Below are 44487 nucleotides of genomic sequence, written 5' to 3' on the forward strand. Positions count from 1 at the left end.
CGCCAGCACGAAAGTCCGGTCGCGCAGCAGATCGCCCAGCCCCTTCCAGCGCTCGGACCTGTCGGGCTTGGCCCCTTCGGCGTGGACGCGCTCGGACGGGATGACCAGGGCGCCGACCAGGGCGCCGATGAAGCACGCGGCCGCGATCCAGACGGCGATGACCGTCGGCGCGGCGAAGGTCAGGATGGCGCCCATGGCCAGGTTGGCGAAGATGAAGGTGCTGGACCCCGTGCCACGCGGAACGCCGTAGTTGAACCCCTCGACTCGCGCCCGGCGCAGCGAGATCACGTCGATCAGCGGCGAGACGGTCGACAGCAGGGTCTGGCCGACGAACCAGGCCAGGGCCAGCCACCAGAGGTTCGCGGTGACCAGCAGGCCCGCATAGCCAAGGCCCGCCCCGATCAGCAGCAGGATCATCGGCGTGCGCCGCAGGGTAAAGCCGTCGGCCCATACCGCCAGCGACGCGCCGGTGAAGGGTCGAAGCAGCAGCGGCAAGGCCAGGATCAGACCGATCTCGCCGCCGCTCATGCCCCGCGAACGCAGATAGGTGCCGATATAGGGCAGGCTGACGCCCGAACTCAGATAGATCGCGCCGTAGAACAGGCAGAGGCGAACGACGGTCGGCAGCCCCCCGGAATGGACGGCCGCGCCGTCCGCCTTGTCCGCCCCCGCCGGCAAGCTATTCCGCGCCGCCGAAGCGGGCCGTCCATTCGGCGATCTGCTCGTCCTCGATCTTCTTGAACAGGACCTCGGGCACGGTCACCGGCGCGCCGACCAGCAGACGGTTCAGCTCAACGTGGGCGTCGTTCGACGGCCATTCCGCCGGGAAGGGCAGATCGAAGGCCGCGCCGATCTTCTCGGCCGCGAACGGGATGAACGGGGCCGAGATCTTGGCGTACAGCGCCGCCAGGTTTAGGGCCGTGCGGACGATGACGGCGGCGCGGTCGCGATCGGTCTTGATCGCGATCCACGGCGCGGCCTCCTGCAGGTACTCGTTGCCGACCACCCACAGCGCCCTCAGCGCCTGGGCGCTCTTGCGGATCTCGATGGCGTCCATCTGTTCGGCCAGGTCCGCCAGACGCGCCGAGACGTCGGCGAACAGCTTCTCCTCCAGCGGGCCGGGCGCGCCGCCCGCCGGGACCACGCCTTCGAACTTGCTCTCGTTGAACTTCAGGATGCGGTTGATGAAGTTGCCCAGCACGTCGGCCAGATCGCGGTTCACGGCGCTGGCGAACTGCTCCCAGGTGAAGGCGGTGTCGCTGCCTTCCGGAGAATTGGCGGTCAGGTACCAGCGCCACAGGTCGGGCGGCAGGATCTCCAGCGCCGCGTCCATGAAGACGCCGCGCTTGTTCGAGGTCGAGAACTTGCCGCCGTACCAGTTCAACCAGTTGAAGGCCTTGAGCATGTCGACGCTCTTCCACGGCTCTTCAGAGCCTAGGATCGTCGCCGGGAAGCTGACCGTGTGGAACGCCACGTTGTCCTTGCCCATGAACTGGACATAGCGCACGTCGTCGGCGCCCTCGTCGGTGCGCCACCAGCGCTTCCAGTCGCGGTCGGGCGAGGCTTCGGCCCATTCCTGGGTCGCGGCGATATATTCGATCGGGGCGTCGAACCAGACGTAGAAGACCTTGTCCTCGAAACCCGGGCGCGGGATCCCGTCCTTGGCCACCGGGATGCCCCAGGCCAGGTCACGGGTGATGCCGCGATCGATCAACCCCTCGTCCAGGTGCTTGTAGGCGATGGAGCGGGCCAGCGGCGGCCAGTCGGCGTGGGCGTCGACCCAGGCGCGGATCTTCTCCTGCATCTTGGTCTGCAAGAGGTAGAGGTGCTTGGTGTCGCGCACCTCGATATTCCGCGAGCCCGAGATCACCGAGTACGGATTGATCAGGTCGGTCGGGTCCAGCAGGTTGCCGCAGTTGTCGCATTGATCGCCCCGCGCCTTCTCGAAACCGCAATGCGGACAGGTCCCCTCGACATAGCGGTCCGGCAGGAAGCGCTTGTCATCGACCGAGTAGACCATCTGGTCGACGCGTTCCTCGATCAGGCCGTGGTCTTCCAAGGCCTGGCAGAAGTGCTGGGTCAGGCGATGGTTCTGCGGCGACGACGAGCGTCCGAAGTGGTCCCACGACAGGCCGAACGCGCGGCCCACGTCATGCTGCAGCACATGCTGCTCGGCGCAGTAGGTTGCCACATCCTGGTTGGCGGCGGCGGCGGCCAGTTCGGCCGGCGTCCCGTGCTCGTCGGTGGCGCAGATGTACAGCGTCTCGTGCCCCCGGGCCCGCTGGAAACGCGCATAGACGTCGGCCGGCAGCATCGACCCCGCCAGATTCCCCAGGTGCTTGATGCCGTTGATGTACGGCAGGGCCGAGGTGATCAGGATGCGAGCCATGCGGGCGCGGCCTTTCGGGCAAGTCGGACGAAGCAAAGAAGCGTCCGCATATAGAAGGGTCGGGCGGCGAGGGAAAGGTTTGGCTAAAACCTCCCCTACCCCACGATGGGGGAAGGGTCGGGGATCGGGGTGAATGCTGCTTTGGCGGCGGCGCTCGGCATCGACCGTCGTAGTCGCCCCGCCCCTGCCCTCCCCCATCAAGGGGGAGGGAGAAGGACCTAAAGCGGGATATTATCGTGCTTCTTCCAAGGGTTGGCCAGTTCCTTGCCCTTGAGGCTTTTGAGGCCCCGGACGATGCGTCGGCGGGTGCCGTGGGGCATGATGACGTCGTCGATATAGCCGCGCTGGGCGGCGACGAAGGGGTTGGCGAAGCGGTCCTTGTACTCGGCCTCGCGGGCGGCCAGGGCCTGGGGGTCCTTGGCCTCCTGGCGGAAGATGATCTCCACCGCCCCCTTGGCGCCCATCACCGCGATCTCGGCCGTGGGCCAGGCGTAGTTGAGGTCGCCGCGCAGGTGCTTGGAGCTCATCACGTCATAGGCCCCGCCATAGGCCTTGCGGGTGATGACGGTGATCTTCGGAACCGTGGCCTCGGCGTAGGCGAACAAGAGCTTGGCCCCGTGCTTGATCAGGCCGCCGTACTCCTGCTTGGTCCCCGGCATGAAGCCCGGCACGTCGACGAAGGTCAGGATCGGGATGTTGAAGGCGTCGCAGAACCGCACGAAGCGGGCGGCCTTGCGGCTGGAGTCGATGTCCAGCACCCCGGCCAGCACCTGAGGCTGGTTGGCGACGATACCGACCGTCTCGCCGTCCATCCGGGCGAAGCCGACGATGATGTTCTTGGCCCACTCGCTGGAGATCTCGAAGAAGTCGGCCTCGTCCACGACCTTCAGGATCAGCTCCTTCATGTCATAGGGCTTGGTCGGGTCGGCCGGGATCAGGGTGTCGAGGCTCATCTCCTCGCGATAGGCTTCGTCGAAGCTGTCGCGCTCGGGGGCGGCCTCGCGGTTGGACGCGGGCAGGAAGTCGATCAGGCGGCGCACCTGGGTCAGGGCCTCCAGATCGTTCTCGAACGCCCCCTCGGCCACGCCCGACTTGGCCGCGTGCACGCGCGCCCCGCCCAGTTCCTCGGCGGTGACCACCTCGTTGGTGACGGTCTTCACGACATCCGGGCCGGTCACGAACATGTAGCTGGTGTCCTTCACCATGAAGATGAAGTCGGTCATGGCCGGGCTATAGACATCGCCCCCGGCGCACGGGCCCATGATCACGCTGATCTGCGGGATGACCCCCGAGGCCATCACGTTCTCCAGGAAGATGTCGGCATAGCCGGCCAGCGAATCCACGCCCTCCTGGATGCGCGCCCCGCCCGCGTCGAACAGGCCGATGATCGGCGCGCCCACCTTCATGGCCTGGCGCTGGACCTTGACGATCTTCTGGGCGTGGGCGTTCGACAGGCTGCCGCCGAACACCGTGAAGTCCTTGGAGAAGACGTAGACGACCTTGCCGTTGATCGTGCCCCAGCCGGTGACCACCCCGTCGCCCGGCACCTTCTGGGCCTCCATGCCAAAGTCCGCGCAGCGGTGCTCGACGAACATGTCGAACTCCTCGAAGCTGCCCTCGTCCAGCAGAAGATCGATCCGCTCGCGCGCCGTCAGCTTGCCCTTGCCGTGCTGCGCCGCCACCCGAGCCTCGCCGCCCCCAGCCTTCGCCCGCCCACGACGACGCTCCAGTTCTTCCAGTATCTGCTGCACGCGGCTGATCTCCTGCCCGGCCGGCGGTTTGCCCACCTTATGCGGCAGGCGTAGCGAGCCCCGGCGGGCGAGGCAAGCATCGCTGGCGACCGGCGCGTCCACGGACGGTTATGCGCGCAGGGCAGCGAACCAGCGGTCGATCATCTCGGCCTCGACACTCAGGGCCTCGGCGCGGGCGGCGGCCTCCTCGTCCTGGCCCCACTGCTCGGCCTGGAACACCTCTTCCAGACGCGCCAGGTCCAGCGCGGCGCGGCCGGTCAGCCGTCCGGCGCGCACCGCCAGGGCCAGCACGGTCGAGCCGTAGAGACCGGCGGCGAAGGCCAGGCCGGCCAGGGCGAAGTCGTCGAGGGTCAGGGCCAGGGCCTCGACCGACGCCAGGGTCGCCGGCGGCTGCGGCTGGTGGATGATCCCGGCCACGGGCATGAAGGTCAGGCCGTGCTCGGCCTTCGCCCAATCCAGGATCGCGCCCCACGCGCGTTCCTGACGCTCGACCAGGGCCGCCGGGTGCTCGGCGCGGTAGCAGAGATGATCCGAGGCCGCGTAGGCGGTGATCTCGCGGGACACCTCGGCGCGGGTCTCGGCGATGCGGTCGATCGCCGTGAACGCTAGACGCGTGGCCGGCATCAGGCTGGTGTCGATATAGTCGGCCTGGGCCTCCCACTCGGCGGCGATCAGGTCCGCCAGGGCCCGGGTCGGCGCGACCAGCGGGTTCTTCGCCGGAGACTTCGGCGCGCGGCCGTCCAGCTGGACCGCGAAGCCGCCCGCGACGGGCGCGGTCGCGGCCGCCTTGTAGAAGCGCTTGGGTTTCAGCAGCAGCTCGGACTTGTCGGACACGGTAGAACTCACTTCGCGGCACGCCGCGACGGAGTTCCGCGCGGCCCGCGTTGAATGGGCAATGTCGCGAGTTCGCGCAAGGGAGAGCCCCGTTGAGCCTACCCAGTAAAGACATGATGGCCGCCATCGCCGTCACGCGTTTCGGTCTGGGGGCGCGCCCCGGCGAGATCGACGCGGCCAAGGTCGATCCGCAAGGCTTCCTGATCGGCCAGATCCGCCGCGAGGGCGCCGACATCCCGCAGGACGGCGGCGACACTTCGGCCCAGCGCTTCGAGCAGATGCGCCAATATCAGCAACAACGGAAGATGGAGCGCGAGCAGAAGGACGGCCAGGCCGACAAGACCGCCGCCAACATCCAGACGTTCAAGGACTCCCAGCGCGAGCTGCGCGACAAGGTCAACGCCGACTTCCTGGCGCGCGCCCGCCTGGGCGCCAACACGCCCGCGGGCTTCCGCGAGCGCTGGGCGCTGTTCTGGGCCAACCACTTCACGGTCTCGGCGACCAAGCAGATCACCTCGGTGCTGATCGGACCGTTCGAGCGCGAGGCGATCCGCCCCTATGTCTTCAACAGCTTCGAGAACCTGCTGGTCGCCTCGTCGACCCATCCGGCCATGCTGACCTATCTGGACCAGGCCCAGTCGGTCGGTCCCAACAGTCAGGTCGCTTTCAACGCGGCCCAGCGCGGCGGCAAGTCCAAGGTCGGGCTGAACGAGAACCTGGCCCGCGAGATCATGGAGCTGCACACGGTGGGCGTCGACGCCGGCTACACCCAGGCCGACGTCACCGAGTTCGCCCGCGCCCTGACCGGTTTCTCGATCGGCCGGGACAACGAGGAGCGCGCCGGCCAATTCGTGTTCCGGGTCAACGCCCACGAGCCCGGCGGGCGCACGATCATGGGCCGTCACTATGGCCAGTCGGACGTCGCTCAGGGCCTGGCCGTGCTGAAGGACCTGGCCGCCGATCCCCGCACCGCCCGCCATGTCTGCGGCCAGATCGCCCGGCACTTCGTGTCCGACACGCCGCCGCCCTCGCTGACCGCGCGTCTGGAGCGGCGCTGGATGGAGACCGGCGGCGACCTGGCGCTCGTGGCCAAGACCCTGGTCGAGAGCCCCGAGGCCTGGGATCCGACCCCGGCCAAGTTCAAGACGCCCTACGAATACACCCTGTCGACCTGGCGGCTGATCGGCGCCGAGCCCTCGGCGATCGAGCGCATCGCGCCGATCCTCACCGGTCTGGGCCAAAAGCCGTTCTCGGCCCCCTCGCCCAAGGGCTGGCCGGAGGACGCCCAGACCTGGGCCTCGCCCGACGGCCTGATCAAGCGGATGCAGTGGGCCCAAGGCTTCGCGGCCGCCGCCGCCGACCGCACCGATCCCAACGCCCTGGCGGTCCAGGCCCTGGGCGACCGCCTGACGCCCCCCGTCGCCAAGGCTGTCTCGCGCGCCGAGACCCGCAAGGAAGCCTTCGCCCTTCTCGTGATGAGCCCGGAGTTCCAACGCCGATGACCGCTCAAATCAACCGTCGTTCGCTGCTGAGCCTGGGCGTCGGCCTGGGGATCAGCGTCAACTTCCTGGGCAGCCAGGCGTTCGCGGCCTCCGAAGGCGGCCTCGCCCGGAAGAAGCTGGTGGTGATCATTTGCCGAGGCGGCATGGACGGCCTGTCGGTCTCGCCGCCGGTGGGCGATCCCGACTACGCCCGGCTGCGCGGCTCGATCGCCATGCGGCGCGACGAGGTGCTGATGCTGGACGATACCTTCGGCCTGCATCCGGAGCTGCAAGCCGTCCACGCCCTGGCCCTGAAGGGCGAGGCCCGCATCGCCCCCGCCATCGCCAGTCCCGACCGCGCCCGCTCGCATTTCGAGGCCCAGGACGTGCTGGAGACCGGCGCGGCCCACGTCTACGGGACCGAGACCGGCTGGCTGAACCGGACGCTGGAATCCTTGGCTCCTATCCGGCGCGTCGAGGGCCTGTCGGTCGGCTCCACGGCCCCGCTGATCCTGCGCGGCAAGGTGCAGGCCGCCAGCTGGTCGCCGGGCAAGCTGGTCGACGAGACCGCCCGCCTGCCCACCCTGCTGCAGGACCTCTACAAGAACGATCCGATGCTGGGCCCGGCCTTCGCGCGCGGTCTGGAAACCGAGGCCATGGCCCAGACGGCGATGACGGCGATGGCCGCCTCGCCGGCCATGAACATGGCGGCCGCCTCGACGCCGTCGATGACGCCTCCGGGGACGCCTCAGATGACCATGGCCTCCCAGGCCACGGCGGGCGACAAGCAGAACAAGGCCGGCGGCGACGCGGCCCGCAAGCTGGGCGCGACCCTCGGCGGCTTCATGATCCAGGCCGGCGGCCCGCAGATCGCCGCTGTCTCGCTGGACGGCTTCGACACCCACGCCGGCCAGCCCGGCCAGATCGCCACGCGCCTGTCCTATGTCGACGCCGTGCTGGACGGCCTGCATCAGGGCCTGGGTCCGGAGTGGAAGAACACCCTGGTCATCGCGGTCACCGAGTTTGGTCGCACCGCTCGGGTCAACGGCACCGGCGGCACCGACCACGGCACCGCCTCCACCGGCCTGGTGCTGGGCGGCGCCCTGAAGCGCGGCGGCATCATCGGCGACTGGCCGACCCTGTCGGAAAAGGCGCTGTTCGAGAATCGCGACACGGCCCCGACCCTGGACATGCGCGGCCTCTTCAAGGGCGCCCTGGCCGACCACATGGGCGTCGACCGCGCGATCCTGGACAGCAAGGTCTTCCCCGACAGCGCCGGCGTCCGGCCGTTGACAGGCCTGGTCTAGGTTTCTGTTTTCGCGTCGCTTTCGCGGAAAGCCGGAGTCCAATTTTCCGTGCGACGCTCTACAGCTCCGCCCCAAAGGGTCGGACGGCCGCGCGCTCCCCCCAGCCGCGCGGTCAGGTGGGGGACCAAGCGGCGTTTCGTCTTCGCGCCGCTTGGTCTACCCTTGGGAAGGCAGCAGGTCGAAGGCGATCGTCAGACGCCGCCCTTCCCCTTCGAACGGCTCGACGCCATGCCACATCCATGACGGAAACAGCGCCAATCGGCCGGGCGCCGGCTTGATCCAGCGTTCGGGCTCCAGCGTCGGACGGGTGGGAAGACCCGGCTTGCCGAACCGCAGCCAACCGGCCTTGCCGGGGGACTCCACGGCCGGCGGCAGCTGGACATAGAAGGCCGACGACAGCCAGCCTTCCGGATGGACGTGATCGGTGTGGAAGCCGCCGGCCGAGAGGTTGACCGACCAGGCGCCGGCCAGGCGATAGCCGCCCCGTTTGCGCCGCTTCGTCGGATGATCGCCCTGCCCCAGAGCCGCGAGATGTTGGCGGATCGGCGCGTCGACGGCCTGGAAGAAGGCCATGATGGCCGGATCGCGCGAGCGCAGCAGGCTCTGCTTGGTCTGGGTGCCGTGGCGCACCGACTGCCCCAGCGGCGGCGCGCGCCCCTCGTGCAGCGCGTTCAGCGACGTGGCTAGGTCGGCCAGATAAGTGTCGAGGTCCGGCCAGCCGGGCGGCGTCGCTATAGCGTGGCTTCCGACCAGTTCGTCCCGTTGGGCGAGGTCGGCGTAGCGAGGATCGTTCGTCAGGCGCCAGGCGGTGGCCAGCAGGGCCAGGACGCCCTGATCGTCGGGAATCTTGGCGGCGACGCCCTCGACCAGCCTGGCGGCCCGCGCCGCGTCGCCGGCGGCGAGCAGGCTCTCGGCCAGGACGCAGATGACGCGCGGATCGTGCGGGACCAAGGCGAAGGCGCGTTCGGCGTGAGCGACGGCCCGGGCCGGATCGACCGGCGCGGCCAGCTTGGCGGCCTCGACCTGGGCGGCCGGCTCGCGCGGAGCCAGGCGCGCCAGCGGTTCGACGGCGGCATAGGCGTCTTCCAGACGGCCCGCGCCGGTCAGCAGGCGGGCGCGGATCAACGCGATCGGCGGCGCGTCCTGAGCCGGCAGCACCGCGAGCGCCGCGCCGACGTCGCCGGTCGCCACCCAAGTCAGGTGCGCCAGGCCCGACAGCGCCTCCACATAAGCGGGGCGCTTGGCCAGGGCGGCGCGATAGTCGGCCTCGGCGCCGGCCAGATCGCCCAGCCCCTCGCGCGCCCGGGCTCTCACCAGCCGCGTCTCCGGGGCGTCATGCCCCTTGGCGATGGCGCGCGACGCCGCCTCGGCGGCCTCCGAATACAGCTCCATATTGCCCAGATTGGCCGCGAGATTGTGCTCGGCGGCGCCGCTGGACGGGGCGGCGGCCACCGCCCGACGGTAGCAATCGAGCGCGGCGTCCAGGTCGCCAGCCGCCTTCAGGGCCCGCGCCTTGGCGGTCAGCGACGCCTCGAGGCTCATCGCCGGCCTTTGGCGCTCCGCCGCGCGAACGGATCCTGATCGGCCTCGTCCTCCGAGAAACCGAACTTGGCGAAGCCGGCGGCCATCTCGGCGCTAATCGGCGCCTCGATGTGCAACATGCCCGCCGACGGGTGCGGCAACAGGATCGACCGCGCGTGCAATTGCAGCTTCAGCCCTTCCGACAGCGGCGCGGATTTTTCGTCGCCATATTTGGGATCGCCCAGGATCGGGTGGCCCATGGCCTTCATGTGGGCGCGCAGCTGGTGCGTGCGGCCGGTGTGCGGACGCAGGGCCATCCAGGTCACGCGGGGACCCGCGCGACTGATGGTGACGAACTCGGTCTCGGCCGGCTGGGCGTCCGGGTCCTTGGGCTGGGCAGGCACGACCATCTCGCGGTCGCCGACGCCGCGCTTGGCCAGGTGCAGCTCCATCACGCCCTCGGTCGGATGCGGGTTGCCGGCGACAATGGCCCAATAGGTCTTCTGCGCCTTGCGCTTGGCGAACGCGCCCGAAAGGCGCGCCGCGGCGCCGGGCGTCTTGCCCAGCAGCAGCACGCCCGAGGTGTCGCGGTCGAGGCGATGGACCAGGCGCGGACGGTCAAGGCCCTCGCCCCAGGCGCTCAGCAGCTTGTCGACGTGCTTGGTGGTCTTGGTTCCGCCCTGCACGGCCAGGCCGGCGGGCTTGTTCAGGGCCAGGACCTCTTCGTCCTCGTACAGCACCAGCGAGCGGGCATAGGCGATGTCGCGCGCCGACAGCTTGCCCTTGTCGGCGGGATCGGGCGCGTCGGGCAAGGGCGGAACCCGCACGGTGCTGCCGGCGGCCAGCCGGGTGTCGGCCTTGGCGCGCGAGCCGTCCACCCGCACCTGACCCGAGCGGAACAGCTTGTTGAGCTGCACGTGGTTCAGATGCGGCCAACGGCGCTTGAACCAGCGATCCAGACGGACCCCGTCCTCGCCGGCGTCGACATAGAGGGTGCGAACTTCCTTGCCGGTCATGCCAGGATCCGCCGCGCGATCAGCAGGCCCGCAAACAGGGCCGAAATGGCCAGCAGCACGCTGGCGGCCGAATAGGAGAAGGCCTGGAGATAGTCACGCTTCTGGATCATCAGCGCCGTCTCCAGCGAGAATGACGAGAAGGTGGTGAAGCCGCCCAGCACGCCGACTCCCAGGGCCACGCGCCAGGTTTCGCTTCCGGCCGTCCCGCGATGGGCGAGCCACGAGGCCAGGCATCCCATCAGGAAGCCTCCGACGATGTTGACGGTGAAGGTGCCGTAAGGCCAGCCGGTCCCCATGACCCGCATGGCCCCAACGCCCACCATATACCGCGCGACCGAGCCGACGGCCCCGCCAGCGGCCACGAGAAGCAGCTTGTTCATGAGGCCCTTATGGGCCGCGTGGGCGCGAACGCCAAGAGTCCGCCGACGTTCCACAGACTTTCCCAAGCGTCTTTCACGGTAAACCGGCCGGGAAACCTTGTTTTAACACCCGCGATTAAGCGCGCGGGCCGCATTTTGCGGGCAGTAGAAAGCGCCCGAACCATGCCCTCCGACACCCCCTCCATCGCCGAAGCCTCGATCGAGCGGGTCTCCCTCCCCGCCCCGGTGGCCGAGCGCCTGGTTCGCTCGGAGCTGATTCCGCGCGGTTCGGTGAATGTCATCAGCGTCAAGGCGGTCAAGGCGTGGGCCGGCGAATGGTGGGCCCAGAAGCGCGCCGATGTCTGGACCTACGTGGAGCGCAAGCTGGGCGAGCACCTGGATCGCCAGGACATGCGAGCCCGGATCTCCGACAGCGAATTCCTGATCGCGATGAACAACGACAACGGCCTGGCCGCCCAGGCGACGAGCGTCAAGATCCTGGAAGACGTCCTGACCCACCTGCTGGGCGCGGCGGATGTCGCCGATCTGCGCGTGCGCTCGGTGATTGGCGTGGAAGGCGGCCAAGCCGTCTGCAAGCCCGTCGACGCGGCCGTCGTGCTGGCCGCCCGCGCTCGCCGGGACTCGGCGCGCTCACCGGTGCGGATTTCGGTCGACCCCGCCGACGAGGCGCGACGCACGCCGGTGGCCTTCACCACGGCGGGCGGCGCGGCGCTGCGCGTGGACTTCACGCTGGAACACGTCATCAGCCTGCGCCGCAACGTCACCACCGCCGTCCGGGTCGAGCCGATGGTCACGCACCTGGCCAGCGGGCGGCAGGCCTCATCGCGGGCCCTGACCAAGCTGTCGGACCGCGATGTCGCCTTCATCGACGAGTCGACGCTGAAATACGCCTCGGTCTTCGCCCGTTCGGCCCAAGGCCCGGCGACGCCCGAGCTGATCCTGCCCGCGTCCTTCCGCACCCTGGGCACCCAGCGCGGACGCGACCTCCTGACCGGCACCGCCGGCCTGTCGCTGTCGCTGCTTCGCGGCGGGGTGATGATCGAGCTGGTCGACATCACCCGCGGCACGCCCGCCGGTCGCCTGCTCGAGGTCGTCGGCCTGCTGCGCGCCCTCACCCACGGCGTGATCGCCCGGGTGCCGCCCGACAAGGAGGCCTTGCGCGTACTGCGCGACGCTCGCCTGGCCGGCCTGACGCTCGACGCCTCCGACCTGGCGGGCGCGGCCAACAATATCGCGATGGACATCATGGCCTTCGGCCGCGACGCCCGGGGCCTGGCGCCGATGACCATCCTGCAGGGTCTGCCCCAGGACGGCTACTTCGCCGCCGCCGAAACGGCGGGCCTCACCCATGCCGGACTGCGCGCCGTCTATCCTCTGAGCCGACAGGCGGCGGCTTAGCTCTTAAATCCGCTGCCGTCCGTAGCCGATCTGCTTGACCACGTCGCGCGCGTCGTAGGCGTCGCGGTCGCGCGGCGTCGGTCCCTTGCCGAACACGACCTCCAGGGATCGCGAAAACGCCGGACCCGGACCGAGGTTGAAGCTAGTCCCCACGCCGAGTCCGACGCTACTGCGATGGCCATAGGTGCTTGACCCGCCGCCGACCGAGAAGCGCGGGCCGCTCGACTCGCCGCTGACCGTGGTCGAGCGATCGGCGACACGGAACCAGTCATAGCCGTCGCGCAGGGCCAGCTCGGCGGCGCGCAGCAGGGCGTAGTCGGCGATCTGGTTCTCGGGCGCGCCGGGACCGCCCTGGAAGGTGACCCGATAGCGGCCGGCCTCCAGGCGATATTCCGAATAGCCGATCTCACCGACCGCGCCGGGCGCGGCCGCCCGGTACACGGTCGGGGCGGTGGCGCAGGCGGCCAGCACGAGGCTCGCGGCGGCCAGCGCGATCAGGGGCTTGGCGGTTTTCACGACGGTCATGCGCTCGCACCTCTTTCGTCCTGATCAACGGTCGCCGGACGCGGCTGTTCCGGCGCCGGAAGGTCCAGCGCCGCCAGCATGGTCCTGAAATCGGACGGAAGCGGGGCCGTGACCTTGCGCTCGCCGCCCAAGGGATGCGGGAAGGTCAGGCTGGCCGCGTGCAGCATCAGGCGCGGCGCGGCCACGCCGCCCAGCATCAGCGCCCCGCCGTAGCGAGTGTCGCCGACCAAGGGGCGCCCGATCGAGGCCATGTGGACCCGTAGCTGATGCATCCGCCCCGTATCGGGCGAAAGCTCGACCAGGGCCGCGCCCGCGTTGTGCGCCAGGGTGCGATAGCGACTGCGGGCGGTCTCGGCGTCTGGATGGTCGGGGGCGCAGACCCGCATATACGCCTCGCGGCCGATCGACTCGCGCCGAAGCGGGCTGTCGATCATGCCGCCCTTCGGCTCGGGCGCGCCGGCCGTGATCGCCAGATAGGACTTGCGAAACCGCTTGGCCTCCAACGCCTTACCCAGAAAGGCCGCCGCCGGCTTGGTCTTGGCCGTCAGGATCACGCCCGAGGTGTCGCGGTCCAGGCGATGGACAAGCCTCGGACGAGGCCGATTGGGCCGCGCGAACGCCCAAAGCAGGTCGTCGAGCGTATGGGCCTTGATCCGGCCGCCCTGGCTGGAAAGCCCCGCGGGCTTGTTCAGCACGATGATCGTCTCGTCCTCGTAGAGCACCCAAGACCTCGCGGCCTCGATCTCTTCGGGGGTCAAGACAATGGGGATCTCGACGGCCTTGGGCTTGGCGACGCCGGGCGGACGGCGAAACTTCGGCGCGCTCATTTGCCGTCCTTGCGCAGTTGGCTCCAGGCGTCCAGACGCTCACGAACCTTGGCCTCGGCCCCGATCGGCTTGGGTTGATAGAACCGCTGACGACCCATGCCGTCCGGGAAATAGTTCTGGCCCGACACGCCCCCCTCGACGTCGTGGTCATAGGCGTAGCCGTCGCCATAACCCAGCGACTTCATCAGCTTGGTCGGCGCGTTGAGGATGTGCGCCGGCGGCGCCAGGCTGCCGGTCTCCTTGGCCGCGCGACGGGCGGCCTTGAAGGCGGCGTAGACCGCGTTCGACTTCGGCGCGCTGGCCATGTGGACGACGGCCTGGGCCAGGGCCAGCTCGCCCTCGGGGCTGCCCAGGAAGTCGAAGGCGTCCTTGGCCGCCGTGGTCAGCAGCAGCGACAGCGGATCGGCGGCGCCGATGTCCTCCGAGGCCATGCGCACCAGGCGGCGGGCGATGAACAGCGGATCCTCGCCGCCCTCCAGCATCCGCGCCAGCCAGTACAGCGCCGCGTCCGGATCGCTGCCCCGCACCGACTTATGCAGGGCCGAGATCAGGTTGTAGTGCTCCTCGCGGTCCTTGTCGTAGGCCGGCCGGCGCTTCTGCAGGAATTGCGCGAGCTGGGCCGCGTTCAGCGGCGTGTCCGCGCCGACCGAGAACAGGGTCTCGGCCAGGGTCAGCAGGTAACGGCCATCGCCGTCGGCCATGGCCACCAGCGCGGCGCGGGCCTCGGCGTCGATCGGCAGGGACCGCGCCTCGGCCGCCTCGGCGCGTTGCAGCAAGAGATCCAGCGACTCGTCGGACAGCCGCTTGAGCACGAACACCTGGCAGCGCGACAGCAAGGCGCCGTTCAGCTCGAACGAGGGGTTTTCGGTCGTGGCCCCGACCAGGGTGACGATCCCCTCCTCCACGAACGGCAGGAAGCCGTCCTGCTGGGCGCGGTTGAAGCGGTGGATCTCGTCGACGAACAGCAGCGTCGACTGGCCGGCCATGCGGCGCGCGCGCGCTTGCTCGAAGGCCTTCTTCAGGTCGGCGACGCCCGAGAACACGGCCGAGATCTGCTGAAACTCGTAGCCGCCGGCCTTGGCCAGCAGGCGGGCGATCGTGGTCTTGCCGGTGCCGGGCGGTCCCCACAGGATCATCGAAGCCAGGCGATGCGCCGCGGCCATGCGGCCGATGGGACCGTCGGGCCCCAGAAGATGCTGCTGGCCCACCACGTCCTCCAGCCTTTGGGGCCGCAGACGGTCGGCCAAGGGGGCGGGCGCGTGGGGCGTCAGGCCGGCGGCCTGGAAGAGATCGGACATGCGATCGTTCTAGCAGCCCATCGCGTTCAAGTCCCGTTATCACCTTGCCCTCAAAGTGCGCGCGTTAAGCATGAGGGGGACGGGGCATGGATGCTGAACCGGACAAGCGCGGAACCTCGCGCGTGCTGGTGGCGGCGGCGGTGCTGCTGGGGCTGTACCAGGTCGTCAGCATGGCGCTCTATTTCTGGACCTACAAGCCGACCGGCGACACGCCGCTGTTCTCGGACTTCTACGCCTTCTGGAGCTTCGGCCGCTTCCTGGAAACCATGCCGGCCGCGCGGATCTATGACTTCAAGCTGCTGGAGAGCTTCCAGCACGCCCTGCTGCCTGGCTTCCATTCTTTCTATCCGTGCGCCTATCCGCCGACCCTGTTGCTGTTTCTCAAGCCGCTGGGGATGTTGGGCTATCTGCCGGCCTATCTGGTCTGGACGGTTCTAGGTCTCGGCGGCTTCATCCTCGCGGTTGGGGCGACCGCCGAGCGCTCGCTGCTGCCCTGGCTGGCGGTGCTGGCGCCGACCACGGTCCTCACCATCATCTTCGGCCAGAACGGATTGATCACAGCGGCCCTGCTGATCGGCGCTCTTCGCATCATGGAGCGCCGCCCCCTGCTGGCCGGCGTCCTGTTGGGACTGCTGTCCTGCAAGCCGCAGCTGTTCGTGCTGCTGCCGCTGGTCCTGCTGGCCGGCCGTCGCTGGCGCACGCTGTTCGCCACCGGCGGAACGGTGCTGGCCCTGGTCGCCGCCAGCCTCGTCGCGTTCGGCCTCCCGGCCTGGCTGGCCTGGATCAAGGCCCTGCCCCGGTTCTCGCGCACGATCGAGGCGGAGTGGAGCAGCCTCGGCTGGAAAATGCCCACGGTCAGCGCCGCTCTTCGCAGCGCCGGGGCCAGCCATACGGTGTTGTCCGTCGCGCAACTGACGATCGCCGGGGCCGTCACCGTGATCCTGCTGGCCCTGTTCCATCGCGGCCGGAAAGAGGCCGCGCCCAGCAGCCTCGACTCCGCGGCCCTGCAGGTCGGTGTGTTCCTGACCACGCCCTACGCCTTCGTCTACGACATGCCGATGGTGTCGGCCGCCGCCGTGATGCTGGCGGCCGCGCGCATGGCGCCCGGCCAGGCCTGGCGCCCGGGAGAACGCATCCTGACGATCACGGGCTTCTGCCTGCCGATGTTCATCTTCTCGGGCGTGTTCAACGGGATCCCGCTGGGACCGCTGATCCTGATCCCCCTGTTCGCCCTGCTGGTCCGCGCGGCCTGGACCGAGCGGACTACACCGAGAACCGCGCCGTGATCCGCTGCCCCTGACGCTCGATCGTCACCACCCAGTTGCGGGCCGCGGAACCGGCCAGGATGGCGCTCAGGTCGGAGACGGTGTTGACCGCGCGGCCATTGACCTCGCGAATGAAGTCACCCGGTTGCAGGCCCGCGTTGGCCGCGTAGCCCTGCTGCAACTTGGTCACCAGCACGCCGCGTCCGGCGAAGGGATCGATGCTCAGATCCTGAGCCGCCGCCGGCGAAAGGTTGATCACCGTGGCGCCGTCGAACGGGTTGCGCCCTTTGAGGACGCGCTCGTCGCGGGCGGGGACATCCGGCGCGGCCGCGGCGCGGATCGTCAGGGTCTGGGGGCGCTCGTTGCGCTGGATCTGGACCGGCACGCTGTCGCCGATCTTGTGGGTGCCGATGGCGAAAGCGCCGGCGCCGTCGTCGTTCACGGCCTGGCCGTCGATCGACAGGATCACGTCGCCTTCCTTCAGGCCCGCGCGGTCGGCGGACGAGCCGGGATAGACCTGGGCCACCAGCACGCCGCGCGGCGCGGCCATGCCGAGGCTCCGGGCGATTTCCCCGGTCACCGGCTGGCCCTTCACGCCCAGCCAGGGCCGCACGACGCTGTGGCCGCCGCCCAACGCGGCGTTGACCACCTGCCGGACGACGGCGGCGGGAATGGCGAAGCCCACCCCGCTGGACGAGCCCGAGCGCGAGATGATGAAGGTGTTGATGCCGATCAGGTCGCCGTCCATGTCGACCAGCGGACCGCCCGAATTGCCCGGATTGATCGCCGCGTCGGTCTGGATGTAGCTGCCGAAATCGGCCGCGCCGACGTCGGTGCGGGCGAGGGCCGAGATGATGCCGTTGGTGACCGTCTGGCCGACGCCGAACGGATTGCCGAGCGCCAGCACCAGGTCGCCGACCTCAAGCCGCGCCTGGTCGTCGATGGCCATGACGGGCAGCTTCTCGCCCTTGGTGTCGATCTTCAGCACGGCCAGATCGGCGCGCGGATCGTCCAGCAGCACCTTGGCCGGGAACTCGCGGCGGTCGGCCAGCTGGACGGTGATGTCGCCAGCTCCCTCGACGATGCCCTCGATATTATGGTGGTTGGTGATGATCACCCCATCGGCGCGGACGATCGCGCCCGAGCCCAGCGAGCCCTGGATCTGCTCGCGCGGCGCGCCGCCGCCGCCCATGAAGAAGTCCCAGAACGGATCGGCGCGCTGGCGCACCACCCGGCGGCTAGCGACATTAACCACGGCCGGCGAGGCCTTCTTCACCACGGGCGCGAACGACATCTTCATCGACGCCGCGTCGGTCGGGACGTGGCGCGTCGGCTGAGGCATGTCGGGGATCGACTGGGCCTGCGACTGGCCGGTCGGGTTCGAGCAGGCGGCCAGCAGGACGACGACGGGCAGCAGGGCGCGGATGGGGCGCATGGTGTTCAAGAAGGCTCCTAGCGGTTCCAACGCCAACTCAGCCGAGCTTTCGGGCGAGTTCAAGGCGGGGAAAGGTCGAGGTTTCGGCGTGTGTGTAAGGGATCAGGCCGTCCGTGGTTCCGAGGCGGGAAGCGGACGCGCCTTGGCCCAGGCCAGGAAGGTCGCGGCCAGCATCAGCGTCGCGGCGATCAGGATCGGCAGGCCCGGCATATGCAGGGTCGCGTCGTGGCGGATCGCGAAGGCGAACGGGATCAGGAACAGCGACGGGCCGATGATCGACGAGATGCCCATCATCGCCGAATTGGCGCCCTGCAACTGGCCCTGCTCGTTCGGCGCGACACGGCGCGTCATCAAGCCTTGCAGGCCCGGCTGGATCAGGCCGGTCAGCGAAAATAGCGGCAGGCCGCACAGATAGAGCAGGCCGGTCGGCGCCAGGGCGTAGATCATGAAGCCGGCGAAGCCCGAGAACAGGCCGATCAACAGAGCCCCGCGCTCGCCCACAGCCTTGACCACCCGGCCCACGACCAGGGCCTGGACGATGATGCTGGAGATACCGCTGGCCATCAGCGTCAGGCCGACCGTGTTCGGACCCCAGCCGTAGCGGAAGCCCATATAGAGCACGAACACGCTGGGCAGCACGTTGTGGGCGAGCTGGAACAGGAAGCCGACGCCGGCCAGGCCCAGCAGCCCCGGATGGTTGCGCAGCAGTTGCAGCGAGCCGATCGGATTGGCCTTCTTCCAGTCGAAGCGCGTTTGCCGACGCTCGGGCGGCAGCGACTCCGGCAGCACGAAGAAGCCGTAGAGCCAGTTGCACAGCGCCAGACCCGCGCAGACCAGGAACGGCAGGCGATGATCGAACTGCCAGAGGAAGCCGCCCAGCATCGGCCCGAAGGTGAAGCCGACGCCGAACGCCGCGCCCATCAAGCCAAAGCCCTTGGCCCGGTTTTCGGGCGTGGTGACATCGGCGACATAGGCGCTGGCGGTCGAGAAGCTGGCGGCGGTCATGCCGTTGAAGATCCGGCCCACGAACAGCCACCAGAGGCTGGGCGCGAACGCCATGAACAGGAAGTCGACGCCCAGGCCGAAGATCGAGGTCAGGATCACCGGACGGCGGCCGAAGCGGTCGGACATCAGGCCCAGGATCGGCGAGCAGAAGAACTGCATCACGCCCCAGACGGTGGCGAACAGCACGACCCAGTCGGCCGCCACGGCCGTATCGCCGCCGCCGAACGACTTCACCAGATTGGGCAGGACGGGGATCATCACGCCCAGGGACAGCACGTCCATGATCGCGGTGATGAAGATGAAGCCCAGGGCCGCCTGTCGTTTCGCGCCCGTGATGGTCTGTGTCATGCGTCGCTCTCCCCAAGCCGCTCTAGAGCATTTTCCGATAAGTGTGAAACGGTTATCGGATCGAAAAATGCTCTAAACTTCTGATTTCGAGCCCTTTTTATCCGATCTGATTGGATCAATCAGATCGGAAAGGGCTCTAGGTGGACGCTGTTCGATCGCGCCGCAAGGGCCCGCGTGGTCGACGCCGCCCCGCCCTACCGCAGGGCCGCGCTCACGACCTTCAGGGAGCCGTCGCCCGGCTCCGGCTTCACGCCGGTGATCCGCGCCAGCAGCGGATAGACGTCGACATTGTCGAACAGCGGCAGGACGACGCCGGGTTTGAACGAGGGTCCATGGGCGACGAACACCGCGCGCATCAGCGGATCGTAGGGATCGAAGCCGTGGGCGCCGCCGTCCTTGCCGTCCCACGGGTTGGACCTCTTCTTGCCGGCCTCGTCCTGGGCCGCGCGCGTCGTCGTGTACCAGCCCGTTTCCGACAGGCAGACGATCGCCGGGATGCGAGGATTGCGGCCATAGTGGAAGCGGGCCGGGACCCGGTCCTTGCGCCAGCAGGTCATGTGCGGCAGCGGACGCAAGACCGCGGCCTCGACCGCCGGCTCGCGCCCGGGGCGGGGCGAGAAGGTGGTGATCGCGCCCCTGTTGACCAGGCGGATCGAGGACATATCGATCAAGTCGTCCAACACGATGCGGTTGGCCGCCGGCAGCGGCGCCATGCCATGATCGGCCACGATGACGATGTCGGTGGTCTCGAAACGTCCCCTCGCCTTCAGGCCGGCCACCAGACGCCCGATGCAGCGGTCCAGCTCGACCAGGGCCGCCCGCAGCTCGGGCGAGTCCGGGCCGTAGTGGTGCCCCTCGGTGTCGGCGGCGTCGAAATAGAGGGTGGTGAACGCCAGGGGCGGACCGTCGGCGCTGTCCATCCAGGCCAGGACCTGATCGACGCGAGCGTCATAGGGAAACTTGGAATCGTACTTGACCCAATGGACCGGACGGACGCCGTCGATCACCGTTTCGGAGCCGGGCCAGAACATGGCGGCGGCCGGCTTGCCTTGCTTGATCGCCGAGACCCAGAACGGGATCGCCTGGTTCCACCAGCGCGGATCGTTGGCCGTCTCGCCGTTCATCGTGAACTTGGGACCGCCGATCGCGGCGTCCTCCATCTCGTTGCCGATCACGCCGTTGCGGTCCGGACGCTTGCCGGTCACCAGCGTGTAGTGGTTCGGATAGGTCAGGCTGGGGAACGAGGGCCGCATCGCCCCGCGCGCGCCTTCGTCGGCCAGGGCCTTGAGGTTGGGCGTGACGCCGCGATCCAAATAGTCGGCGCGGAAGCCGTCAAGCGAGACCAGGATCGTCAGGTGCGGGGCCTTTTCCCGCGCCTGAGCGACGCCAGCCGCTAGCGCCAGACCGGCGGCGAGAACCAGCGAAACAAGACGACGGACCAGCATGGGATGCTCGCTTAACACAACGGAGCCTCCCTGATCGACGCCCCGCGTTGCAGGCGTGTGACGAACGCCGTTCGCCCGGCTCCGATAGGACCGGTTCGTGGCATGACCGGCTCTTAACTTGGCGCGAGGGCGGCGGACCGCCATAGTCCCCGGCGTCGAGCCGACTCGTCGGCGCCCGGGAATCTCGCATGTCGATCGCCCTGGAGGCCGACCGCCTCACCAAGACCTACGGGGCGGTGCGCGCCCTCGACGACTTCTCCATCGCCATTCCGGCCGGCGGCGTGTTCGGGGTGCTGGGACCCAACGGCGCGGGCAAGAGCACCCTGTTCCGGATCGCGCTCGGCCTGGTGCGCCCCACCTCGGGCTCGGCGCGCCTGTTCGGCGCCCCGCCCGGCGACATCTCCGCCCTGCGCAAGGTCGGGGCGATGATCGAGACCCCGCGCTATCCGGCCTACCTGACCGCCCGCGACACCCTGACCCTGCTGGCGCTGGAAAGCGGCCGGAAGGGCGCCGACATCGACGGCTGGCTGGCGCGCGTGGGCCTGACCGAGGCCGCCGATCGCTCGACCGCCGGCTACTCGGTCGGCATGAAGCAGCGCCTGGGCCTGGCGGCCGCCTTCTTCACCAAGCCCGAACTGGTCATCCTGGACGAGCCGACCAGCGGCATGGACCCCGCCGGCATCCAGGAAATTCGCGCCCTGATCGTCGACCTGGCCCAGCGCGAGGGCGTCACCGTGATCCTGGCCAGCCACCAGCTGGACGAGGTGCGGCGCGTCTGCGACCGGGTGGCCATCCTCTCCAAGGGCAAGGTCGTCGCCGAGGGCGGCGTGGCCGAGCTGACCGCCGGCGAGGCGCGGCTGCGCATCACCGCCGCCTCCCCCATCGCCCAGGTGTTGTCGGTGCTGGGCGACAAGGGCAAGGCCGACGGCGCCGACGCGGCGCTGGCCGACATCCGCCGCGACGAAGCCCCCGCCCTGATCCGCGCCCTGGTCGAGGCCGGGGTCGAGATCACCGAGGCCCGCTGGCGCGAGGCCGATCTTGAGGGCGTCTACCTGAAGACCTTGGATCAGGAAGCCGCCTGATGGGGAACAGCCTGATGCTAACCGACGCCATTCTCGCCGAGCGCTTCCGCCTGCTGCGCGACCGCTCCGCTCTGTTCTGGGGCTTCTGCTTCGCGCCGCTGGCGGGCTTCGTGCTCAGCATTGGCGGTGATCTCTTCCTGCGCAATGTCATCCGCCAGCCGATGCCGGGCATGTCCGTGGCCTTGCTGGACCAGGTGATCAAGGCGCTGGCCGACGGGTGCTCGACCTTCTCGGCGCTGTTCCTGATGATTGGCGCCGCCGCCGTGCTGGCCGGCGACTATAGGGCGGAGACCTGGCGGCTGCTGACCCCGCGCAACACCCGCCCGAACCTGTTGCTGGCCAAGCTGTTGGTGGTGGGCGAGGCGATCTTCTGGAACCTGCTGCTAACCGCCGTACTGTCGGCCCTGGCGACGATCATCGGCTCGGCCATCGGCCGCAAGGCGCTGATCGTCACGGCCATGGACCGCACGGTGTTCGACGCGATCGGCGTGCTGGCCATCACCTGGCTGGAGGCCATGACCCTGGCGGCGCTGGCGGCCTGTGTCGGGGTCCTCTCGCGCTCGACCATGGGCGTGGTCATCGCTTGCCTGGGCGCGCGCTTCGTCGAGACGGTGCTGTCCACGTCCCTGCGCCTGATGGACCAGGGCAAGGTCACCGGGAAGCTCTTGGCCATCCCGGTCTTCGACGCCGACCTTTTGCGCGGCGCCCTGCTGGACCCGGCCCAGCTAGGCCCGGCAGCCAGCTCGGCCGGCCCCGCCCTGGCGGCGCTGGCAGCCTGGATCGTCGCCCTCTCGGCGGGCGCTGTGTTCCTGTTCCAACGGCAGGATTTGACGCGGGAGTAGCCGGTGGGCCGGAGGCGAACCGGCCAATCCCCCCATGGGTGCGCCGAACGCCTTTGCAATCTTCGCGAAACGCCCTCCATAGTCCAAGCTGGACTTGGAGATGGAGGACGCGATGAGCCTGAGAACGCCTTTGCTGGCCCTGACTTGGCTCGGCTTTCTGGCCCTGCCCGCCCAGGCCCAGGGACCGACGCCGCCGACGTCCAACGCCGAAATGACCCGCATCTATGATGAGGATCAGGGCGACCGTCAGAAGACGCCGATCGACTGGTCGAAAGTGACCCCGCGCGATGAACAGCGCCGCGAAGCCACGCGGAAACTGTTGGCCGACGGCGCCTTGCACACCGCCGAGGATTTCCGCCACGCGGCGTTCATCTATCAGCACGGCGCGGCGCCAAACGACTATCTGCTGGCCCACACCCTGGCGATGGTCGCCGTCGGCAAGGGCGACAACTCGTCGCTCTGGATCGCCAGCGCCACGCTGGATCGCTACCTGATGAAGATCGACAAGCCGCAGATCTATGGCACGCAGTTCATGGCCAAGACTGGCGAGGAGATGGGTCAGGACCCTTATGACCGCGATCTCGTCTCCGACGCCCTCCGGGCTGAGCTGGGCGTGCCGACCCAAGCTCAGCAGGCCGAACAGCTCAAGATGATCCGCGCCAGACACCCGGCAGCGCCCAAGCCGGAAACACCCAAGCCTTGAAGCTGGCCTTCGGACAAGGCGGCGTTCGCCTACCGGGTCGCGACCTTAGTGATCCGCTTTGACGAAGGCCGGCCAGCCAAGCCCTTGTCCGGGGCATAGGTGACGGTCAGATCGCCGCCCTTCAAACTGGCTCCGGGCTTGGCGCCCCTGACCAGCAAGACCCGAACCAGGCGGGAGAGCAGCGACCGATCGCCGTTCCGAGCCATGCCCTCCAAAGCCTCGGCGGTTACGGTGGCGGTGTCGGCCACCAACACCGAAGTACCAGGCGTCACATCATCGCCCCCGTTGGCGTCGCCGATGGCCTCGAACGAGACGGCATGCCGCGCCGCCCGGCTAACGCGGACACTGGCCTGTAGCAACCGCTGGTACACCGCGCTGACGGACAGGAACGACGGCGGCTGGAGCGAGGTAGCCTTCCCCGTCAGAGCGGCCGCGTCGCCGTATGGCCGGTCGCTGGTGAATAAGGTCATGCCGCCCAGCTTGCTGGAGCGCAGCACTGGCTCGCCCAACTCGTTCTTGTAGATGATGTCGCCTCGGGGGCCCGGCTGGGCGAACAACACCCAGACCTCGGCGCTGTTCTCGAACTTCATCAGCGGCTGGGACGAGCTTAGATCCAGAACGAAGGCGTCGCCAGTCTCGGACACATAGCGAGCCAGTAGCGGCGGCGGCCTGCGCGATTCCGCACCTCCGCGACCGCCGAACAGCGCGTCGCGGAGACTGTGGGTCGACTGCTGGGCGTTCGCAGCCCCGGCGCAGGCCGCAAAAGCGAACGCCAGCAGTATCGCGCGCGCCCCAGCCCTCGTCATCGCCGCCAACCGCCTTTTCATGCCTTGGGTCATGATCGCCGAGTGGGGCGAATATTGGTCGCGAAGTCTTGGGTCGCCATCGCGGCTCAACTTAGGCGCTTCGGTGTCGCTCGCCTGCAACACCGTCTAACCCCATGGCCACCCCAGGGCGGTCGACTTGGCCGCCGAAGACCGTCCCCTATCCCCTTCGAAGCCCAACGAAAAAGGCCCCGGATCGCTCCGGGGCCTTGTCGTTCAGGCGAACCTGAAATCTCTTAGTCTTCGGCGTCGGCGGTGAAGACCGGACCCGAGTCCTTGCCCTTTTCCGAGACGTCGCGGTCGACGAACTCGATCACGGCCATCGGGGCGTTGTCGCCGTAACGGAAGCCGGCCTTCAGGACGCGGATGTAGCCGCCCTGACGGTCCTTGTAGCGCGGGCCGAGGACCGCGAAGAGCTTGCCGACTTGTTCGACGTCGCGAACCGAGCTGATGGCTTGGCGGCGGGCGTGCAGGTCGCCGCGCTTGGCCAGGGTGACCAGCTTTTCGACGATCGGACGCAGTTCCTTGGCCTTCGGCAGGGTGGTGACGATCTGCTCGTGCTTGATCAGCGAGGCCGACATGTTGGCGAACATGGCGGTGCGGTGAGCCGAGGTGCGGCCCAGTTTGCGGTGGGCGTAGCCGTGACGCATTTTCTTCTCTCCTGGGCGCTTGGCCCGAGCGGCCTGACAAGGCGCGCCTGATTGTCACCAATCCTGGTCCGTCCCGACCGGGTTCAGAGCGAAGCGCCGGGGCCCTCCACCGCGTAGCGGCTTCAAAAGGCCCAGGCCGCCTTCCCTTTCCGAAGAGAGGAAGAGCGGCCCGGATTTAGCGCGATAGGCTTCGAAGGTTCTTAGATTTGATCTTCGAACTTCTTGGCCAGGTCTTCGATGTTCTCCGGCGGCCAGTTCGGCACGTCCATGCCGAGGTGCAGACCCATGCCGGCGAGCACTTCCTTGATCTCGTTCAGCGACTTGCGGCCGAAGTTCGGGGTGCGCAGCATCTCGGCTTCGGTCTTCTGGATCAGGTCGCCGATGTAGACGATGTTGTCGTTCTTCAGGCAGTTGGCCGAACGGACCGACAGTTCCAGCTCGTCCACCTTCTTCAGCAGGGCCGGATTGAACGGCAGTTCCGGCTTGGATTCGTCGGCCGACTTGGCCTTCGGCTCCTCGAAGGTGATGAAGATCTGCAGTTGGTCCTGCAGGATCCGGGCGGCGTAGGCCACGGCGTCCACCGGGGTGACGGCGCCGTTGGTTTCCACTTCCAGGATCAGCTTGTCATAGTCCAGCGACTGGCCCTGACGGGTCGGCTCGACGCGGTAGGCGACGCGCTTGACCGGCGAGTACAGAGCGTCGACGGCGATCAGGCCGATCGGCGCGTCTTCCGGACGGTTGCGGTCGGCCGGGATGTAGCCCTTGCCGGTGTTGACCGTGAACTCCATGCGCACGTTGGCGCCGTCATCCAGCGTGCAGAGCACGTGGTCGGGGTTCAGAATCTCGATATCGGCCGGGGTCTCGATCTGACCGGCGGTCACCGGGCCGGGGCCGGTGGCGCGCAGGGTCATGCGCTTCGGACCTTCGGCGTGCATCCGAACGGCCAGCTGCTTGATGTTCAGAACGATGTCGACGACGTCTTCGCGGACGCCTTCGAGCGAAGAGAATTCGTGCACCACGCCATCGATCTGGATGGCGGTGACGGCGGCGCCTTGCAGCGACGAGAGAAGAACGCGACGCAGGGCGTTGCCGAGCGTCACACCGAAACCACGCTCCAGCGGCTCGGCGACGATGCGAGCCTTGCGGCTGGCGTCGGCCCCGGTTTCGATCTGCGGCTTCTCAGGACGGATCAGCTCGTTCCAGTTTCTTTCGATCACGTGGTCGGTCCCTTGAACGCGGCTCGCCGGCCGCGTCTAGCGCAGCCGGCGAAGGAGAATTGTCGTCTAAAAAGTACTAGACGCGACGACGCTTGGGCGGGCGGCAGCCGTTGTGCGGAATCGGCGTGACGTCACGAATGGTCGTGATGGTCATGCCGGCCGCCTGCAGGGCGCGCAGAGCCGATTCACGGCCGGAGCCCGGACCCGAAACGTTGACTTCCAGGGTCTTCACGCCGTGTTCCGCAGCCTTCTTGCCCGCGTCTTCGGCGGCCATCTGAGCGGCATACGGGGTCGACTTGCGCGAGCCCTTGAAGCCCATCATGCCAGCCGAGGACCACGAGATCGTGTTGCCCTGGGCGTCGGTGATGGTGATCATGGTGTTGTTGAACGAGGCGTTCACGTGCGCCACGCCCGAGGTGATGTTCTTGCGTTCGCGCTTTTTAACGCGACCCGGTTCCTTGGCCATCGTCAGGCTACCTTACTTCTTCTTGCCGGCGATCGGCTTGGCCGGACCCTTGCGGGTACGAGCGTTCGTGTGGGTGCGCTGACCGCGGACCGGCAGGCCCTTGCGGTGACGCAGGCCGCGATAGCAGGCCAGGTCCATCAGACGCTTGATGTTCATCGAGTTCTCGCGACGCAGGTCGCCCTCGACGGTGTAGTCACGGTCGATCGTTTCGCGGATGGCGAGGACTTCGGCGTCGGTCAGTTGGTTGACGCGACGCGCATCCTCGATGCCCACCTTGGTGATGATCTCACGAGCCGACTTTTGGCCGATGCCGTGAATGTACTGAAGCGCGATCAGAACGCGCTTGTTCGTCGGGATGTTGACGCCTGCGATACGGGCCACGTCTAATGTTCTCCTAGTCACGCACTAGAGACGCGAACGGCGCACCCGGTAGGACCTACGAGATCCAAACCGGCGCGCACGGATCGCGCCCTTTCGCGGAAGCGCCCCGTTATAGGGATCGTTTCGCTTCCGTCAACAACTGAATCCACCGGGTGTCCAGGGAATTCGGGGTTTCTTAAGCCACTCCCGAAAGAGCGGCGTCGATGGACGCGGCCACGGCTTCCACCGAACCCATCCCATCCAGTTCCGTCAGCTTCCCCTGCCCTTCGTAATAGGGCAGCAGAGGCGCGGTCTGAGCATTGTACTGCGCCAGGCGAGTCACGAAGACCTCGGGATTGTCGTCCGGCCGCCCCTGTTCCTCGAACCGCTTCTTGATCCGCTCGATCAGGGCGGGCTCGTCTACCTTGAGTCGGAGAACGGCGTCGATCTTCTGTCCGCGCGCGGACAACATTTTATCCAGAGCCTCGGCCTGGGCGACCGTGCGCGGGAAGCCGTCGAAGATCGCGCCGCCGGCCGCCTCGGCCTCGGGCAGACGATCCTCGATCAAGGCGATGACGATCTCGTCGGTGACCAGCTCGCCGCGGTCCAGCACGCCCTTGACCTTCTGGCCCAGCTCCGAGCCCGAAGCGATCGCCGCCCGCAGCATGTCGCCGGTCGAGAGCTGCACCATGCCGCGCTCGGCGACCAGGCGCTTGGCCTGGGTGCCCTTCCCCGCCGCCGGCGGTCCGAACAGGATCAAGTTCATTTAAGCCCCTTCGCGCGTCTCACCGAGTCTGCGCCCGGCTGGTCTCCCGGAGCAGACCTAGAGCCCCGGGACGGAAAACGGAAGCCGGTTTTGTGACAAACCGGATTCCGACGCTTCCAATAGAATCGCCGCCAGCGCCTAGCGGTTGCGGCCGCCGCGCAGCTTCGACTTCTTGATCAGGCCCTCGTACTGGTGCGCCAGCAGGTGGGACTGGATCTGGGCCACGGTGTCCATGGTCACCGTCACGACGATGAGGATCGAGGTGCCGCCCAGCGCGAACTGGTTCGACTTGATCAGCATCATCACGAACTCGGGCGCGATACAGACGGCGGTGATGTAGGCCGCGCCGATCACGGTCAGACGGGTCAGCACGTAGTCTAGGTACTCGGCCGTGCGCTTGCCCGGACGGATGCCCGGCAGGAAGCCGCCGTACTTGCGCAGGTTCTCGGCCGTCTCCTCGGGATTGAACACCACCGAGGTGTAGAAGAACGAGAAGAAGATGATCAGCAGGGCGTAGAACACCAGGAACGCCGGGTGGCCGTGCTGCAGCGCGCCCACCACGCCCGGCAGCCACGAGGCCCAGGACGGCAGGTTGGCCGCGTTGACGAACTGCAGGGCCGTGGTCGGCAGCAGCAGCAGCGACGAGGCGAAGATCGGCGGGATGACCCCGGCCGTGTTGATCTTCAGCGGCATGAACGAGCTTTCGCCGCCGATCATGCGGTTGCCCTGCTGGCGCTTGGGATAGTGGACCAGCAGGCGGCGCTGCGAGCGCTCCATGAAGACGATGGCCAGGATGGCGGCCACCGCGCCGATCACGATCAGGAACAGCGGAGTGTAGTTGCCCGAGGTCTGGGCCTGGACCAGCAGCTGACCCAGCGAGATCGGCAGACGGGCCACGATGCCGGCGAAGATGATCAGGCTGACGCCGTTACCGACGCCCCGGCTGGTGATCTGCTCGCCCAGCCACATCAGGAACAGGGTGCCGCCCGTCAGGGCCACCACGGTCGAGACGATGAAGAAGGCGTGGCTGACGCCGTCGACGACGATGCCAGGCTGGGCCGCCAGACCCATGGCGATCGAGGCCGACTGGACGACGGCCAGCACCACGGCGAAGTAGCGGGTGTACTGGTTGAGGGTCTTGCGGCCCGCCTCCCCGCCTTCCTTCTTCAGCTTCTCCCACGGCGGATACACCGTGCCCATCAGCTGCACGATGATCGAGGCGCTGATGTAGGGCGTGACGTTCAGCGAGAAGATGGCCATGCGCTGCACGGCGCCGCCCGAAAACATGTTGAACATGCCGAGGATGCCCTCGGAGTTCCGGCTGAACAGCTGGGCGTAGGACGCCGCGTCGATGCCGGGGATCGGAACATAGGAGCCCAGCCGGTAGACGATCAGGGCGATGATCGTGAACCAGATGCGCTTGTGAAGTTCGGTCGCCTTCTGGAACGACGCGAAGTTCATGTTGGCTGCGAGTTGTTCGGCGGCCGAGGCCATTCAGATCCCCACGACTCAGGAGCGTGACAGCCGGAAACGCATACCGCGTCCGGCGGGGACCACGCTCTGAAAATTGGTTTCCCGGACCGCGTTGGCCCGAGGAGAGCGCCACAAATAGGTGAGGCTCGCCGCGATGTCACGGCGAGCCTCGTATTTCTGTCATCCCGATCGGAAACGAAGTCCCGGAAAGCGCCCCCGCGAAAGCCGCGAGGCGCTCAGCGGGATGACATAAAGGACTTAGGCTTCGGCTTGCGCCTTAGCCTTCTTGGTCACGGTGACCGAACCACCGGCGGCCTCGACGGCCTTGATGGCGGCTTCGGTGGCCGAGTAGACGGTCAGCTTCAGGGCCGACTTGATTTCGCCCTTGCCCAGCAGCTTCACGCCGTCCAGCTCGCGGCGGATGACGCCGGCGGCGACCAGGTCGGCGGCCGAAACTTCGGCGCCAGCCTTCAGCTTACCGGCGGCGACGGCTTGTTCCAGACGCCACAGGTTCACTTCGGCGTAGGACGCGCGGAACGGGTTGTTGAAGCCGCGCTTGGGCATACGCATGTGCAGCGGCATTTGACCGCCTTCGAAGCCGGCGATCGCGACGCCGGTCCGCGACTTCTGGCCCTTCACGCCGCGGCCGCTGGTCTTGCCCTTGCCCGAACCCGGGCCGCGGCCGACGCGCATGCGGCCCTTGGTCGAGCCTTCGCGGGGAGCCAGTTCATTCAGCTTGGTCATAGGTGCCTCTCCTTGGAGATCTGCGCCCGGTCGGACGACCGGACTCGGCGGTTGAAATTCGAAGCGCGCTTAAAACCCCAAAACGCCAGAGAACTCAATGGCGAAAAGCGATTTCAAACGAAAACCACCCCGGCTTTCACCGGGGTGGCGTATTTCGCGTCTCGTAGCGACCTACTCGACGATTTCCAGCAGGTGCTGGACCTTGCGGATCATGCCGCGGGTCGAGGGGTTGTCCTGCAGGGTCGAGGTGCGACCCACGCGGTTCAGGCCCAGACCGACGAGCGTGGCCCGTTGGTCCTTTTCACGACGGATCGGGCTGCCGGTCTGGCGCACCGTGATGGTCTTAGCTTCAGCCATGACTTAGCCCTCGATGGCTTCCGGCGACGACGCGCCGTCGGCGCGACGGCCGAGGATGTCGCCAACCTTCTTGCCGCGCTTGGCGGCGATCTGGCGGGGCGACGATTGCACCTTCAGGGCTTCGAACGTCGCGCGCACCATGTTGTACGGGTTCGAGGAACCCGTCGACTTGGCCACGACGTCCTGGACGCCCAGGGTTTCGAGAACCGCGCGCATCGGACCGCCGGCGATGACGCCGGTGCCGGGAGGCGCCGAGCGCATCATCACCTTGCCGGCGCCCCAACGGCCAGCGCCGTCGTGGTGCAGGGTGCGGGATTCGCGCAGCGGAACGCGGATCATCGTCTTCTTGGCTTCCTCGGTCGCCTTGCGGATGGCTTCCGGCACTTCACGCGCCTTGCCATGACCGAAGCCGACGCGGCCCTTTTGGTCGCCAACGACCATCAGAGCGGCGAAGCTGAAGCGACGACCGCCCTTCACGGTGGCGGCGACGCGGTTGATGTGGACGAGCTTTTCGACGATGTCGCTGTCGACCCGCTCTTCGGGGGCGTTGCGGTCGCGACGGTCACGGCGTTGACCGCCTTCACCGCGCTGTTGTTCACCACGAGCCATTTTCGTTCCCTTAGAAGTTCAGGCCGGCTTCGCGCGCGGCGTCGGCCAGGGCTTTCACCCGGCCGTGGAAGATGTAACCGCCACGATCGAACACGACGTCCTTGACGCCCTTTTCGATGGCGCGCTCGGCGACGAGCTTGCCGACAGCGGCGGCGGCATCCTTGTCCGCGCCCTTGCCTTCGGACTCCAGGGTGGAGGCCGACGCCAGGGTCACGCCGCGTTCATCATCGATGATCTGGGCGTAGATGTTCTTCGACGAACGGAAGACCGACAGGCGCGGACGACCGTTGGCGAGGCTCTTGAGGCGGGTGCGAACGCGCTGAGCGCGCTTGGCCGCCGATTCACGAGGAGAGAGCGCCATGGCTTACTTCTTCTTGCCTTCCTTGCGGCGAACGGTCTCGCCAGCATAACGCACGCCCTTGCCCTTGTACGGCTCCGGCGGACGAATGCGGCGGATCTTCGCGGCAATCTCACCAACCGCCTGCTTGTCGATGCCGGCGATCTTGATTTCGGTTTGCTTCGGCGTGGCGAACGTGATGCCGGCCGGGGCCGCGACGTCCACGTCGTGGCTGAAACCGAGTTGGAGGCTCAGGGCCGTGCCCTTCATGGCCGCGCGGTAACCGACGCCGACGAGTTCGAGGTTTTCCTCGAAGCCGGTGGTCACACCGTGCACCATGTTGGCCACCAGCGTGCGGGACAGACCCCACATGCCCTTGGCGCGCTTCGTGTCGACGCGCGGCGTCAGCGAGAGCTCGTTGCCCTCTTGCTTCAGCTCGACTTCGTCGGCGATCGTCCACGAGAGTTGACCCTTGGGGCCCTTCACCGTGACCGTCTGGCCCGCGACCGTCAGCGTGACGTTCGCGGGGATGACGACGGCTTTCTTACCGATACGTGACATGCTCTTTCCCTCCCGCGCCTAGTAGACGCGGCAGAGGACTTCGCCGCCGACATTAGCGTCGCGCGCGGCGGTGTCCGACATGACGCCCTTCGGCGTCGAAAGGATCGAGATGCCCAGGCCGTTCTTGATCGGCTTGAGGTCCTTGATCGACGAGTAGACGCGACGGCCAGGCTTGGACACGCGGCTGATCTCGGCGATCACGGGCTCGCCGTCGAAGTACTTGAGCTCGATCTCGAATTCGGGGAACGCACCGGGCTTCTCGATCAGCGAGTAGCCGCGGATGTAGCCTTCATCGGCCAGCACGTCGAGGACGCGGGCGCGCAGCTTGGAAGCCGGCGTCGACACCTTCGAGCGCTTGCGCGTGGCGGCGTTCTTGATGCGAGCGATCATATCGCTCAGGGGATCGTTCATCGACATCTGATCGTCCTTACCAGCTCGACTTGACGAGGCCCGGGATCTGCCCTTGCGAACCCAGTTCGCGGAGCGCCACACGGCTCATCTTAAGCTTGCGGTAGTAGGCGCGCGGACGGCCCGTGACTTCGCAGCGGTTGCGGATGCGGATCGGCGAGCTGCTGCGGGGCAGCTTCGCCAGCTTGAGGCGAGCCTCGAAGCGTTCCTCGAGCGGCAGGCTTTCGTCGTTGGCGATCGCCTTCAGCGCGGCGCGCTTCTCGGCGAACTTCTTGACGAGGGCCTTGACGGCTTCGTTGCGGTTGACGGCGCTTTTCTTGGCCATGGTTTCTTTCCTTCCCGCTCTCTTAGTTGACGAACGGGAACTGGAATTCCTTCAGGAGAGCCTTGGCTTCCTGGTCGGACTTCGCAGTGGTGCAGACGATGATGTCCATGCCCCAGATCTGTTCGATCTGGTCATAGTTGATTTCCGGGAACACCAGGTGCTCCTTCAGGCCCATGGCGTAGTTGCCGCGGCCGTCGAAGCTCTTGCCGTTCAGACCACGGAAGTCCTTCACGCGCGGCAGCGCGATCGTGACCAGGCGGTCCAGGAATTCGTACATCCGGTCCTTGCGCAGGGTGACCTTGGCGCCGACCACCATGCCTTCGCGCAGCTTGAAGCCGGCGATGGACTTGCGGGCGCGGGTCGCGACGGGCTTTTGGCCGGCGATCGCCTGCAGATCCTTCAGGGCGGTCTGAGCCTTCTTGGAGTCGGCCACCGCCTCGCCGATGCCCATGTTCAGGACGATCTTGTCCAGCTTGGGGATCTGCATTTCGTTGGTGTAGCCGAACTGCTCCTTCATCGCCGAGCGGATACGCTCGCGATAAACGGTCTTCAGCCGGGGCTCGTAAGCTTGATCAGCCATTGATCACCTCGCCGGTCGTCTTGGCGACGCGCACCTTCTTGTCGCCTTCGATCTTGAAGCCGACGCGGGTGGGCTTGCCCTTGGAGTCCACGATGGCGACGTTCGAGACGTGCAGCGCGGCTTCCTTGTTCTTGATCCCGCCTTGCGGGTCAGCCTGGGTCGGCTTGGTGTGGCGCGACACGATGTTCACGCCTTCCACGACGACACGATCTTCCTTCGGCAGGACTTGCAGGACAGCGCCTTGCTTGCCCTTGTCCTTGCCGGCCAGAACGACGACGCGGTCGCCCTTCTTGATCTTAGCGGCCATTACAGCACCTCCGGAGCGAGGGAGATGATCTTCATGTGGTTCTTGGCGCGCAGTTCACGGGGAACCGGGCCGAAGATCCGCGTGCCGACCGGCTCGCTCTGCTTGTTCACGATCACCGCGGCGTTCTTATCGAAGCGGATGACCGAGCCATCCTTGCGCTTCAGATTTTGATTCACCCGAACGACGACGGCGCGCAGCACGTCGCCCTTCTTCACGCGACCGCGCGGAATGGCTTCCTTGACGGAGACGACGATGACGTCGCCCACGCTGGCGTAGCGACGGCCAGCGCCGCCCAACACCTTGATGCACATGACCCGGCGAGCGCCAGAGTTATCGGCGACGTCCAGGTTAGTTTGCATCTGGATCATGGTCTAAACCTTCCAGATTAAGCCGAAGCCTTGGGAAGGACTTCCCAGGTCTTCAGCTTGGACTTCGGAGCGCACTCGACGATGCGGATAGCTTCGCCGGTCTTGTACGCGTTGGCTTCGTCGTGCGCGTGATACTTCTTCGACTGACGCACGATCTTCTTCAGGATCGGGTGAACGATAGTCCGTTCGACCTTCACCACGACGGTCTTATCGCCCTTGTCGGAGACGACGACCCCTTCGAGGATACGCTTGGGCATATCGTTCTCCTTACGCCGCGGCCTTGGCGCGCAGCACGGTCTTGATCCGCGCGATATCCTTGCGGATCTCGTTGACGCGGTGGGTCTTCTCGACCTGACCCGTGGCGGCCTGGAAGCGCAGGTTGAACTGCTCCTTCTTCAGGCTGATCAGCGTGTCGGCCAGCTGGTCGGGGGTCATGCCCCGGATGTCAGCGATCTTCATGAGCCTCAGGCCTCCATGGCCACACCCGCGTCGATGCGGGTGACAACACGGGTGCGGATCGGCAGCTTGGCGGCGCCAAGGCGGAGCGCTTCACGCGCGACATCGTCCGGCACGCCGTCGATTTCGAACATGATGCGGCCCGGAGCCACGCGGGCGGCCCAGTAATCCACCGCGCCCTTACCCTTACCCATCCGGACTTCGGCGGGCTTGCCGGTGACCGGCACGTCCGGGAAGATGCGGATCCAGACGCGGCCTTGACGCTTCATCTGGCGGGTGATGGCGCGACGAGCGGCTTCGATCTGGCGAGCCGTGATGCGCTCCGGCTCGACGGCCTTCAGGCCATACGAACCGAAGTTCAGCAGGGTGCCGCCCTTCGAAGCGCCGTGGATGCGGCCCTTGAACTGCTTGCGGAATTTGGTCTTCTTCGGAGACAGCATAGCGATCTAATCCTTAGGCGCGATCGCGACGGTCACGACGCTCGCCCCGGTCGGGACGATCGCCGCGCTCACGGCCGCCACCTTCGCCGGCGGGGCCGGACTCAGTGGCCAGGCGCTTGTCGAGCGCCATCGGATCATGCTCCAGCACCTCGCCCTTGAAGATCCAGGTCTTCACGCCGATGATGCCGTAGGTGGTCTTGGCTTCGGCGAAACCGAAGTCGATGTCGGCGCGCAGGGTGTGCAGCGGCACGCGGCCTTCGCGGTACCACTCCATACGAGCGATTTCAGCGCCGCCGAGGCGACCCGAAACGTTGATCCGGATGCCCTTGGCGCCGAGGCGCACGGCCGACTGGATCGAGCGCTTCATGGCGCGACGGAAAGCGATACGGCGCTCGAGTTGCTGAGCGATCGACTCGGCGACCAGCTGAGCGTCGGTTTCCGGCTTGCGGATCTCGACGATGTTCAGGTGGACTTCGCCCTCGGTCATCACCGACAGGTCCTTGCGGAGCTTGTCGATGTCAGCGCCCTTCTTGCCGATGATGACGCCCGGACGGGCGGCATAGATCGTCACGCGGCACTTCTTGTGCGGACGCTCGATGATGATGCGCGAGACACCAGCTTGGTACAGGCGCTTCTTCAGAGCGGCGCGGACCGCCAGGTCTTGGTGCAGCAGCTTGCCGTACTGGTTGCCGTCGGCGAACCAACGGCTGTCCCAGGTGCGGTTGATGCCGAGCCGCAGCCCGACCGGATTGACTTTCTGACCCATTAGGCGGCCTCACCCAGTTCGCGGACCACGATCGTGATCTCGGAGAACGGCTTTTCGACGCGCGTCGCGCGACCGCGGGCGCGGGGCGAGAAGCGCTTCATGATCAGGTTCTTGCCCACATAGGCCTCGGCGACGACCAGGCTGTCGATGTCGAGGTTGTGGTTGTTCTCGGCGTTCGAGATCGCCGAGTACAGCGCCTTGCGGACGTCCTGGGCGATGCGCTTGTGGCTGAACTCGAGCTCGTTCAGAGCGCGCTGGACGTTCAGGCCACGGATGGACTGAGCGACCAGGTTCAGCTTGCGCGGGCTGGTGCGCAGGGTGCGCACCTTGGCCATCGCTTCGGCGCCCGACAGGCGGCGTTCTTGCTTCTGCTTGGCCATGATTACTTCCTCTTGGCCTTCTTGTCGGCCGCGTGACCCGGGAAGTTCCGGGTCGGCGCGAATTCGCCGAACTTCATGCCGACCATGTCTTCCGACACGAGCACGGGGACGTGCTTCTGGCCGTTGTGCACGCCGAAGGTCAGGCCGACGAATTGCGGCATGATGGTCGAGCGGCGCGACCAGGTCTTGATGACGTCCTTGCGGCCCGACGACAGAGCGGCATCGGCCTTCTTCAGGAGGTACCCGTCGACAAACGGGCCTTTCCAGACGGAGCGGGTCATGGCTTAGCGGCCCTTCTTCGCTTTGTGGCGCGAGCGGATGATGAACTTATCCGTGGCCTTGTTGACGCGGGTCTTGGCGCCCTTGGTCGGCTTACCGGCCGGGGTCACCGGGTGGCGACCGCCCGAGGTGCGGCCTTCACCGCCGCCGTGGGGGTGGTCGACCGGGTTCATGGCGACGCCGCGAACGTGAGGACGACGACCCATGTGACGCGAACGACCGGCCTTGCCGAGGTTCTGGTTCATGTGGTCCGGGTTCGACACGGCGCCGACGGTGGCCATGCACGAGTCGAGCACCATGCGCAGTTCGCCCGAGTTCAGGCGGATCTGGGCATAGCCGGCGTCACGACCGACCAGCTGGGCGTAGGCGCCAGCCGAGCGGGCGATCTGACCGCCCTTGGCGGGCTTCAGCTCGATGTTGTGGATGATCGTGCCGATCGGCAGCGTGCGCAGCGGCGAGGCGTTGCCCGGCTTCACGTCGACCTTTTCGCCCGTGACGACTTCGTCGCCGGCCTTCAGACGTTGCGGAGCCAGGATGTAGCTCAGCTCGCCGTCCGTGTAGCGGATCAGCGCGATGAAGGCGGTGCGGTTGGGATCGTACTCGAGGCGAACGACCGTGGCCGAGCCTTGCTTACGACGCTTGAAGTCGACCAGACGGTACAGGCGCTTGGCGCCGCCGCCGCGGAAACGGACCGCGATACGGCCGTTGCCGCCGCGACCGCCCGACTTGGTCAGGCCTTCGACGAGCTTCTTCTCGGGGCGACCCTTGTGAAGTTCGCTGCGATCGATCAGCACCAGGCCGCGCTGGCCGGGGCTGGTCGGATTAAATTGCTTCAAGGCCATGTCTTAGAGCCCCGTCGTGATGTCGATCGACTGGCCGTCGGCCAGGGTCACGATCGCTTTTTTGACGTCGTTGCGACGACCCACGATGCCGCGGAAGCGCTTGGTCTTGCCCTTGGTCACGATGGTGTTGACCTTGGTCACCTTGACCTTGAACAGCTCTTCGACGGCGGCGGCGATTTCGTCCTTGGTCGCGTCGTTGGCCACCTTGAAGACAACCTTGTTCTGCTCGCTGAGCAGGGTCGTCTTTTCGGTGATCACCGGCGACAGGATCGTGTCGTAGTGGCGAGCGGTGGCGGCCATTAGGCGGCTTCCTTCTCAGCGAAACGGGCCGAGATCGCTTCGACCGCGTCCTTGGTCAGGACGAGGGTCTGGCGACGCAGCACGTCGTAGACGTTCAGGCCGGCGTTCGGCAGGACATCCACGTTCGGGATGTTGCGGGCGGCGAGCTTGAAGTTCGCGTCCACTTCCGGACCGGCGATGACCAGGGCGTTCTTCAGACCGATCTTGTCGAAGTTGGCGCGCAGGGCGGCAGTCTTCGCTTCGGTCAGAGCAACGTTGTCCAGGACGACCAGCGAGCCCGACTTGGCCTTCGACGACAGAGCGTGCTTCAGGGCCAGGGCGCGGATCTTCTTGGGCAGGTCGAAGGCGTGGCTGCGGACCACGGGACCGTGGGCCTTGGCGCCGCCGACGAACTGGGCCGCACGGCGCGAACCGTGACGGGCGCCGCCGGTGCCCTTCTGCTTGTACATCTTCTTGCCCGTGCGAGAGACCTCGTTGCGGACTTGAATCTTGTGGTTGCCGGAGCGGCGCTTGGCCAGCTGCCAGGTCACGACGCGCTGCAGGATGTCGCCGCGGATGTCGTCGATGCCGAAGATGGCGTCGTCGAGATCAACGGAGCCGGCCTTGCCGCCGTCCAATTTGATGACGTCGAGTTTCATTAGCCTTCGCCCTCTTCGGTCGCAGCCGCGGGGGCCTCTTCAGCGGGGGTCTCGGCGGCGGCCGGAGCGGCCTCGCCAGCCTTGCGGAAGGCGCCCGGACGCGGAGCGTCGGCGGGGATAGCCTTCTTCACGGCGTCGCGAACCTTCACGTAGCTGCCTTCGTGGCCGGGGACGGCGCCCTTGACCAGGATCAGGCCGCGCTCGACGTCGACCTTCCAGATCGTGACGTTCAGCGTGGTGACGGTTTCTTGGCCCAGGTGACCAGCCATCTTCTTGCCCGGGAACGTACGGCCCGGGTCCTGGCGGTTACCGGTCGAACCGTGCGAGCGGTGCGAGACCGAAACACCGTGGGTGGCGCGCAGACCACCGAAGTTCCAGCGCTTCATGGCGCCGGCGAAACCCTTACCGACGGTGACACCTTGGATGTCGACCTTCTGGCCGGCGACGAAGTGGTCAGCCGTCAGTTCGGCGCCGACTTCGATCAGGGCGTTTTCCTCGACGCGGAACTCGGCGACAACGCGCTTCGGCTCGACGGCCGCCTTCGCGAAGTGACCGCGCAGGGCCTTGGAGGTGTTCTTGGCCTTCTTGGCGCCGGCGCCGAGTTGCAGGGCGGTGTAGCCGTCCTTCTCAACGGTGCGCTGGCCCGTGACCTGGCAACCGTCGAGCGACAGGACGGTGACCGGCACGTGCTGACCAGCTTCGTCGAAGAAGCGGGTCATGCCCAGCTTCTTGGCGATAACGCCGGTGCGTTGGGTGGGGAGAGTCATGGATCAGGCCCTCCTTACAGCTTGATTTCGACGTCAACGCCGGCCGACAGGTCGAGCTTCATCAGCGCGTCCACGGTCTGCGGAGTCGGGTCAACGATGTCGAGAACGCGCTTGTGCGTACGGATCTCGAACTGCTCGCGCGACTTCTTGTCGACGTGCGGCGAACGGTTGACGGTGAATTTCTCGATAAGCGTGGGCAGGGGGATGGGGCCCCGCACCGTCGCACCCGTGCGCTTGGCCGTGTTGACGATCTCGCGCGTGGAATGATCCAACACGCGGTGATCGAAGGCCTTGAGCCGGATGCGGATGTTCTGACGATCCATATCGCTCGGTTTCCTAGTGGGCTGCGCCCGCGTCTCGAACCATTTCAAAGACCAACTCGGAACCCCAAGAGGCTCCGCACGCAGCGTCCGCAAAACAAATATCCCCAACAGTCGCCTGTCGGGGGTGATGACCAGATATTGCACCCCTCCCGAAGGAGGTTAGCGGCGCTATGTCCGGGCGTCTCGCGAACCGCGTTTGAGCCCGAAAGCTCACAGCCGGTCCAACAGAGGCGCGCTTGTACGGTCCAGAATCGGTTTCGTCAAGCGCTCTGTCCGGTTCGTCGCGACTTTGAGGGACGCGAGTCGTCGGGCCAGATCTGATTAGGCGCCCTCCCCCGCTGGCGCAAGCCCTCGGAAAACATAACGACGGTCCGCGTTTTTCGGAATTCCGCCCAGACCTAGCAAGAACGTGCGCCCGCTTGCGCGTAGGCGAAAATCCCGCCTTCGCAAGTGTCACAAAATTGCATTATTCGCCCCACAAGCGGCGCCTGACGCCTTGAGCGGCGGGTCGAACCTCCATAGATGCCGCCCCTCCCCGGCGGACTGGGCGGCCCCTCCCCCAACAACGACCGCCCAGCCAGCCGGAGGAGCCACTGTTGTGTAAGGGGATAACCCACATGAATACCAAGCTTTTCGCCACCGCCGCCCTGATCGCCGCCGCCATCTCGGCCCCGGCCTTCGCCCAGCAAGTCGGCTCGATCGGCGCCGCCGTGAACTATGACGACCTGCGCACCGACGTCAGCGGCGGCCACGGCACGTCGGCCGTCATCGACGGCTCGGTGGCCGTTCCGCTTTCCGGCGCCTGGACGGTCACCGCCAATAGCGGTGTTTCGATCTCGAACAACAACCTGAGCGACCAGACCGTCGCCTCGGGCGCCGTCCACCTGACGACCAAGATCGACGACACCTGGCGCGTCGGCGCCTTCACGGCTCTGTCGCGCCCGTCCAACGATACGCTCTGGGCCGCCGGCGGCGAGGTCTCGAAGTACTTCTCGAACGTGACCCTGACCGGTCTGGCCGCCTACGGCCAGTCGAGCGACCTGAACGCCGACCTGTATTCGGTGCGCGGCGAAGCCCGCTACTTCGTGACGGACAACATCCGCCTGAACGCCGGCGCGGCCTGGTCGCGTGTCGACACCACCCGCAAGTCGGACCTGTGGGACGTCAATGTCGGCGGTGAGTACAAGTTCGCCGGCACGGGCTGGAGCACGTTCGGCAAGTACGTTCACACCGAGTCCGACGATCTGGCCCACCTGAACGACGACGCGGTGAAGATCGGCGTGCGCTACACCTTCGGCGGCAGCCTGAAGGATCGCGACCGCGCCGGCGCCGACCTGGCCACGGCCGACGACCTGTTCGGCTTCGCCAACCGCTAAGCCGCGGCAGACCTCTAGGGTCTGAAAAGCGAAAGGCCCCGGAGAGCGATCTCCGGGGCCTTTCTACACTCTCTATATATGTGTGTGTTCGCTCAGCGGCCGATGATCACGTCGCCCGAACCGGCCACGTGCTTCTGCACCGGGCCGTTGACCCTGGCGATGCGGATATTGCCCGAACCCGCCACCGTCACGTTGGCCGCGTCGGCGTCCCCGTCGAACGTCACATTGCCCGAGCCCATCACGTTGGCCGAGACGGACCGAGCGTGGCCGCCCGCGACCGTGACATTGCCCGAGCCGACGATATTGCCCTTCAGCCGGCCGCCGATGCTGGCGACGCGCACGTCGCCCGAGCCCGCGATCGCGGCTTCCAGGTCGCCGGCGACGGCCCGGGTGACCACGTTGCCGGAGCCGGCGATGTTGACCTCCAGCGACCCGGCCGATCCGGCGCGGGTGTCGCCCGAGCCCGCCTGGTTGATCTTCATCGCGCCGGCGGTGTTGGCCACCGTCCAGGTTCCGCAGCCGGCGTTGTCCAGCTCGACGCTGTCACTGCGGCCGATGTCGCCGAACACCGCGCCGCCGCCGGCGACCTTCACGTTCATCGGCGCGCGGATGGCTATCTGGGGCATGGCGTCATAGTCGACATCGCCCACGCCGCGCACATGGACGGTGATCTTGCCGTCGCGGCTGTTGCAGCTGGAGATCCGGTTGTGCCGGAGATCGCCGTCGATCACGACCTCGTCGCCGTTCTGACGCACCGTCAGCGGCAGGCTGGCGTTGTCGCGGATCACCTCGACCTTCACGTCCGGACGGTTTTCCGGGATCACGACGACGCGGGCGACCGCGTCCTTGATCTTCACCGATGGCGCGGCGGAAGCGGCGCCCGCGGCGGCCAGGGCGGCCGTGAGCACGGCCAGGGTTGTCATGGCTCGCATCGTTCAGTTCCCCCTCGGATGCGCGTTGATATTCGATGCGAGAACGTTAGCGAGGCGAACGGCGTTCAGCGACTTAATTCGAAGTCATGACTTGCCCGTCATACGCCGCCTTGGGCAGCCGCCGAAATAAAGGCGCGTTCGTTCAAATCCCTCATCGTCGGCGAGTGACCAAACGTCATTCCTAGCGCAATCTCTCCCCATGGCCGGCACAACCTTCGAAACCCGTCACGCCCAGATGTTTCCCCGGCTGGAGCCGGCCGAGATCGAGCGGCTGCGCCGCTTCGGCCGCGTGGTCCGCGCCAAGGCCGGCGAGGCCCTGGCCACGGCGGGCGTCGCCTCGCCGGGCCTGTTCGTCGTCCTGGACGGCCGGGTGGCGATCACCCGGCGCGACGCCCACGACGAACGCCAGCCCATCGTCGAGCACGACGCCGGGCAGTTCATCGGCGAGATCGCCCAGCTGTCGGGCCGCCCGTCCCTGGTCGATGTCACCGCCCTGACCGACGTCGAGGCCCTGCTGATCGCCCCTGACCGCCTGCGCGCCGTGCTGGTCGCCGAGGCCGAGCTGGGCGAGCGGATCATGCGCGCTCTGATCCTGCGCCGCGTCAGCCTGATCGAGACCGGGGCCGGCGGCCCGATCATCGTCGGCCGCGCCGCCGACGCCGAGGTTATCCGCCTCTCCGGCTTCCTGGCCCGCAATGGCCATCCGTACCAGCACCTGGATCCGGACGCGGTCGATTGCGCCCAGGTGCTGATCCAGCGTTTCCACGTCGACGAGAGCGAGCTGCCGATCGTTCTGTGCCCGAACGGGGCCATCCTGCGCCAGCCGTCGGACCATCAGCTGGGCCGCTGCATCGGCCTGGCCGGACCGATCGACGCCGAGCGCCTGTATGACGTGGCCGTGGTCGGGGCGGGCCCGGCCGGGCTGGCCACCGCCGTCTACGCCGCCTCGGAAGGCCTGTCTGTGCTGGTGCTGGACACCCGCGCCTTCGGCGGCCAGGCCGGCGCCTCGGCCAGGATCGAGAACTATCTGGGCTTTCCCACCGGCGTCTCGGGCATGGCCCTGATGGGACGCGCCTTCAGCCAGGCCCAGAAATTCGGGGCCGAGCTGGCCATTCCCGACGAGGTCGCCGCGCTGGACTGCGAGGATGGCCTGGACCGCTATCGCCTGAAGCTGTCCAGCGGCGAGACCGCCCAGGCCCGCACCGTGGTCATCGCCAGCGGCGCCCGCTATCGCCGGCTCGAGGTCGACAATCTGGACCGCTTCGAGGGCGCCTGCGTCCACTATTGGGCCTCGCCGCTGGAGGCCAAGCTGTGCGCCGGCCAGGAAGTCGCCCTGGTCGGGGCCGGCAACTCGGCCGGCCAGGCGGCGGTCTATCTGGCCAGCCAGGTCAAGAAGGTCTGGATGATCGTGCGCGGCGAGAGCCTGGCCGCGACCATGTCGCGCTACCTGATCGACCGCATCGAGAGCACGCCCAACATCGAGGTCGTCGTCCGCACCGAGATCGTCGATCTCGAGGGCGACTCCGAGGACGGCAAGGGCGGCCAGTTGTCGGCGGTGCGCTGGCGCGGTCCGGACGGCCAGGAGGAGGTCAAGGCGATCAGCCACCTCTTCCTGTTCATCGGCGCCGCGCCGAACACCGCCTGGCTGACCCACTGCCATGTCGAGCTCGACAATCATGGCTTCGTCCGCACCGGAACCGACCTCGCCCCCGGCCATCCCAGCCTGCACACCAGCCGCAAGGGGGTGTTCGCGATCGGCGACGTTCGGGCCGGCTCGGTCAAGCGCGTGGCCGCCGCCGTCGGCGAAGGCGCTCAGGCCGTCGCCGCCATTCACGCCTATCTCGCCAACGCTTAGGGATTGAGCCGATGACCTGCCGCCACGGCGACGCGATCCACCTGGTGACGCCCAGCGCCAAGGGCTGCGAGGAATGCCTGAAGACCGGCGACTGGTGGGTGCACCTGCGCCTGTGCCGGACCTGCGGCCACGTCGGCTGCTGCGACGACAGCCCGAGCAAGCACGCCACCGCCCATTTCCGCGCGACCCGCCACCCGATCATCGAAGGCTATGACCCGCCGGAAGGCTGGGGCTGGTGTTATGTCGACGAGGAATTCGTCGAACTGCCGGACCAGACGCCCCAGGTCGGGCCGATCCCGAGGTTCGTGGGTTAGCGCTCGAGCGCTCCTTTCCCGGCGAGGATCTTGTCGCGGAACTTCTCGATCCGCGCCACGCGGGTGGCCGACTGCTTGGCTTGGTTCAGGGCGAAAAGGTAGCTTTTCTGGCGGCCCGGCGTCAGCGCGTGGAAGGCCTCGGCCAGTTCCGGATCGGCGTCCAGCGCGTCGGTCAGCTCTTCGGGGACATCGATCTCCCGCTCGGTCTTGGGCGGCTTGGTCCCGGCCTCGGCGTGATCCATCAACTGCTGCAGATAAGCCCGGATGACCGGCTCCAACTCGCCGACCTGGTCGACAGTGGTGAAGCGTATCATGCCCGGAGTCTGGCTGTTGGGTCCTTGCGGTTCCAGCACACCCTCACGGTCGGCGAGCAGACTGGCGTTCAAGAATGTGAGCCTGAAGTCGCCTCGAAACGCGGCCAGGAGCGCGATATTGCGCCCAGCGCGCCTGTAGCACGGGTGGGCCCACTTCACCGTTTCTTCCAGCCCCATGTCTAGACAGATCCGGCGCAAGGCGTTCAGCCCTTCGATCCACGGCCGGGTCGAACAGTCCGGCGTGGCGAAGCGGTCGCACCGGCCACAACCCTTGGTGAAGAAGTCGTCGGGATCGGTGATCATCGCCATACGCATTTCCTGCCACCTTTCCCGCCACTAGGAGAAGCGGCCTCCTTACATCTCACGGCGAGACGATCGCAGGGCTGCAGCTTCTAAGAGATGTAGGGTCGCCCCCGACCTGGAGGTCTGTTGACGTCCATTTGCAACCCCTAGATCGCAACCGCTACAGTGATGCCATGACACACGGAACCGGAACTGGGCACGTCAGCGCTCATCCAGAAAACGAGAAAGTCGTCGTCAGCTATGACGAGGTTTTCGACGAGTACACCGTTGAGACGCCCGGCGGCGCGTCGCGCCAGATGATCTATTTCTGCCCCTGGTGCGGAGAACGTCTACCGCAATCGAAACGGGATCAATGGTTCGATGCGCTCGAAGCGCAGGGGCTTAACCCTCTGAATGATCCAATTCCCGAACCCTACAAGACCGCTGCCTGGCGACTGGAGAATTAGGTCCGTTTCCATCCAGGGCGGCCTTTGACTTAACCTGCTAATGACGGGGCAGTTCAGAGCAAGGCCACCAAATCACTGCTCCCGCTAATGCGAGCTGCTTTAAGGTTGTATAATGCCCGTCGCGAAGCCGCCGCTGCTTCCTGTCGAACCTGCTCAGCTCGATCCGCCTGAAGCGGAGTATATCCGGCAATGTGTACACCGGTGCTATGGCGACGCGGCTATCGTGAGAAGTTATGGCCCTGATCCTGGGCAGTTGAAACTACACGTGGAAGCCGATGACAATAACGATCTTGTTCGGCACGAATGTCTCGGGTGGTTGATGTGCGAAATTAGCAGACCTATCGATCTTGAGGTTACGAAACGAGGAACCCGGATCCGAGGCGTGGCAAAGATCGCATATCGGCAGGGTCAAATACTGTAGGATAAATTCCCGCCCAGAGCAGCTCTCGCATGGTCCGCTCCCTCAAAGCAAAAGGCCCCGGAGATCGCTCTCCGGGGCCTTCGCATTGTCAGCCGAAGCTAAGACCGTTCGAGATTACTCGACGATCTTGG

General features: G+C 67.0%; 54 protein-coding genes and 1 pseudogene (1 of these 55 cut by a window edge). 11 read left to right on the forward strand and 44 right to left on the reverse strand.

Translation table 11 applies throughout. From position 1 onward, the window contains the following. From OR37_RS05770 to OR37_RS05785, 4 genes are all read right to left on the reverse strand, one after another. Positions 1-678 carry the 5' portion of an MFS transporter gene (locus OR37_RS05770; RefSeq protein WP_004616842.1) on the reverse strand. The gene continues 537 nt to the left of window position 1, outside the view, so 678 of the gene's 1215 nt are visible here — the first part of the coding sequence; its start codon is at positions 676-678; the stop codon falls past the left edge of the window. A 1-nt stretch (position 679) separates the two neighbouring features. Beyond that, positions 680-2389 carry a methionine--tRNA ligase gene (metG, locus tag OR37_RS05775; protein ID WP_004616843.1) on the reverse strand — a complete coding sequence of 570 codons (1710 nt, stop codon included), beginning with the start codon at positions 2387-2389 and terminating at the stop codon, positions 680-682. Positions 2390-2607: 218 nt separating this feature from the next. Continuing rightward, entirely contained in the window at positions 2608-4140 is a 1533-nt protein-coding gene (locus OR37_RS05780; RefSeq protein WP_035017030.1) for an acyl-CoA carboxylase subunit beta, read from the reverse strand. 108 nt (positions 4141-4248) lie between these two features. Beyond that, positions 4249-4974: an ATP12 family chaperone protein gene (locus OR37_RS05785; RefSeq protein WP_004616846.1), complete on the reverse strand. Its 726-nt coding sequence runs from the start codon at positions 4972-4974 to the stop codon at positions 4249-4251. Between the two features lie 54 nt (positions 4975-5028). Here OR37_RS05785 and OR37_RS05790 point away from each other — a divergent pair. Both OR37_RS05790 and OR37_RS05795 read left to right on the forward strand, forming a co-directional pair. Further along, positions 5029-6476 (forward strand): annotated as a pseudogene (locus OR37_RS05790) (DUF1800 domain-containing protein). Beyond that, positions 6473-7762 carry a DUF1501 domain-containing protein gene (locus tag OR37_RS05795; RefSeq protein ID WP_004616851.1) on the forward strand — a complete coding sequence of 430 codons (1290 nt, stop codon included), beginning with the start codon at positions 6473-6475 and terminating at the stop codon, positions 7760-7762. The pseudogene OR37_RS05790 and the gene OR37_RS05795 overlap by 4 nt, the downstream one beginning before the upstream one ends. Before the next feature lie 156 nt (positions 7763-7918). Here the strand turns inward: OR37_RS05795 and OR37_RS05800 are convergent, their stop codons facing one another. From OR37_RS05800 to crcB, 3 genes are read right to left on the reverse strand one after another with little or no spacing between them, the layout of a single operon-like run. Further along, on the reverse strand, positions 7919-9304 hold the full coding sequence (locus tag OR37_RS05800; protein WP_004616853.1) for a 2OG-Fe(II) oxygenase family protein: 1386 nt from the start codon (positions 9302-9304) through the stop codon (positions 7919-7921). Continuing rightward, the gene (locus tag OR37_RS05805; RefSeq protein ID WP_004616855.1) at positions 9301-10299 is read right to left on the reverse strand and encodes an RluA family pseudouridine synthase; all 999 of its coding nucleotides are present in this window, start codon (positions 10297-10299) and stop codon (positions 9301-9303) included. The genes OR37_RS05800 and OR37_RS05805 overlap by 4 nt, the downstream gene beginning before the upstream one ends. Next, on the reverse strand, positions 10296-10679 hold the full coding sequence (gene crcB / locus OR37_RS05810; RefSeq protein ID WP_004616857.1) for a fluoride efflux transporter CrcB: 384 nt from the start codon (positions 10677-10679) through the stop codon (positions 10296-10298). The genes OR37_RS05805 and crcB overlap by 4 nt, the downstream gene beginning before the upstream one ends. 162 nt (positions 10680-10841) lie before the next feature. Between crcB and OR37_RS05815 the strand changes: the two genes are divergently transcribed. After that, complete coding sequence (locus OR37_RS05815; RefSeq protein WP_035017001.1) at positions 10842-12077, forward strand: hypothetical protein; 1236 nt, start codon at positions 10842-10844, stop codon at positions 12075-12077. Positions 12078-12080: 3 nt separating this feature from the next. Here the strand turns inward: OR37_RS05815 and OR37_RS05820 are convergent, their stop codons facing one another. From OR37_RS05820 to OR37_RS05830, 3 genes are read right to left on the reverse strand one after another with little or no spacing between them, the layout of a single operon-like run. After that, complete coding sequence (locus OR37_RS05820) at positions 12081-12602, reverse strand: CC0125/CC1285 family lipoprotein (RefSeq protein ID WP_004616861.1); 522 nt, start codon at positions 12600-12602, stop codon at positions 12081-12083. Further along, on the reverse strand, positions 12599-13429 hold the full coding sequence (locus OR37_RS05825) for an RluA family pseudouridine synthase (RefSeq protein ID WP_004616863.1): 831 nt from the start codon (positions 13427-13429) through the stop codon (positions 12599-12601). The genes OR37_RS05820 and OR37_RS05825 overlap by 4 nt, the downstream gene beginning before the upstream one ends. Next, positions 13426-14727, reverse strand: coding sequence for a replication-associated recombination protein A (locus OR37_RS05830; protein ID WP_004616866.1), 1302 nt, complete (start codon positions 14725-14727; stop codon positions 13426-13428). Before OR37_RS05830 ends, OR37_RS05825 begins: the two co-directional genes overlap by 4 nt. An 86-nt stretch (positions 14728-14813) precedes the next feature. Here OR37_RS05830 and OR37_RS05835 point away from each other — a divergent pair, with 86 nt between their 5' ends. Then, positions 14814-16013, forward strand: coding sequence for a glycosyltransferase family 87 protein (locus OR37_RS05835; protein ID WP_004616868.1), 1200 nt, complete (start codon positions 14814-14816; stop codon positions 16011-16013). On the opposite strand, the gene OR37_RS05840 is transcribed toward OR37_RS05835, so the two are convergent. From OR37_RS05840 to OR37_RS05850, 3 genes are all read right to left on the reverse strand, one after another. Further along, complete coding sequence (locus OR37_RS05840) at positions 15991-17427, reverse strand: Do family serine endopeptidase (protein WP_035017033.1); 1437 nt, start codon at positions 17425-17427, stop codon at positions 15991-15993. The two genes, OR37_RS05835 and OR37_RS05840, sit on opposite strands and share 23 nt — an antisense overlap. Before the next feature lie 102 nt (positions 17428-17529). Continuing rightward, positions 17530-18780, reverse strand: coding sequence for a TCR/Tet family MFS transporter (locus OR37_RS05845; RefSeq protein WP_004616872.1), 1251 nt, complete (start codon positions 18778-18780; stop codon positions 17530-17532). 194 nt (positions 18781-18974) lie between these two features. Then, positions 18975-20225: an alkaline phosphatase family protein gene (locus OR37_RS05850; RefSeq protein WP_004616874.1), complete on the reverse strand. Its 1251-nt coding sequence runs from the start codon at positions 20223-20225 to the stop codon at positions 18975-18977. 188 nt (positions 20226-20413) lie between these two features. On the opposite strand from OR37_RS05850, the gene OR37_RS05855 reads away from it, so the two are divergent. From OR37_RS05855 to OR37_RS05865, 3 genes are all read left to right on the forward strand, one after another. After that, on the forward strand, positions 20414-21307 hold the full coding sequence (locus tag OR37_RS05855; protein WP_004616876.1) for an ABC transporter ATP-binding protein: 894 nt from the start codon (positions 20414-20416) through the stop codon (positions 21305-21307). Next, a complete protein-coding gene (locus OR37_RS05860) occupies positions 21307-22149 on the forward strand; it encodes an ABC transporter permease (protein ID WP_004616879.1) in 843 nt (280 codons plus the stop codon). The genes OR37_RS05855 and OR37_RS05860 overlap by 1 nt, the downstream gene beginning before the upstream one ends. A 112-nt stretch (positions 22150-22261) precedes the next feature. Then, the gene (locus tag OR37_RS05865; RefSeq protein WP_004616881.1) at positions 22262-22852 is read left to right on the forward strand and encodes a hypothetical protein; all 591 of its coding nucleotides are present in this window, start codon (positions 22262-22264) and stop codon (positions 22850-22852) included. Between the two features lie 29 nt (positions 22853-22881). Here OR37_RS05865 and OR37_RS05870 read toward each other — a convergent pair whose 3' ends face one another. The 29 genes from OR37_RS05870 to OR37_RS20945 form a co-directional block, all read right to left on the reverse strand. Next, positions 22882-23691, reverse strand: coding sequence for a DUF4908 domain-containing protein (locus OR37_RS05870; protein ID WP_054508513.1), 810 nt, complete (start codon positions 23689-23691; stop codon positions 22882-22884). A 221-nt stretch (positions 23692-23912) separates the two neighbouring features. After that, positions 23913-24326, reverse strand: coding sequence for a 50S ribosomal protein L17 (rplQ, locus tag OR37_RS05875; RefSeq protein ID WP_004616886.1), 414 nt, complete (start codon positions 24324-24326; stop codon positions 23913-23915). A 200-nt stretch (positions 24327-24526) separates the two neighbouring features. Next, positions 24527-25543, reverse strand: coding sequence for a DNA-directed RNA polymerase subunit alpha (locus OR37_RS05880; protein WP_004616889.1), 1017 nt, complete (start codon positions 25541-25543; stop codon positions 24527-24529). A gap of 76 nt (positions 25544-25619) precedes the next feature. Then, entirely contained in the window at positions 25620-26009 is a 390-nt protein-coding gene (rpsK, locus tag OR37_RS05885; protein WP_004616890.1) for a 30S ribosomal protein S11, read from the reverse strand. 12 nt (positions 26010-26021) lie between these two features. Continuing rightward, positions 26022-26390, reverse strand: a complete 369-nt coding sequence (gene rpsM, locus OR37_RS05890) for a 30S ribosomal protein S13 (protein WP_004616895.1) — start codon at positions 26388-26390, stop codon at positions 26022-26024. Between the two features lie 175 nt (positions 26391-26565). Continuing rightward, positions 26566-27135 (reverse strand): adenylate kinase, encoded by a 570-nt coding sequence (locus OR37_RS05895; protein WP_004616897.1) that lies wholly within the window; start codon positions 27133-27135, stop codon positions 26566-26568. 138 nt (positions 27136-27273) lie between these two features. Then, a complete protein-coding gene (secY, locus tag OR37_RS05900) occupies positions 27274-28629 on the reverse strand; it encodes a preprotein translocase subunit SecY (RefSeq protein WP_004616899.1) in 1356 nt (451 codons plus the stop codon). A 237-nt stretch (positions 28630-28866) separates the two neighbouring features. Further along, positions 28867-29352 carry a 50S ribosomal protein L15 gene (gene rplO, locus OR37_RS05905; RefSeq protein WP_004616901.1) on the reverse strand — a complete coding sequence of 162 codons (486 nt, stop codon included), beginning with the start codon at positions 29350-29352 and terminating at the stop codon, positions 28867-28869. 171 nt (positions 29353-29523) lie between these two features. Continuing rightward, positions 29524-29709: a 50S ribosomal protein L30 gene (gene rpmD / locus OR37_RS05910; protein ID WP_004616903.1), complete on the reverse strand. Its 186-nt coding sequence runs from the start codon at positions 29707-29709 to the stop codon at positions 29524-29526. Positions 29710-29712: 3 nt separating this feature from the next. Then, the gene (gene rpsE, locus OR37_RS05915; RefSeq protein WP_004616905.1) at positions 29713-30318 is read right to left on the reverse strand and encodes a 30S ribosomal protein S5; all 606 of its coding nucleotides are present in this window, start codon (positions 30316-30318) and stop codon (positions 29713-29715) included. Positions 30319-30328: 10 nt separating this feature from the next. After that, complete coding sequence (rplR, locus tag OR37_RS05920; RefSeq protein ID WP_004616908.1) at positions 30329-30679, reverse strand: 50S ribosomal protein L18; 351 nt, start codon at positions 30677-30679, stop codon at positions 30329-30331. A 3-nt stretch (positions 30680-30682) separates the two neighbouring features. Next, entirely contained in the window at positions 30683-31216 is a 534-nt protein-coding gene (gene rplF, locus OR37_RS05925; protein WP_004616910.1) for a 50S ribosomal protein L6, read from the reverse strand. An 18-nt stretch (positions 31217-31234) separates the two neighbouring features. Beyond that, positions 31235-31633 carry a 30S ribosomal protein S8 gene (gene rpsH, locus OR37_RS05930; RefSeq protein WP_004616911.1) on the reverse strand — a complete coding sequence of 133 codons (399 nt, stop codon included), beginning with the start codon at positions 31631-31633 and terminating at the stop codon, positions 31235-31237. 10 nt (positions 31634-31643) lie between these two features. After that, positions 31644-31949, reverse strand: coding sequence for a 30S ribosomal protein S14 (rpsN, locus tag OR37_RS05935; RefSeq protein WP_004616913.1), 306 nt, complete (start codon positions 31947-31949; stop codon positions 31644-31646). Between the two features lie 22 nt (positions 31950-31971). After that, a complete protein-coding gene (gene rplE, locus OR37_RS05940) occupies positions 31972-32529 on the reverse strand; it encodes a 50S ribosomal protein L5 (RefSeq protein ID WP_004616915.1) in 558 nt (185 codons plus the stop codon). Next, positions 32522-32836 carry a 50S ribosomal protein L24 gene (gene rplX, locus OR37_RS05945; RefSeq protein WP_004616917.1) on the reverse strand — a complete coding sequence of 105 codons (315 nt, stop codon included), beginning with the start codon at positions 32834-32836 and terminating at the stop codon, positions 32522-32524. Before rplX ends, rplE begins: the two co-directional genes overlap by 8 nt. Next, positions 32836-33204 carry a 50S ribosomal protein L14 gene (rplN, locus tag OR37_RS05950; RefSeq protein ID WP_004616918.1) on the reverse strand — a complete coding sequence of 123 codons (369 nt, stop codon included), beginning with the start codon at positions 33202-33204 and terminating at the stop codon, positions 32836-32838. The genes rplX and rplN overlap by 1 nt, the downstream gene beginning before the upstream one ends. 17 nt (positions 33205-33221) lie before the next feature. Next, entirely contained in the window at positions 33222-33461 is a 240-nt protein-coding gene (gene rpsQ, locus OR37_RS05955) for a 30S ribosomal protein S17 (protein ID WP_004616920.1), read from the reverse strand. Positions 33462-33471: 10 nt separating this feature from the next. Next, positions 33472-33663, reverse strand: a complete 192-nt coding sequence (gene rpmC, locus OR37_RS05960) for a 50S ribosomal protein L29 (protein WP_004616922.1) — start codon at positions 33661-33663, stop codon at positions 33472-33474. A 5-nt stretch (positions 33664-33668) separates the two neighbouring features. Further along, entirely contained in the window at positions 33669-34100 is a 432-nt protein-coding gene (rplP, locus tag OR37_RS05965; protein ID WP_004616924.1) for a 50S ribosomal protein L16, read from the reverse strand. 13 nt (positions 34101-34113) lie between these two features. Further along, complete coding sequence (gene rpsC, locus OR37_RS05970; protein ID WP_004616926.1) at positions 34114-34866, reverse strand: 30S ribosomal protein S3; 753 nt, start codon at positions 34864-34866, stop codon at positions 34114-34116. Beyond that, complete coding sequence (gene rplV, locus OR37_RS05975; RefSeq protein ID WP_004616928.1) at positions 34866-35246, reverse strand: 50S ribosomal protein L22; 381 nt, start codon at positions 35244-35246, stop codon at positions 34866-34868. The genes rpsC and rplV overlap by 1 nt, the downstream gene beginning before the upstream one ends. Before the next feature lie 2 nt (positions 35247-35248). Continuing rightward, complete coding sequence (gene rpsS, locus OR37_RS05980) at positions 35249-35527, reverse strand: 30S ribosomal protein S19 (RefSeq protein ID WP_004616930.1); 279 nt, start codon at positions 35525-35527, stop codon at positions 35249-35251. Positions 35528-35530: 3 nt separating this feature from the next. Beyond that, positions 35531-36367, reverse strand: a complete 837-nt coding sequence (rplB, locus tag OR37_RS05985) for a 50S ribosomal protein L2 (RefSeq protein WP_004616932.1) — start codon at positions 36365-36367, stop codon at positions 35531-35533. 3 nt (positions 36368-36370) lie between these two features. Further along, complete coding sequence (locus OR37_RS05990) at positions 36371-36667, reverse strand: 50S ribosomal protein L23 (RefSeq protein ID WP_004616934.1); 297 nt, start codon at positions 36665-36667, stop codon at positions 36371-36373. After that, positions 36667-37305 carry a 50S ribosomal protein L4 gene (gene rplD / locus OR37_RS05995; protein ID WP_004616936.1) on the reverse strand — a complete coding sequence of 213 codons (639 nt, stop codon included), beginning with the start codon at positions 37303-37305 and terminating at the stop codon, positions 36667-36669. Before rplD ends, OR37_RS05990 begins: the two co-directional genes overlap by 1 nt. After that, positions 37305-38072 (reverse strand): 50S ribosomal protein L3, encoded by a 768-nt coding sequence (rplC, locus tag OR37_RS06000; RefSeq protein WP_004616938.1) that lies wholly within the window; start codon positions 38070-38072, stop codon positions 37305-37307. The genes rplD and rplC overlap by 1 nt, the downstream gene beginning before the upstream one ends. Positions 38073-38086: 14 nt before the next feature. Beyond that, positions 38087-38395 carry a 30S ribosomal protein S10 gene (rpsJ, locus tag OR37_RS06005; protein ID WP_004616952.1) on the reverse strand — a complete coding sequence of 103 codons (309 nt, stop codon included), beginning with the start codon at positions 38393-38395 and terminating at the stop codon, positions 38087-38089. Between the two features lie 13 nt (positions 38396-38408). Next, a complete protein-coding gene (locus OR37_RS20945; RefSeq protein WP_081612881.1) occupies positions 38409-38609 on the reverse strand; it encodes a hypothetical protein in 201 nt (66 codons plus the stop codon). A 403-nt stretch (positions 38610-39012) separates the two neighbouring features. Here OR37_RS20945 and OR37_RS06010 point away from each other — a divergent pair, with 403 nt between their 5' ends. Then, positions 39013-39771, forward strand: a complete 759-nt coding sequence (locus OR37_RS06010; RefSeq protein ID WP_035017006.1) for a hypothetical protein — start codon at positions 39013-39015, stop codon at positions 39769-39771. Between the two features lie 92 nt (positions 39772-39863). On the opposite strand, the gene OR37_RS06015 is transcribed toward OR37_RS06010, so the two are convergent. After that, on the reverse strand, positions 39864-40703 hold the full coding sequence (locus OR37_RS06015; protein WP_004616956.1) for a GIN domain-containing protein: 840 nt from the start codon (positions 40701-40703) through the stop codon (positions 39864-39866). A gap of 199 nt (positions 40704-40902) precedes the next feature. Here OR37_RS06015 and OR37_RS06020 point away from each other — a divergent pair, with 199 nt between their 5' ends. Next, positions 40903-42558 carry an FAD-dependent oxidoreductase gene (locus OR37_RS06020; protein ID WP_004616958.1) on the forward strand — a complete coding sequence of 552 codons (1656 nt, stop codon included), beginning with the start codon at positions 40903-40905 and terminating at the stop codon, positions 42556-42558. An 11-nt stretch (positions 42559-42569) separates the two neighbouring features. Next, a complete protein-coding gene (locus OR37_RS06025; protein ID WP_004616960.1) occupies positions 42570-42872 on the forward strand; it encodes a UBP-type zinc finger domain-containing protein in 303 nt (100 codons plus the stop codon). Here OR37_RS06025 and OR37_RS06030 read toward each other — a convergent pair. Then, positions 42869-43495 carry a YdeI/OmpD-associated family protein gene (locus tag OR37_RS06030; RefSeq protein WP_004616962.1) on the reverse strand — a complete coding sequence of 209 codons (627 nt, stop codon included), beginning with the start codon at positions 43493-43495 and terminating at the stop codon, positions 42869-42871. The two genes, OR37_RS06025 and OR37_RS06030, sit on opposite strands and share 4 nt — an antisense overlap. Before the next feature lie 167 nt (positions 43496-43662). Here OR37_RS06030 and OR37_RS21650 point away from each other — a divergent pair, with 167 nt between their 5' ends. Continuing rightward, positions 43663-43935 (forward strand): DUF6980 family protein, encoded by a 273-nt coding sequence (locus tag OR37_RS21650; RefSeq protein ID WP_131368814.1) that lies wholly within the window; start codon positions 43663-43665, stop codon positions 43933-43935. Positions 43936-44487: the final 552 nt, after the last annotated feature.

This window comes from Caulobacter vibrioides OR37 (assembly GCF_000372645.1).
Taxonomy (GTDB): Bacteria; Pseudomonadota; Alphaproteobacteria; order Caulobacterales; family Caulobacteraceae; genus Caulobacter; species Caulobacter vibrioides_E.

What these genes read in the sequence shown, in the direction of transcription:
- rpsQ (WP_004616920.1), bottom strand. Translation starts at nt 33,461, where the DNA reads ATGCCCAAGCGTATCCTCGAAGGGGTCGTCGTCTCCGACAAGGGCGAT.
- OR37_RS05830 (WP_004616866.1), bottom strand. Translation starts at nt 14,727, where the DNA reads ATGTCCGATCTCTTCCAGGCCGCCGGCCTGACGCCCCACGCGCCCGCC.
- OR37_RS06015 (WP_004616956.1), bottom strand. Translation starts at nt 40,703, where the DNA reads ATGCGAGCCATGACAACCCTGGCCGTGCTCACGGCCGCCCTGGCCGCC.
- rplO (WP_004616901.1), bottom strand. Translation starts at nt 29,352, where the DNA reads ATGACCAAGCTGAATGAACTGGCTCCCCGCGAAGGCTCGACCAAGGGC.
- rplQ (WP_004616886.1), bottom strand. Translation starts at nt 24,326, where the DNA reads ATGCGTCACGGCTACGCCCACCGCAAACTGGGCCGCACCTCGGCTCAC.
- rplD (WP_004616936.1), bottom strand. Translation starts at nt 37,305, where the DNA reads ATGAAACTCGACGTCATCAAATTGGACGGCGGCAAGGCCGGCTCCGTT.
- OR37_RS05860 (WP_004616879.1), top strand. Translation starts at nt 21,307, where the DNA reads ATGGGGAACAGCCTGATGCTAACCGACGCCATTCTCGCCGAGCGCTTC.
- rpsC (WP_004616926.1), bottom strand. Translation starts at nt 34,866, where the DNA reads ATGGGTCAGAAAGTCAATCCGGTCGGGCTGCGGCTCGGCATCAACCGC.
- OR37_RS05855 (WP_004616876.1), top strand. Translation starts at nt 20,414, where the DNA reads ATGTCGATCGCCCTGGAGGCCGACCGCCTCACCAAGACCTACGGGGCG.
- OR37_RS05815 (WP_035017001.1), top strand. Translation starts at nt 10,842, where the DNA reads ATGCCCTCCGACACCCCCTCCATCGCCGAAGCCTCGATCGAGCGGGTC.
- OR37_RS05865 (WP_004616881.1), top strand. Translation starts at nt 22,262, where the DNA reads ATGAGCCTGAGAACGCCTTTGCTGGCCCTGACTTGGCTCGGCTTTCTG.
- rplB (WP_004616932.1), bottom strand. Translation starts at nt 36,367, where the DNA reads ATGGCCTTGAAGCAATTTAATCCGACCAGCCCCGGCCAGCGCGGCCTG.
- rplC (WP_004616938.1), bottom strand. Translation starts at nt 38,072, where the DNA reads ATGACTCTCCCCACCCAACGCACCGGCGTTATCGCCAAGAAGCTGGGC.
- rpsH (WP_004616911.1), bottom strand. Translation starts at nt 31,633, where the DNA reads ATGTCGATGAACGATCCCCTGAGCGATATGATCGCTCGCATCAAGAAC.
- rplR (WP_004616908.1), bottom strand. Translation starts at nt 30,679, where the DNA reads ATGGCGCTCTCTCCTCGTGAATCGGCGGCCAAGCGCGCTCAGCGCGTT.
- crcB (WP_004616857.1), bottom strand. Translation starts at nt 10,679, where the DNA reads ATGAACAAGCTGCTTCTCGTGGCCGCTGGCGGGGCCGTCGGCTCGGTC.
- OR37_RS05795 (WP_004616851.1), top strand. Translation starts at nt 6,473, where the DNA reads ATGACCGCTCAAATCAACCGTCGTTCGCTGCTGAGCCTGGGCGTCGGC.
- OR37_RS05805 (WP_004616855.1), bottom strand. Translation starts at nt 10,299, where the DNA reads ATGACCGGCAAGGAAGTTCGCACCCTCTATGTCGACGCCGGCGAGGAC.
- metG (WP_004616843.1), bottom strand. Translation starts at nt 2,389, where the DNA reads ATGGCTCGCATCCTGATCACCTCGGCCCTGCCGTACATCAACGGCATC.
- OR37_RS06025 (WP_004616960.1), top strand. Translation starts at nt 42,570, where the DNA reads ATGACCTGCCGCCACGGCGACGCGATCCACCTGGTGACGCCCAGCGCC.
- OR37_RS06020 (WP_004616958.1), top strand. Translation starts at nt 40,903, where the DNA reads ATGGCCGGCACAACCTTCGAAACCCGTCACGCCCAGATGTTTCCCCGG.
- rpsE (WP_004616905.1), bottom strand. Translation starts at nt 30,318, where the DNA reads ATGGCTCGTGGTGAACAACAGCGCGGTGAAGGCGGTCAACGCCGTGAC.
- OR37_RS05840 (WP_035017033.1), bottom strand. Translation starts at nt 17,427, where the DNA reads ATGCGCCCCATCCGCGCCCTGCTGCCCGTCGTCGTCCTGCTGGCCGCC.
- OR37_RS05895 (WP_004616897.1), bottom strand. Translation starts at nt 27,135, where the DNA reads ATGAACTTGATCCTGTTCGGACCGCCGGCGGCGGGGAAGGGCACCCAG.
- OR37_RS05800 (WP_004616853.1), bottom strand. Translation starts at nt 9,304, where the DNA reads ATGAGCCTCGAGGCGTCGCTGACCGCCAAGGCGCGGGCCCTGAAGGCG.
- OR37_RS21650 (WP_131368814.1), top strand. Translation starts at nt 43,663, where the DNA reads ATGACACACGGAACCGGAACTGGGCACGTCAGCGCTCATCCAGAAAAC.
- rpsS (WP_004616930.1), bottom strand. Translation starts at nt 35,527, where the DNA reads ATGACCCGCTCCGTCTGGAAAGGCCCGTTTGTCGACGGGTACCTCCTG.
- OR37_RS06030 (WP_004616962.1), bottom strand. Translation starts at nt 43,495, where the DNA reads ATGGCGATGATCACCGATCCCGACGACTTCTTCACCAAGGGTTGTGGC.
- rpmC (WP_004616922.1), bottom strand. Translation starts at nt 33,663, where the DNA reads ATGAAGATCGCTGACATCCGGGGCATGACCCCCGACCAGCTGGCCGAC.
- rplP (WP_004616924.1), bottom strand. Translation starts at nt 34,100, where the DNA reads ATGCTGTCTCCGAAGAAGACCAAATTCCGCAAGCAGTTCAAGGGCCGC.
- rplX (WP_004616917.1), bottom strand. Translation starts at nt 32,836, where the DNA reads ATGGCCGCTAAGATCAAGAAGGGCGACCGCGTCGTCGTTCTGGCCGGC.
- rpsJ (WP_004616952.1), bottom strand. Translation starts at nt 38,395, where the DNA reads ATGGATCGTCAGAACATCCGCATCCGGCTCAAGGCCTTCGATCACCGC.
- rplV (WP_004616928.1), bottom strand. Translation starts at nt 35,246, where the DNA reads ATGGCCAAGCAGAAGCAAGAACGCCGCCTGTCGGGCGCCGAAGCGATG.
- rpsN (WP_004616913.1), bottom strand. Translation starts at nt 31,949, where the DNA reads ATGGCCAAGAAAAGCGCCGTCAACCGCAACGAAGCCGTCAAGGCCCTC.
- OR37_RS05825 (WP_004616863.1), bottom strand. Translation starts at nt 13,429, where the DNA reads ATGAGCGCGCCGAAGTTTCGCCGTCCGCCCGGCGTCGCCAAGCCCAAG.
- OR37_RS05835 (WP_004616868.1), top strand. Translation starts at nt 14,814, where the DNA reads ATGGATGCTGAACCGGACAAGCGCGGAACCTCGCGCGTGCTGGTGGCG.
- rpsK (WP_004616890.1), bottom strand. Translation starts at nt 26,009, where the DNA reads ATGGCCAAGGAACCGGGTCGCGTTAAAAAGCGCGAACGCAAGAACATC.
- secY (WP_004616899.1), bottom strand. Translation starts at nt 28,629, where the DNA reads ATGGCCTCGGCCGCCGAACAACTCGCAGCCAACATGAACTTCGCGTCG.
- rpmD (WP_004616903.1), bottom strand. Translation starts at nt 29,709, where the DNA reads ATGGCTGAAGCTAAGACCATCACGGTGCGCCAGACCGGCAGCCCGATC.
- OR37_RS05850 (WP_004616874.1), bottom strand. Translation starts at nt 20,225, where the DNA reads ATGCTGGTCCGTCGTCTTGTTTCGCTGGTTCTCGCCGCCGGTCTGGCG.
- rplF (WP_004616910.1), bottom strand. Translation starts at nt 31,216, where the DNA reads ATGTCACGTATCGGTAAGAAAGCCGTCGTCATCCCCGCGAACGTCACG.
- OR37_RS05990 (WP_004616934.1), bottom strand. Translation starts at nt 36,667, where the DNA reads ATGGCCGCCACCGCTCGCCACTACGACACGATCCTGTCGCCGGTGATC.
- rplE (WP_004616915.1), bottom strand. Translation starts at nt 32,529, where the DNA reads ATGGCTGATCAAGCTTACGAGCCCCGGCTGAAGACCGTTTATCGCGAG.
- OR37_RS05870 (WP_054508513.1), bottom strand. Translation starts at nt 23,691, where the DNA reads ATGACCCAAGGCATGAAAAGGCGGTTGGCGGCGATGACGAGGGCTGGG.
- OR37_RS05820 (WP_004616861.1), bottom strand. Translation starts at nt 12,602, where the DNA reads ATGACCGTCGTGAAAACCGCCAAGCCCCTGATCGCGCTGGCCGCCGCG.
- OR37_RS05845 (WP_004616872.1), bottom strand. Translation starts at nt 18,780, where the DNA reads ATGACACAGACCATCACGGGCGCGAAACGACAGGCGGCCCTGGGCTTC.
- rplN (WP_004616918.1), bottom strand. Translation starts at nt 33,204, where the DNA reads ATGATCCAGATGCAAACTAACCTGGACGTCGCCGATAACTCTGGCGCT.
- OR37_RS06010 (WP_035017006.1), top strand. Translation starts at nt 39,013, where the DNA reads ATGAATACCAAGCTTTTCGCCACCGCCGCCCTGATCGCCGCCGCCATC.